Below are 57671 nucleotides of genomic sequence, written 5' to 3'. Positions count from 1 at the left end.
ATTTATAAAAAATGGCAAGCGTTAAAAACTTGAAAAAAGAAATCAATTACGTTTATGGTGATATTTTAAACATCGTGTATGTTTGGGAAATGACTAACGGTGGAAGACCAACTGAAGCTTCTGAAAAATTAGAGGACGAAATCTACGAAACTTTTGATTCTTTAATGACGAAAGCAAATCAAAGAGATGTTGAAAATAAAAAAGCACATTTCAAACAAATTCGTAAAGAATACGAAGCGGCTGCTAATCAATTTGTTGCAAAAATAAACGAATTAAATTAAAAAAATCAATAAAAAAAGTGCAAAAAATATTTGGAAATTAAAAATTCACCCTTATATTTGCACTCGAAATTTGAGTTGCCAGCGTAGCTCAGCTGGCTAGAGCAGCTGATTTGTAATCAGCAGGTCGTGGGTTCGAGTCCCTCCGCCGGCTCAAATTAAAAACCATCACAGTAATGTGGTGGTTTTTTTGTTTAAAGTCATTCTGAACTTGTTTAACTTCGTTGAATCTTTGATTTCAGAATCTTTTAAAACGCTTGTGCACACAAAGTATGAAATGATTTTTGATATGTAGTCACGATCAAGATGCTCGCGCTAGCGAGCATGTAAGTTTTTTTTGAACGTTTTAAGATATTGTAATAAAGAGTATGACGCCATAAGTTAGTCGTTATTTTTGAAATGAAATTAAAATTATTTCTAATAATCCTATTCATTCTTTTTTATATATTAATGTATTATTCCTATAAATTTTTTTATTTTTAATTTGGAGTTTTTTGTTTTTAAAATATTCATATTCATTTTTTTCATAAAGATTAATGTCGAAAGTTGTGCAATTTGTATCTTTAATTTGATATGTATAACTTTTTCTGAATGTTGATATATTTAGTAGTTTAAAATCCTTTGGTTTTTTAAATTTTATTTCTCCATTATCATCCAATTGAAGAATGCTATCACTATCGTTGAATTTTAATGTTGCATAATCAGTTGGTTTGTTGTAATAGAAATCATAAACTCTTAAAGTTGCTGTATCGGATTTAACTTTGTCAAGCTCTTTTACAATAATTGTATCTGTTAAATAATCATTATAACTATTTAGAATTATTTCATTATTGTCCTTTAGTATCCAATAGCCTTTTGTAATTGTTTCTGAAGACTCTGCATTATGTCTGTAACAAAAAGTTCCATCATTTTTTAATTTAATAGAAGATTTTACTAATGAACTTCTATAAATAAATTCAATTTCAATTTCATTCTTTTTAAAAATTTTATTACTACATCCAGAAATAAGAACAGTTGTGAGAGCATATAAAAATAAATATTTTAAACGCATAATTTGATTTTTATTAATTTGTTCTTTGATTGAACTCCTTTTATCCATCGTAACACTTTTTTCTATTTTATTTGCTTTTTCTCAAAAATAATAAAATTATTTGTTTTTAAGATTCGTGCGAAAAGATTCGTGCGAAAAGATTCGTAAGAAAGCTAGTAAATTATAACTATAAAAAAAGCGGTCAATTACTGACCGCTTTACTTTATTTCTGAACTTCAATCGCTTTTCGTTCCTTAATATGCTGGTTAAGCATTTTTCCGTATTTTGATTTGGCAACTTCTGGTGTTAAGCTTTTTTGAATGGTGTCTAAATAAGTGGTGTTGATATCTGCAATTTCTGAAAGTGCTAAATAAGGAGCTATGGCAGCATCACCGTGTGTGGTAGCAAAATGTGCTGTGTATCTATATTTTCTCTTTAAAAGCTTCTCGTAGGCTGTTTCAATACTATCTGTAGTTGTAGGGTTTGGTTTTAGTTCGTTTTGCAAACGCTTTTCCATTAAAACTAAATTTTCGTCATTAAATCGGTCGTTGATTTTTTTGAATTCTATCCATAAATCATGGTTTTTAGAACCTTTAACTTTTGCATCAGCAAAAAAATGTTTTAATGTAGTTTCAATAGTAATATTTCCTGGCTCAGCAAAGAATGGTAAGCTATTGTCAATTGAATTGGTTTGTCCTCTATCTAAAGCTAAATACAACATTTCTGGACTGTCTAATTTGATGTGACTTTCAAATTTTGAATCGCCATTAATTTGGATACTATCAATAATTACTAATGTAGTATCTTCTATTTTTTGTAAATACAATTTGCCTTGGCTCAAGCCTTCAACATTTCCTGTAATATGAACATTTGCTCCTTCAACAGTTTCTTTTTTGTCACAAGCAATTAGTGTGATTAAGGCAATTACAGCTAAAAATATCTTTTTCATTCTTTGATTTGTTTTGAGTTCGCAAAGTAAATAAAAAAATCCTCAAAATACTAAGTACTTTGAGGATTCTATGTCAATTTTCAAATTCAATTGCAAAGTCAAAATTTAATTTAAAGTTATAAATACTTCAAAATTCAAAAATCGTAATTCTGCAATCTTAAATTATTTAGCCTCTTAACCAAGCTTCGCGAACAGCTTTTTTGCTTTCGTCTGTAGATTGATAACCATCTTGTTTTTCTTTTGGCATCACAATTTTTCCTTTGATTGTTTGCTCTTTACCGTCTCTTTTTATTTTTACAGAAATAGCTTCGCCATCTTTCCAGTTCATACTAGCCATAATCATATCATAGATATTATCAAGATTATAAGCTTTATCATTGATTGCGATGATTTTATCATTATTTTTTAATCCTAAAGTTGTCATGAAAGAATTTAATTCAATTTCAGGTAAAATCATAATTTCTTTAGTATTTGGATCAACAGTAATGTAAGGTTGTGTTTGTCCTTTTAAAAACGGATTTCCAACTACTTCAATAGTTGCTTCTGTTACCCCCATTTTTGCAAAATATTGTTCGTAAGGAATAGGCGTTTCACCTGCAACATATTTGTCTAAAAATGCGCCAACTTCTGGATAAGTTAATTCAGTAATTTTACCGAATAATTCTTCGTCTTTAAACGCTTTTTTAGTCCCATATTCGTTTGCCAAATCTTGCATTAAGTTTAGAATCCCTTTTTTACCATTACTACTTTCACGAATTTGAATATCAATACACATAGCAATCAATGCTCCTTTTTGATACACATTCAAATATTGGTCTTTGTATGGTGCATTTAATACGTTTTTACTCATTTTAGTAAAACTCATATTATCGTTCATTTGACGCGATTGTGCAATTTTACCGGCCATTCTTTCGTAAAACTCTTTTTCATCAATTAACCCTTGATTTACTTGAAATAAATTTGCAAAATATTCCGTTACTCCTTCATACATCCATAAATGTTCTGACATTTCTGGTTTGTTAAAATCAAAATACTGAATTTCATTTGAGTGGACCGTTAATGGTGTTACTATATGAAAAAATTCGTGTGAAACTACATCTTTTAATTGTTCTTGTAACATTTCTAATCCCATCATTTCGGGCATTACTACTGTTGTAGATGTAGGATGTTCTAATGCACCAAAACCTTTAGCATCTTTAGCTTTCATATCGGATAAATACAACAAAATGGCATATTTTTTTGTTGAGTTTATAGGTCCTAAAAAGCGTTTTTGTGCTTTCATCATGTTTTCCATATTAGGAGTAATTTGTTTAGCTGTATATTTTCCTGTTGGAGAATATACACTAATGATGATTTCCATATCATCTACCATAAATGAAGTGTAATCTGGCTTAGAATACATAATTGGCATTTCTACCAAGTTAGCATATTTTGGCATCACAAAAACATCTGAAGTGTCGCTTGCATCTGCATCAGTCATAGCAGAAACACCTAATAAATTTGCAGGATGTTTTACTGTAAGTTTATATTGAGTTTCTTCTTTTCCTTTAAAATAGCCAACAAAACCATGTGTGTTTAGCATAAAGTTAACACCAGCATTAATGTTTGTTCCTGCTGGAGAAAAAACGTCTTCGCTTTCGCCAAAACCTGCACCACCTTCAGTATCATATGTGTCATTAACTAAATAAGTAATTTTAGCTAATTTAGTAGCTTCAGAAATTGTATATGAATTTTCATCAATTTTCGCAATTTTTAAAGCATTCCCTTTTGCATCAAATGCTTTTACATTTTCTACAAAACGACCATAATCGTCTTCAGAATAGGTTCCAGGAACTGTTTTAGGAATGTAAAAAGTAGTAGTTTCGGTTGTAAAAGTTGGTGTTGCTATTGTCACCATTACTTTGTCGTCTTTTACATTGATTAAATCAATTGTAACATCAACTTCGTTTTTTGTTGAAGTTGCATTTTGGGTTGAAGTACAACTCCAAAGAAAACTCACCATTGCAAGTGAAAGAATTATTTTTTTCATTTTAATCTTAGTTTATAACCATAAGTAGATAAAATGAATAAAATGTTACAATTTTATAGTTTTGATATTTTATTGTGTGTTATTTATCTTTGTAATTTGCATTAAACAAATTTCTGTATAAAATAAAAAAACTCTTGCAGAACAAGAGTTAAATTTTAATCAAATTTATTTTTAAAGTAATATTTACTATCTAAATCGTCATCTTCCAATTCGTTGTATTTTATTGGTTTAGGTTTAGGTTTAGTTGCGGTAACTTTCTTTTTCCAAAGTTCAAAATTGTCTTTAGATAATCTTTTTCGCATTAACTCAGTCACTTCGTTTTCTGATACGCCAAATTCTTCTTTTAAAACTTCAAAAGGTTTTTTTTCCTCTTGCGCCATAGCAACAACTCTGTCTAATGTTTCGTTGTCGAATTCTGAAATTTTCTTCTTTTTCATGAAATGAAATCTATTTCTAATTTTATTTTTTGGTTTATAGTTCAATATTAGTAAAAAAATAAATTCAAAAAATGTGCCAATTTCTTTTTTAGAATTTTTTAAAAATGAGATGATTTTGAAGTGATTTTTTAAAAAATATTTACAAAATTGTTCGAAATGTTAAATTTATTCTATTGTTTTTTGGTTGTGTTGCTTTCGGAATTTGGTGTTTGTAATGAATTTGACTACCTTCTTTCATTAGTAATAAACTTCCGTGGTTCAAATTGAGTGATAATTTTATGTTATTGTCCGAAACATGCTTCAACTGAAACTTTCGTTCTTCACCAAAACTCACGGATGCAATTATTGGATTTCTGCCTAATTCTCGTTCGTTATCTGCATGCCAACCGTTGCTGTCTTTTTCGTTTCGGTATAAATTGGCTAAAACATTTGTGAAGTTTTCATTGCAATTGGCTTCAACTTCATTTTTTATATGCATAATCGTGCTATTCCAAGGTTGTGGTTGCATGGTTAAACCAGAATACGAGTAAGGTTTTCCTTCATTTCCGAAAAGGCATGTAAGTCGAGGTTGTAGCATTTTCTTTCCAAAAATGTTAATTTCATCGTGTTGCCAAGGTGTTTCTGATAGTAATTTTTCGAACAAAATATCTGCTTCTTCTTTATGGAAGAAATTTGGATAAAATTCAAAAACCGCATCAGGTAACGGCAATATTATTTTCTCTTTTGGAAATAAATTGAGCATAAAAAAAGCGATGTTAATACATCGCTAATTTAATTCTTTAGAGTTAATTTTATTTGTTGTCTTGTAATAAATTTTTGTAAATAAATCCAGCAGCAATAGCACCAGCAATTGGAGCTACCCAAAACAACCACAACTGACCTAATGCTTCACCTTGTACAAATAATGCTTGTGAAGTTGAACGTGCAGGATTTACAGAAGTATTTGTAATTGGAATACTAATTAAATGAATTAACGTTAATGCTAAACCAATAGCAATTCCAGCGAATTTCCCGTTTGCAAATCTATCTGTTGCGCCTAAAATGATAATTAGGAAAAACATCGTTAAAATGAATTCAGCTAAAAATGCGGCTCCCATTGAAAATCCAACACCATTATAATATGTTTTTGGATCAAAAGCGTTAGATTCATAAAAATTAGATGCAAAAGCACCTGCAGAATCAGCTGCAAATTCAGTTCCACTACCACCATTTAAAATTAAATATAAAACACCTGCAGCAGCAGTAGCTCCTAAAACTTGTGATACTATGTAGGGTAATATTTCTTTTTCAGAAAAGCGACCGCCTGCCCATAATCCTAAAGTTACTGCAGGATTAAAATGACCGCCAGAGATATGCCCAACAGCATAAGCCATTGTTAAAACGGTTAGTCCAAATGCTAGGGAAACACCTACTAATCCAATTCCGATATTAGGAATGCCAGCTGCAAAAACCGCAGCGCCACAGCCACCAAATACCAACCAAAAGGTTCCGAAAAATTCAGCTAATAATTTTCTCATAGTTAAATAGTTTTAATTACAATTGCTTGTAAAGGTTATTTATCTAAAATATGAAAAAAAATAAAAAATATAAATTATTGAAAATAAACTTATTAACACAAAATGGTTGTCGCTATTTTTTCTTGAATTGGATATTCATTATTACTATGGCAAAAATTATTAACACAATTCCAATCCATTGGATGAATAAAACGCTTTCATTTAATAAGAAAAAAGCCATTAATACCGAAACAGGTAGTTCTAATGAAGAAACAATACTTCCTAATCCAATTCCTGTATGTGGAAAACCAGCATTTAATAACATGGGAGGAATGATGGTTCCGAATAATGCCAAAACGATTCCCCATTTAGTGAAAATTTCAAAGTTAAAAGGTGTTGTTTGTGTATATAAACTAAAACCAAAAACTATTACAGCTCCACCTAACAACATATACAAACTTCTTTGAGCTGACGAAATTCCTAATGCGACTTTGTTTGCCGTAAACATAGTTGTAGTAAAAGAAGCTGCAGCTAATAATCCCCAAAATAATCCGTTTGTCCAATCAATTTTTGGGTCGTTGAAATCAATTTTAAAGATATTAATTGCTAAAGCTGTTCCGATTAAAACAATTATTACAGAAATTATTTTTTGAAAAGATGGCGCTTTTTTATCTAAAAACCATTCTAATAAAACACCCATCCAAACGGTTTGCATTAATAATACAATTCCAATAGAAACCGGAATGTATTTTACTGCTAAATAATAGAAAACACTTGTCATTCCTAACGAAGTTCCAGCTAGCATTAAATGAAAAATGTTCTTTGGAGATGCTTTAATAGCTGTGTTTTTGTTTTTGGTTCTTTGGAATAAATTGATAATTAGAATTCCAATAATTCCTAAAATAAATTGTGAAGACGTTACTTCGGCTGTTGTAAAGTTTTCTTGGTATGCTAGTTTTACGAAAGTGGCTAACATTCCGTAACTCGTTGCTCCTAATGCTACAAGAAAAACTCCTTTTATGATATTGTTGTTCGACATTTCCTAAATTTTTAAGGGGCGCAAAGATAGGGTAAAAAGAAAAAAGAGAATAGATAAAAGAAAAAAGATTTTTTGGATGGTTTAATTTTAGTAAGAATTTAACAGCATACCCTTAAATAAAAATCAAAAAGTGGAGTTATATCATTTTAATCCCATTTCTATGAAACACTTTTTGCTATTGATTGCGGTTTGTTTTTTTTGTTGTAATAATTCGGAGGTCGAAACCTTAACGGTAAAAGATTACAATTCCTATCATAAAGAAGCAAAAACCTTTTGCAAAGAGAATGATTATAATGAGTCCTATTATTTTTTGGTTGATTTAAGTATTCATTCTGGTAAAAATCGTTTTTTTATTTATGATTTTGCATCTAAGAAAGTATTGGATAAGAATTTGGTTACGCATGGAAGTTGTGACCAATTTGAAGAAAATCCAGATAAGTGGAAAAAGGTAAAATTCGATAATAGAGTAGATAGTCATTGCTCTATGAAAGGAAAATATAAAATTGGCAATCGCGACTATAGTTCGTGGGGAATCAACGTGAAATATTGGCTTCATGGACTAGAATCAACTAATAAAAATGCTGAGAAAAGAGTAGTGGTTTTACATTCGTGGAGTGCTGTTAAAAATAAAGAAGTGTATCCAAAATACTCACCATTGAGTTGGGGTTGCCCAGCGGTTTCTGATGCATTTATGGAAAAATTAGATGAACGTTTACAACAATCAGAAAAACCAGTTTTGTTGTGGATTGTAGAATAAAAAATCTCGTTTAAAATTGCTTTAAACGAGATTTTACTACAAATTATATAATAAACCAACCCTTATCTTTTTCCTCCACGACGTTTTGTTTTTACCACGGTAGTTTTTCCTCTTTTGTTTTTGTGTATTATTGTAGTTCCTCTTCTGTTATGGACTACTACAGTTGATTTGCTTCTTTTTGGGGCATATACTTTTCTAGCAATAACAACTCTATGTGTTGCAGTTTTTCTATAATACACACGATGATGTGCACATTTTCCGTAAAAAACAGAATATCGATAGGGTTTCCATGGTTTCCACCATCTTGGATAAAATCCCCAGCGATGAGGAGAAACCCAAACCACATAATCTGGTGCATATAAGAAACGAACACTTGGCCAAAACCAAACATTTACTACTACGCTGGTTGGTGTAATTTCAGAAACATTTGGACCACCTTTTGATTTTTCGGTTTTTTCTTCGATTTCAAAAGGTTCAACAATAGTATTTTCTGCATATAATTCTGAATCGCCTTCAATCTGTAGTATTGCCAATTCATTTCCTGTTTTTTCTATCCCAATTGTTGCAATGTCTTGTTTTTCTTTTTCATTTATATAAGTGCTTAAAACAATTACATGCGTGTTATTCTCTTGAATGTCTTGCACCACAATGTAATCAATTTCACCATCATTGTTTAAATCAATATTGTTAACATTGTTGTTTTCTTCATTGATTAATTTTTCAAATTCTTCTAATGAGTTTGCTTGCTTAAATAAGGCTAAAGCACCCTCCAAACTAAAATTCTCACCTATAAATTCAGGAAAATCATTTTTATCATTTTCTTGACCATAGCTCGTTGTAATTCCAAAAAATAACAACAAAAGAAAGGATAATCTTTTCATAATTAATATAGTATTACATTGTAAACATTTCCGTTTGAATGTGTATAAGTTGCTAAGTTGTCGCAGGTATTATTTCCATAGTCTAAAATTCCATCAAGAACACTACCTTGTAAGTCTAATTGTCCTTGTGATATATGACTACAAGCATATTTTTTAATTAAAGGTTCAACTACTGTTACGCTTAATGATGAACCATCTGATTTAGTAATTGTATGATTTCCTGAAGTAATTTCATAAATATTATCGGCTAAAAGTAATGTACTTACACCAGCAGTTTGTTTTACAGTTCTTGTACCATAATGATTAAATACTACACCTGCCAAATTGGTTATTTTACCATTTGTTATTGTTCTTGTCCATTGTGGAGTGGCAGGATTTGTAGTTGTATTTTCATAAACAACAGTTCCTTCAACTTTTCTTCCGTTTACATAATAATTACTTCCTCTTTCAATTGTCATTATGCTACCATTATTCATTACATAATCAGTAATTGTAATAGTTATAATTCCAGAGCGCGTCATGCCATTATAGGTGCAACCTGTTCCAAAATCAATTGTAAATACTTTAGGGAATACCCCAGGAGTAGCGTTATCAACACTCACAGAGGCACAAGGAGCAACAGCATTTGTTTGAAGAGAACTTCTGTCAGAATAACTTGAATTATCGCTTGAAACATCAATACCTGAATTAAAATCTAATTCATTTGTTAAATCAATATCAGCTGAAGTATTAACTAATTCTTTGTCTACAGCAAAATCTTCATCTTTATTACAAGAAACAAAACTTAAAGACATTAATAGAAGTCCAAAAGTGTACAATTTTAAATTTTTCATAGTTGATTTTTTAGAGGTTATAATGTTTAGACATCGTTCATCTAAAAAGGTTTAATGAAAAGTTAAAATTTATTCAACATCTTCTGATAAATCTTTTAAATGAACACGAAGCGCATTTACCGAAATACTAATTTCCCAAAATGAAATACCTAATGAAATTAGTAAGCATAGCAAACTGGCGCCAAAAACGTAAATTCCGATAGTTTCTTGATCTACATATAAAAGCAGCATAGCGAAAACAGATAAAAACAAGCACATTACGCCAAAAAGTTGCATGTAACGAATTAGCGTTAATCGTAAGTTTAAGTTTTTAATTTCTAATAAAATACTTTTGTTATGATTGTCTTCGTAGTTTTTCTTTAAGCTACGCACAATTTGAGCGATTGTAAGAAAACGATTCGTATAGGCTAATAAAATCAATGAAGTTGCAGAAAAAAGTAGGGCTGGAGTTTCTAATGAAAGTGTCATGATTTTATAATTTTATATTGGTTTTGTAAATTCTACTCAAACCATTTTCATATTTTGTAATTTCGGTTTCAAATTCGGTTAACGATTTAAATTCTTTTTGAGAAGGTTCAACACGTTTACTTGTAAAGTATAAAATTTGTGTGGAAGTATCGTAAAACGGACAATAATCCATTTGTTTTGAATTTACATCGATGCCTAAATTTTTTGGATAATCCCAGTTTCCATTTTTATCTTTGTAACTAATATATAAATCACCACTTCCAGAACCATCTTCTTTTCCGTAGCAAGTGTAAATAATAAATGTTTCATTTGGGCTCACAAATGCATTAAATTCATAGCCGGCAGAATTAACTTTTAGTCCTAAATTTTCAGGTTCTAAATATTGTTTTCCATCCCATTTACTTATTAAAATATCATCTTTTCCATGCGATTTAACTGCATCTGAGGTAAAATATAAATTTCCTGATAAAGTTACACAAGGATAAAATTCATCATTTTTTGAATTTACTGGAGCTCCAATATTTATAGGTTCAGACCAATCGCTATTGATGTTTTTTCGTTGTACATACCAAATGTCGTAGTCTTTTGGAGTTATATCTTCATTTTCTAACGGACGATTTGATGCAAAATATAAACGCAAACCATCTGATGAAAGGAAAGGTTCAATGTTTCTGAATTTTCCTGAAAAAGAAGTTATTTCTGGTTTTTGCCAAATGTTGTTTTTCTTTTTCATAACAGCAATTACTGCTCTGTCTTCTGATGTGTTTTGAATAGAAAAGTAAACTTCATCTTGTTTAGCAGAAATTGTTAAATCTCTTATGTTTTGGTATCTAGTTAATTCTTCAAATGCTGGCAAAACCTTCATTTCGTTTTGTGAAAAGCTAATCGAAGTAATTAATAAAAAGAGTTTTATGATTGATTTAGTTGTCATTTTTACTGATGTTTTCGTTAACTCTAAAAGCAACAATTTTTTTAATTAAATCAATAGGTAAATCTTCTTTAAGCGGAAATTGTACAGCACCTTTTGAATTTTTATATTTAGAAATTTCTTTTAAAAACTCTTCAATTCCAGAAGCACCAGGATAAAAGCCAATATGATTTTTATAAGCTGCAAAATGAACAAGGTTACCATTCAAATAAAAAGTAGGTATTCCGTAACTAATTTTTTCTGAAGTTTCAGGAATAATTTCTTTAATTGAAGTTCTTATTTTGGTTAAAATATTTTGAATTTCTTCTGGAAAGCTATTGATGTAGTCGTCAATATTTTTATGTTTGATTTGTATCATGTTTGCAGTTTTTAACCATTTGAAATTGATATCCAAATTTACAAAAAAAACTTGCATTGAATTTAAAATCATTTTAAGTAAGAATTAATCTCTAGATTTTATATTTTTTTCACACAAATCGATGATTTGTACAATTCTATTTTGTCTGGTTTCTGCTCTTTTAGCTTGATTTAGCCAATATAAATAACTTTTACGATATGATTTGCTGAAGTTTTCATAATTTGTAAGAGCAATTTCATTTTCATTGAAGGCAAGTTGTAAATCTTCTGGAATTTCTAGGTTTTCTACTGCATCCAAACTTTCCCAAGAGCCATTTCGTTTTGCTATTTCAATTTTTTTCAAACCACTTTCGTGCATTAAATTGCTTGAAATTAATTCGTTAATATAGTTTTTATTAATTTTACTCCAAACACTTTTGTCTTTTCTTGGTGTAAAGAGTTGTTGTCTGCGTTCATCGTCAAGTTTTTTAACTGTAGAGTCTATCCAACCATAGCAAATGGCAACTTTTACAGCTTCTTCCCAACGCATACTTTCATTTTCGCTGGTAACTTTATAAAAAATCAAATATACTGCTGAATGTTTAGTATGGTTATCATGTAACCATTCGCGCCATTCGATATGATTTTTAAAGTATAAAGTGGGTTTATTTTGCATGGAATCAAATATAAAAAAATCCTGACACGTTTCAAAAACCTGTCAGGATTAATAAGAGATTCTGAAATCGAAGATTCAACGAAGTTAAACAAGTTTAGAATAACAATTTAGATTATTTTAAAGTCTCAAAACTTCTCTTAACAAAAGCAGTTAATTCCTCTCCTTTTAGCAATCCTTGCGAAATTTTTGCTAAATCCAAAGCTTGTTTTACTAACAATTCTTGCGCTGATTTATCTTCGGTTTGTAGAATGGTTGTTGCTAAATTTGAGTTTGAATTCACTACCAAATTATACATATCTGGGAAGTTGCCCATACCAAACATGCCACCACCGCCAGAAGCACTCATTTCTTTCATTCTTCGCATAAATTCGGGTTGCGTAATCATAAATGGTGCAGCGTTGCTATCCATTGGTTCTAACTGAACTGTATAATTTGCTTTTGGAACAATTGCTTCTAAAACCGATTTTAAATTCGTTTGTTCGTCTTCGCTTAATTTCGAAATTTGAACATCATCTTTTTGAATCAATTTGTCAATATGATCGGCGTCTACACGAGCAAAAGTTAAATTCTCGTTATCAGCTTCTAATTTTTGAATCAAATGTGATACAATTGGCGAATCTAACAATAAAACTTGATAGCCTTTTTCTTTTGCAATGTCAATATAACTGTGTTGTGCATCTTTATTTGAAGCATAAAGCACAACTAATTTTCCGTTTTTGTCGGTTTGATTGTCTTTTAAATTTTCTTTTAATTCGGATAATGTAAAGTATTTATCATCAGTAGTTGGATACAATACAAAATCGCCTGCTTTTTCATAGAATTTTGGTTCTGAAAGCATTCCGTATTCCAACACAATTTTGATATCATTCCATTTTTTCTCGAAATCTTCACGATTTTCGTTGAATAACGATTTCAATTTATCGGCTACCTTACGAGTGATGTAGTTTGAAATTTTCTTTACATTTCCATCCGCTTGTAAATACGAACGGGAAACATTCAATGGAATATCTGGCGAATCAATCACACCTTTTAACATTCCTAAAAATTCAGGTACAATTCCTTCCACATTATCGGTAACATAAACCTGATTTTGGTACAATTGAATTTTATCTTTTTGCAATTGTAAGTCAGATGACATTTTTGGGAAATATAAAATCCCAGTTAAATTAAACGGATAATCTACATTTAAGTGAATGTTGAATAACGGTTCTTCAAATTGCATTGGATACAATTCGTGATAGAATTTTTTGTAATCTTCATCGCTTAAATCCACAGGTTGTTTTGTCCAAGCTGGATTTGGATTGTTGATGATATTGTCTACTTCTTGGTATTCTGTTTTGTAATTATCGCCTGCATCTTCAGGTTTTGGAAGCGCTTCTTGTTTGGTTCCAAATTTAATCGGAACAGGCATAAATTTGTTATACTTCGTTAACAGTTCACGTATTTTGAATTCTTCTAAAAATTCTAAAGAATCTTCTGCAATATGTAAGATGATTTCAGAACCTCTTTCCGTTTTGTCATGAGGCACTAATGAAAATTCTGGACTTCCGTCACATGTCCAATGCGCTGCGGGTTCGTCTTTGTATGATTTTGTAATGATTTCCACTTTTTCTGCAACCATAAAAGCAGAATAAAATCCAAGTCCAAAATGACCAATTACACCTGAATCTTTGGCTGAATCTTTATATTTTTCTAAAAATTCTTCTGCTCCAGAAAAAGCTACTTGATTGATGTATTTTTCAACTTCATCAGCTGTCATTCCTAAACCTTGGTCAATGATGTGTAGTTTTTTACCTTCTTTGTCGATTTTTACTTCGATGATTGGATTGCCATATTCTACTTTAGCTTCGCCAATGCTGGTTAAATGTTTTAATTTTAAAGTAGCGTCTGTTGCATTTGAAACTAATTCACGAAGAAAAATTTCGTGGTCACTATACAAGAATTTTTTAATTAAGGGAAAGATGTTTTCTACAGAAACGTTAATTTTTCCTGATGCCATATTTTAAAATTTTAGTTAAACAATTTGTTTTTTACTTACTTCAAAACAAATACCAAACTAAATTTGGTGACAATATGACATAAAAAATCCCAATTCATTTTTTGAATTAGGATTAGATTTGTGAATATGGTCTATTACTAATATTCGTTAAATTTATAAATGATACCTCCCGTAAGATTATAAGTAATTCCTGTAAAAGAATTTATATTATCTTGGTAAGAAAAACTTCCATCAAAATTATAATGTTGCGAAATATTAAAAACAGTTGATGCGTCAACTGCAAAATACAATCCATCAGTAATTTTGAATCTTGGGGTTAAACCCATTACAACATTTATAAGATTGTCATTTCCTGCGTTATAAGTTGATTTTACTAATGAATAACCACCACCAACATGAGCAATTAAATTAAAAAAATCATAGCTACTTGCTCTTGTTATTGCTGCAGAAAGATTTATTGTTCCTTGAATTGAAATTCGGGTTACGTCAATTCCTGTTTCATCGGTAAAAAGGATATTCTTTGTTCTAAATTTATCAGAAGCAAAATCTAATTTCACACCATATGTTTCATCAAAATCATACGTAATTCCACCTCCAAAGTGCGAAATTTCATTAATACTTGGTTGAAAAACGCCAGATAATCCATAGTTAGCTTCAATTCCAAACTGAGCTTGTGAGGTTACTGGTAAAAAAGACGCAATAATAATTAATGCAAAAAATAGGGTATTTTTTTTCATTGTTAAGTTTTGTTAAATTTGGGATGCGAAAGGTATAATTATTTTGATAATTTCAAAAAAAAAAATTTAGTTTAATTTTAATCTCTATTATTTTATAGTTTCCTTTGTTGCTTTAAAAATCACCTAATGCTCAAAGTACACAAAATTCAATTTTCTTATCAAAATGCTGCTATACTTAAGAGTATTAGTTTTTCTCTTGAGAAAGGAAAAAATCTTGCCATAATTGGAGAAAGTGGATGTGGAAAGAGTACTTTGTTAAAATTAATTTACGGTTTGCATGATTTAGATGCCGGTCAAATATTTTGGAATGATATTGAAGTTTTAGGACCAAAATATCATTTGATTCCAGGTATGCCTTTTATGAAATATTTGGCGCAAGATTTTGATTTAATGCCATTTATTACGGTTGCAGAAAATGTAGGGAAGTATCTTTCGAACTTTTTTCCAGAGGATAAGCAAGTTCGAATTGCAGAACTTTTGGAAATTGTAGAAATGACTGAATATGCTGATGTAAAAGCAAAGTTATTAAGTGGTGGTCAAATGCAACGAGTAGCATTGGCAAGAGTTTTAGCATTAGAACCAGAAGTTTTATTACTTGATGAACCGTTTAGTCATATTGATAACTTTAGAAAAAATAGCCTTCGTAGAAACCTGTTTGCGTATTTAAAAGAAAAAAGCATCACATGTATTGTTGCCACGCATGACAGCACCGATGTTTTAGCTTTTGCCGATGAGGTAGCCATTATGAAACAAGGAAAAATTATAGAAAGTGGTATTCCAGAATTTATTTATAATCATCCCAAAAGTCATTATATAGCTTCTTTGTTTGGCGATGTAAATGAGATAGTTTTGCAAGATGAAAAACATTTGGTTTATCCACATCAATTAAAAGTGGTTATTAATTCGGATTTAAAAGTAGAAATCATCAACTCATATTTTAGAGGAAGTCACTACTTAATTGAAGCAAAATATGGGAATCAAACGGTGTTTTTTGAAAATGAAGTAGCTATTGAAAAAGCAGAAATGGTTTTTCTTAAAATAAAATAGACCTCTAAATTTTCAGTTCAAAGGTCTATTTTCTTTATTTAATATTGTTTTTTTTAATTCTTTAAATATTTTTCTAAGAATTGATCTTGTTCCCAAAGCAAGTGTAAAATATTATCTTTTGCTGAATAACCATGAGATTCTTTTGGTAAAATAACCATTCTTACAGGTGCTCCTAGATTTTTCAAAGCCTGAAAATAGCGTTCAGTTTGTAAAGTGAACGTTCCTGGGTTATTATCAGCTTCACCATGAGTTAATAATAATGGTGTTTTCATTTTATCGGCATTCATAAAAGGCGACATGTTGTTGTAAATTTCTGGAACATCCCAATAATTTCGTTGTTCACTTTGAAATCCAAAAGGAGTTAAGGTTCGGTTGTAAGCACCACTTCTTGCAATTCCACAAGCAAATAAATCAGAATGTGTTAATAAATTTGCTGTCATAAATGCACCATACGAGTGACCACCAATAGCTACTTTTTTGCGATTAATGTAGCCTAATTTATCTACTGCATCAATTGCTGCTTCAGCATTTGAAACTAATTGCGGAATAAAGGTGTCATTTGGTTCAGTGGTTCCTTCTCCAATAATTGGGAAAGCTGCATCGTCTAAAACAGCATATCCTTTGGTCACCCAATATACGAATGAACCATAATTTGGAAATGTAAATTCGTTAGGATTTTTATCGCTTTGTCCTGCCGAATTTTTGTCTTTGTATTCTGCTGGATAGGCCCAAATTAATAACGGTAATTTCTCTTTTTTAGTTTTATCATATCCCACAGGTAAATAAAGTGTTCCAGAAAGTTCAACGCCATCTTTACGTTTATATTTGATTACTTCTTTATGAACGTTTTTAATACTTTCAAACGGATTTTTGAAGGCTGTTATTGGTGTTAATTTATTTTTAGATTTAATGTTTCTTAAATAATAGTTTGGATATTCATTTTTAGATTGAATCATTACTAAAACTTCACCTTTTTTGAAATCTTCGATAGACAATAAATCTTCTTTTTTATCTTTCATCGTTGAGGTATATAATCTCGTTTTTTTCAAAGTAGAGAAATCATATTCATCAATAAAAGGGAATTGTCCATCTTTTGTAAATCCATCTCCAATTAAGTAACCTTTGTTGTTTTCAATTGCAATAACATATTTTCCAAATTCATTTTTTTTCATTTCGAAATTTCCAGGATCAGAATAAATATCTTGTGAATTTCTATCTTCAATAATTTTTGGAACAATAGAAAGGTTTGATGGATTAAATAAATAGGCTTTTGTATTTCTTGTATCATACCAAGAATCTGCAACAATAGCAATGTTGTCGTTTGCCCACATTATTCCTGCATAGCGTTGTTTTGTTTTAACTAATGAGGTTGGATTTGATGAAAAAGGTGCTTCCCATAAAAATACTTCATCTCTAAAATCTACTTGTTTTGCTTGGTCTCCACCATCTAAAGCTTCTACATAAAATAAAGTTGCAGGTTTGTCGGATCTCCAACCCATATTTCTTTTTCCTGTTCGTACAGATGAAAAACCTTTTGGCATAATTTCAGTTAAAGGCACTTCGTTAACTTGTTTTATTTCTTTTCCATTCAAATCATAAACAACAGATTTTTGAGGAAAACGACTTAGTGGAACAATATAAGAATATGGTTTTTGAATAGTAGTTAGCATTAAGTAATTTCCATCTGGCGAGAAACTTTCACCAATATAAATATCAGCTGATTTGAACAAAGTTGCATTTCCAGAAATAGTAATTTTATATAGCTCAGAAGTTACTAAAGCGTCAAAATTTGCTTCATCAGTTTTGTTTTTTAATAAATCTTGATAGGTTCTGTTTTGCGATTTTGAACCATCACTCACTGATACAATAGGACCCTTAGGTAAATCTTTTTTGCTGTCGATTAGAGCAGGACGATTTTTTGGCAATATTTTCACTAACAAAGTCTCGTTGTCTTTCATCCAATTGAATGGACTTCCTAAATTAGCATTCAAATTATCAGCTGTAATTTTTTTGGCTGTAGCCGAAATCACGTCAATAATCCATAATTCTACACCTGTTAATGTTGTGTTTGTAAATGCGATTTTCTTCTCGTTAGGCGACCAAGAAACATTCGTGATTAATGCGTTTTTTGGTAATCCGCTCACCTGAATTTCGGCTTTGTCTTTAATTTTTCTAATTTTCAGGTTATTGATGTAAGTTACTGTGCTTGAAATATTGGTAATTGGATTGATACGTAATCCACCCAAACGCATCTCTTCTTGACTTAAATCCTCGAGTGTTTTGTATGTATTTCTGTAGCTTAGTAACATGTATTCTTTTTTAGAATCCATGCTTACTGATGGCGCTCTTTCGTAATCAGCTAAAGCTAAAATTTCAGCAGAAGGTTTTTGATAGGTTAAATTTTCTTGTGCTAAAGCCGAAAATCCAACGAATAAAAAAAGCAATAAATTAATTTTTTTCATCATAATTGTTTTAGGATAGTTTTTAGATACTAAAATACAGTTATTAGTTACAATGAAAAAATGGTGGGGTGTTAATTATTTCGTAAATTTATGTTTTCAATTTATGTTTTTTTCAAAAAGTCATATTTCTTTTTAAGAAATCAATAAATTTGTACATTATTAATAATTTCAAAACTATGTTCCACTCAAAAATATCAGGATTAGGGTATTATGTTCCTGAAAATATTGTTACCAATGATGATTTAGCAAAAAAAATGGATACCAATGACGAATGGATTCAGGAAAGAACTGGAATTCAAGAACGTCGTCACATTATAAGAGGAGAAGATACAACCACATCAATGGGTGTAAAAGCAGCCAAAATTGCTATCGAACGTTCTGGAGTCGCAAACGAAGATATCGATTTTGTTATTTTTGCAACCCTAAGTCCTGATTATTATTTTCCTGGTCCAGGTGTATTAGTCCAACGCGATTTAGGTTTAAGAACGGTTGGCGCTTTAGATGTTCGTAATCAATGTTCAGGATTTGTGTATGCGATTTCAATTGCTGACCAATACATCAAAACCGGAATGTATAAAAATGTTTTAGTAATCGGTTCTGAACTACACTCAACAGGTTTAGACATGACAACTCGTGGTAGAGGTGTTTCTGTGATTTTTGGTGATGGAGCAGGAGCAGCGGTACTTTCAAGAGAAGAAGATTTGTCTAAAGGAATTTTATCAACACATTTACATTCTGAAGGACAACATGCCGAAGAATTATCGTTAGTTGCGCCCGGAATGGGAAAACGTTGGGTAACCGATATCATTGCCGATAACGATCCAAACGACGAAAGCTACTATCCTTACATGAACGGACAATTTGTATTTAAAAACGCAGTAGTTCGTTTTAGCGAAGTCATTAACGAAGGTTTACAAGCCAATAATTTACAAGTTTCCGATATTAATATGTTGGTACCACATCAAGCGAATTTGAGAATTTCACAATTCATTCAACAGAAATTCCGTTTAACAGATGACCAAGTATTTAATAACATCCAAAAATACGGAAATACAACTGCTGCTTCCATTCCAATTGCTTTAACAGAAGCTTGGGAACAAGGCAAAATCAAATCAGGCGATTTAGTGGTTTTAGCTGCTTTTGGTTCTGGATTTACTTGGGGAAGTGTGATTATTAGATGGTAATTTTTAGAGAATAGAATTAAGAAAATTAAATATATAAAAAGCGCTCTGAAATCTCAGAGCGCTTTTTTACTTCTTTATTGAAAATTCCAAGTTGAATATTCAACATTATATTAAATAACGAATGTTGAATTTTGAACAACGAATATTGAAGTTTTAGAACATTCCGCCACCACCTTGAGTTTCATTCGCATCTCTTTGTTTTCTGGCTAAAGCACGGTTTTTTCCACCACCAAAAATGTAATTAAATCCTACATAAAAAGTTTGACTTTCCCAGTAAAATGCACCTTGTTGTCTGTAAGGGATGTTTCCATCAAAAGCAAAGTTCATATTTTCAAAAACGTCATTGTAACGAGCAGTTATTGTTCCTTTTCCTTTTAAAATGTTGTAGGTTGCTCCAATATCCATTTTATACATTGGTTCTCTGTCATATTGTAATCCTCTGTCTTTTCCTCTATACATTCCAAATAATTGAAAACGCAAATCTTTTGTAGCTGTAAAACTATTGTTGATTCTTGCATTAAAAGTAGTTACATCAACTTCTGCATTTTCTAAGGCATTTGTGCTAGCATTTTGCACCGTTCCTTTAGCGGTTTTAAAATATACATCGGCACTTGCATTAACAGACCACCATTGTGTAAATTTTAAATTTCCTGAAGTTTCAATTCCAAAAGCGTCATTGTTATCAAAATTATCATACGATAAAATGTTTCTATTTACATTGTTTGGATCGTTATAAACCACTCTTGAAATTTCATCTGAAATACTTCTATAAAACACACCACTTGTTATTGAACCAATTTTTGTAGTTCTGGTATAATTTACTTCAAACGAATTGGTGAATTGTGGAACTAATTCAGGATTTCCTCTTGACTCCATCAATGGTGTTGTCCATTCTCTAATTGGGCTAATTTGTCCAATACTTGGTCGGTCAACTCTTCTTGAATAATTGAAATTAAATGAGTTTTTATCGTTTGCTGTATATGTTACAAATGCCGATGGATAAGCTGTAAACAAGTCGTCAGAAATGTTTTGAGCATCTGTAAAACTTGGATTTGTTTCGTTAATTGCGAAATCAGCATCTAAGTCAAAATATTCTAAGCGAACACCAAGTTGACCGCTCCATTTTCCAATTTGCTTTCCAAAATTTGCATAAGCCGAATAAATATTTCTTCCAAACTCAAACGAATTATTTGCACTAGTAAAACTCGGATTAATGTCATTAAAACGATTACCCGAATTTTGAATTCTAGTTTCAACACCCAATTCTAATTTTGTACTTTCAGTTAACGGGTTTACATAATCGGCATTAAACTGAAAATAATCAGTAGTTCCTTTTACTAAATTGGTTCTGTCAAAATTAAAAGTTGGATTCGAAATCGTTTCATCATAAACTGTGTTTTCGTCGCTAACTGTGTGGGAATAGTTAAATTGAAGTTCTAGATTCTCGTCTTTTTTATCAAAATCATGTTTGAAAACAACATCATACGTTTGGTTTTTATCATCACCCGTATTTACAAAATATTGGCTAGTGTTTCTGTTGGTTATTGCATCATCATAAACTACTGTTGTTAAACCATCTCCAGAACCATAAGTAAAACTTTGGTTGGTGTAAGCCGATATCGTGTTTTTGTCGTTTATGTAATAATCCATTCCAAATTTAATGAGATGTGAATTGTTTTTGTTTTTAAATTTGAAATCTTGACGATTTTCCTGATCTGTTCTTTCACTATTTACAAAGCCATTGTTGGCATTAATTCCGTGATTAAAACCATAATTGGTGTAAAAATTTACTTTTCCAACACGATAATTCATGTTTAAAGCTGAGTTGGTTTTTGGTGTGATTCCAAAAGTAACACCTGTGTTTAATGATCCATTAAAACCATCTTGCGAATTTTTATGCAAAATAATATTAATAATTCCGCTCATTCCTTCAGGATTATATTTTGCAGAAGGATTGGTAATCAATTCAATTTGCTTAATTGATGCCGAAGGAATTTGCTGCAACAATTGCTCCACTGAAACATTTGAAGGTTTTCCATCTACCAAAACTCTAACATTGCTGTTTCCTCTCATGCTAATTTCTTTGGTTTGAGGGTCAATGCTAACAGTTGGAATATTATTCATAATTTCAGAAGCAGTAGTTCCTGAAGCTATTAAATCTTTTCCTACATTAATTACTTTTCTATCGATTTTTTGCACCATATTTGAACGTTCAGCCACAACTTCTACATCGTTTAATTGCGCTACATCTTCAATAATTGCAATTGTGCCTATGTTTTGGTTAGGATCTATGGTCAAATCAATGTTTTTTACAACAGTCGCATAACCAATAAACTGAATTTCTACGGTGTATTTTTGTAAAGCTAATTTGTTGATTACAAAATTTCCCTCGTCTGTGGTTACACTTCCTGTAACAATTTTGTCATTATCTTTAAGAATAATGTTTACATAAGCTAAAGGTTCATTCGTGTTTTTGTCAATTACCTTTCCTTTAATGCTTCCCGAATTTTGCGCAAAGCTATATGCAATTGAGCACAAAAAACAGGTGATAATTAGTTTTAGTTTCATTTGTTTTTATTTAATTAAAATGATTGATGATTGTGCTTAATAGACTTCAACAATTGTTAAATGTTACAGTATTTTTAAAATATTTTTTTAATCTGAAAAAAACTAATCACTAATCACTAATCACTAATTACTATTTATTACCTTTGCACGTTCAAAAAAACAAGGTAAAATGACATTACATCACACATTAACAACACACATCCAAAAAGCGGTTCTTGAATTGTTCAATATTTCTATCGAAAAAGTTGAATTTCAAGCTACTAGGAAAGAGTTTGAAGGTGATATTACTATGGTAGTTTTTCCTTTAGTAAAAGCACTAAAAGGCAATCCGGTTGAAATCGGAAATCAGATTGGAAATTACTTAGTGGCGAACGTAAATGAAGTTTCTAAGTTCAATGTCGTAGGCGGATTTTTAAATATCGTGATTTCGGATGCTTTTTATGTAGAATTTTTCAATTCAATTAAAAACAACGAAACCTTTGGTTTTGTAACTCCAAAAGAAGGTGAAAAAGCGGTAATGGTTGAATATTCTTCACCAAATACTAATAAACCATTGCATTTAGGTCACATCAGAAACAATTTATTGGGTTATTCTGTTGCTGAAATCATTAAAGCTTCTGGAAAAAAAGTATATAAAACTCAAATCATCAACGATAGAGGAATTCATATCTGTAAATCGATGTTGGCTTGGCAGAAATTCGGAAACGGACAAACGCCAGAATCAACAGGATTGAAAGGTGATAAATTGGTTGGAAATTTCTACGTTGAATTCGACAAACAATACAAAAAAGAAATTTCAGAATTAATCGCTCAAGGTAAAACCGAAGACGAAGCAAAAAAACTAGCACCATCTATTTTAGAAGCGCAACAAATGCTTTTAGATTGGGAAAATGGAAAACCAGAAGTTATTAATCTTTGGAAAACCATGAACCAATGGGTGTATGATGGATTTGAACAAACGTATAAAAATCTTGGCGTAAATTTTGATAGCTATTATTATGAATCCAACACGTATTTACTTGGAAAAGAAGTAGTGCAATTTGGTTTAGAAAAAGGCATTTTCGAGAAAGACCCAGATGGTTCAGTTTGGATTGATTTAACGGCGGATGGTTTAGATAGAAAAATCGTGCTTCGTTCAGATGGAACTGCGGTTTACATGACGCAAGATATTGGAACGGCTATTCAACGTGTGAAAGATTTTTCAGATGTTGGAGGAATGGTTTACACTGTTGGAAATGAGCAAGATTATCACTTCAAAGTGTTATTCTTAATCTTGAAAAAATTAGGATTTGATTGGGCTGATAGCTTATATCACTTATCATACGGAATGGTGGAATTGCCTTCTGGAAAAATGAAATCTCGTGAAGGAACAGTTGTTGATGCAGATGATTTAATGGCAGAAATGACTACGACAGCGCAAACTATTTCGGAAGAGTTAGGGAAATTAGATGGCTATTCTGAAGATGAAAAAGCGGTTTTGTTCAAAACTATCGGTTTAGGTGCGTTGAAATATTATATGTTGAAGGTGGATCCGAAAAAACAAATGCTATTCAATCCAGAAGAATCAGTTGATTTTGCTGGAAATACAGGACCATTTATTCAATATACTTACGCTCGTATTCAATCGATTTTAAGAAAAGCTGATTTTGATACTTCAATTTCGATTTCGGGATTAGAATTACACGAAAAAGAGAAAGAATTAATCAAGCAAGTGCAATTATTTCCTGAAGTAATTCAAAATGCGGCAGAGAATCATAGTCCAGCTTTAATTGCGAATTATACATATGATTTGGTAAAAGAATTCAACTCGTTCTATCAACAAGTTTCGATTTTAGGAGAAGAAAATCACGATAAAAAAGTGTTTCGAGTACAATTGTCAAAATCAGTTGGAAACACGATAAAAAATGCATTTCAGTTATTAGGAATTGAAGTTCCTGAGCGAATGTAAAAACATTTCAACATTCAAAATTCCATGTTGAATATTCTTTGTTTAAATATCGAACAACGAACTTGGAACAACGAATTTTGAAATAGTAAATCAGTTATAAGAGATAAAATTAAGTGAATACATCAAAATATTTTTTTCAGTCATTAGCAGTAGTTGTAGTTTCAACGCTGTCATTTTTGGCATTTAAAACTTTTTTGCCTAAAAAGTTGTTTTCTGAAGACATTGCTTCTTCAAAAAATATTGTTGTGGATAGTTTGTTACTAGAAGCAATTGCAGAAGATGGCGATTTAAAATCTGAAGATACGCTTACAAATATAACCATTGATTATAAAATTACTAACGGAGTTAAATTTCCAACAGAAACCTTCGAAGATTATACCGGGAATCAATATTTAGTAACTTTTTTCGAGAAGCTTTTTCAATTAGAAACCAAGAAAGAAGGTAATGTTCGTATCGCTTATTTTGGCGATTCAATGACGGATGGCGATTTAATTGTAAAAGATTTCAGAACCTATTTACAAGAAAAATTTGGAGGTCAAGGAGTTGGTTTTGTAAATATTACATCAGAATCTGCAAGTTCTCGTAGTTCAGTTACGCATGAATTTTCTGGAAACTGGAAAACACAATCGTATTTAAAAGTTAAACGTCCGTCAAGAGCTTTTGGAGTGAATGGACACGTATTTTTTGCAAACGATACAGCAAATGTAGCTTGGGTAAAATACAAAGCAACTAAAACAAAATTTGCATCAGAGTTACCTCGACCAACCTTATTCTACGGAAGTTCTTCTAACAAAGAAGGAAAGGTCATTTTTGTTGCTGGCGATACAATCGTTAAGAAATTGACACCAAACAATACGTTAAACACACTTACATTATCGGAAGGAAGTTTAAAAAACTTAAAAGTAAATTTCAAAAAAGCAGATTCAATCCCAATTTACGGATTTAATTTTGATGATGGAAAAGGAGTTCATGTGGATAATTTCTCAAATCGAGGAAATTCAGGTTTACCTTTAGGAAGTTTTGATATCAATACGATGCGTGCTTTTCATGTCAAATTAGATTACGATTTAATCGTGTTGCAATATGGTGCTAATGTATTGAATTACGGAACATTAGATTATACTTGGTACGAAAAAAGAATGACAAAAGTGGTTAATCATTTGAAGGAATGTTTTCCTGGTGTAGCCATTTTGATCGTTTCTACTGCTGATAAATCTACCAAATATGACTTGGAGATGAAAACCGATTCGGCTGTTGTTCCATTAAACAGAGCACAGAAAAAGTACGCCATTAAATCGGAAGCAAGTTTTGTAAATATGTATACATTAATGGGTGGTGATGGTTCTATGGTAAAATGGGTGGAAGAAGTTCCTTCAAAAGCCAATAAAGATTATACACATTTTAATCACAGAGGTGCAAAAGAAGCTGCGAATTTGATTTTTACCCAATTAAATCAAGGATATGAAACCTATAAAGCGTTGCGAAAAAAGAAAAAACCAGCTGCTCCAATCAAGAAAGATTCTGCTATAATTAAAAACGATTCGGTAAATGAAGAGTAAAATTCTAATGTTGCTTTTAGGGCTTTCTCTTTTTAGTTATGCTCAAGAAAATGATAGTTTGTTGGTCCCAATTGATTCAGTTGCATTTGATGTTCCTGTGGTTGATTCTATTGAAGTTATTTTTTCCGGAAACGATGTTCAAAACGCTACAGCAATCAGAACTTTTTTTGAAAAATTATACCAATTAGAGCAAACCAAACAAGGAAAAATCAATATTGTTCATATTGGCGATTCGCACATTCAAGCCGATTTATTTACAGCTAAAATTCGTTCACAATTTCAAAATGTTTATGGAAATGGTGGTTTCGGATTTACGTTTCCGTATAGCGTAGCAAAAACCAATAATAGTGCGCCAATTAGATACAGTGCCTCTGGAAGTTTTCAAAGTTATAGAAATTTGTATGCCGATAGTTCAAAACCTGTTGGTTTAAGCGGATTTTCAATGGAAACAAAGTTAGCTGATTTTGCTATTCAATTGATGGTGAAAGATGCGCAATTTAATTTTACAAAATTAAAAGTAATTACACCTCAAAATGCAAATTTATTTGATGTTTCAGTGTCTAATAAAAGCATTGTTATTGAACGAAAAGTACCAAAAAAAATCACACATAAAGTAAAACCAGGTGAAGTTTTAGGTGGAATTGCCAATAGATATAATGTTTCTTTAAAAGCATTAAAAAAGGCAAACGGTTTAAAAAGTGATATGATTCGCGATGGAAAAATTTTAACCATTCCAACCAAAGGAACACAATCCAAAACCACTACAAAAACCGAATATATTCCGATAGATTTGCAATCGACACCATTTTCAAACGATTATAGTTCTGAAAAACCTTTGGATAAAATTGCATTAGTTCCCAATCAACAAATAAACGAATTTGCATTAAACGGTTTGGTTTTAGAAAACGATAATTCGGGTGTGGTTTATCATTGTATTGGTGTTAATGGAGCAAAAGCTTCGGATTACAATAAATTTCCACTATTTTATGACCAATTGCCAGCTTTAAATCCTGATTTGGTTATTATTTCTTTAGGAACCAATGAAAGTTTTGACAAACAATCGGGTGAGCAATATTATGAACATCTGGATAAGATGATTGTTTCAATTAAAGAGAAGAATCCGCAAACTGCAGTGTTAGTAATGACATCGCCACCATCCATTTTGCATAGAAAATATACCAATACTTTTATCGAGGATTATTCGGCTAAAATCAAAGAAAAATCAATAGAAAAACAATATGCTGTGTGGGATTTATTATACATTTTAGGTGGAAATAAAGCTATTTACAGAAACGCAGCCAAAGGATATATGGCAAGAGATAAAGTACATTATTCTAAGGCAGGTTATGAAAAACAAGCCGAATTATTTTTTGAGGCTTTTGTACAATCATATGAATTATTCAAATCAACAAAATAGCAGTGAGCGCACTTTTTAGTTTACAAAATTGGTTTCTTGAAACAGTTGGAATTGTTGATTTAGAAACGCTTAAAAATTGGTTTACTTACAATCCAAAACAACCGCTTTTATTTAATAGTGCTTTGTTTTTAGGTTTGTTTTTAATTTTTTATGCTATTTATATTTTATCGCGAAAAACACACTATTTTCGAATTACTTATGTAGTGTTGTTTTCGTTATTTTTCTATTATAAATGTAGCGGAATTTATTTTTGGTTGCTGATTTTTTCATCGGTTGTAGACTATGCTTTATCTCGATTAATTTTTGAGGAAACGAAGCAAGGTTATCGTAAGTTTTATATGATTCTGAGTTTGTTGATTAACTTAGGAATGTTGGCTTATTTTAAGTATACCAACTTCTTGATTGATAATTTCAATACGCTTTTTGATGGTACAATGAAGTTCGAAGATATTATTCTTCCCGTTGGAATTTCATTCTATACTTTTCAAACATTAAGTTATACTATTGATGTTTATCGACGCGAATTAGAACCAACGAAAAGCTTTATGGATTTCTTGTTTTTCGTTTCATTTTTCCCGCAATTAGTAGCTGGACCAATTGTAAGAGCAAGTGATTTTATTCCTCAAATTTATGAGAAATTAAAGTTAACTAAAGAAGATTTCAATCGTGCTTTGTTCTTAATTATTGGTGGATTAATCAAAAAAGCAGTCATTTCAGATTACATTTCGACCAATTTTGTGGATCGTGTTTTTGATGCACCAAATAGTTACACCGCTTTCGAAAATTTGATGGCTTCTTATGGCTATGCAATTCAGATTTATTGTGATTTTTCAGGGTATTCTGATATTGCAATTGGATTGGCTTTATTGATGGGATTTTGGTTGCCTGATAATTTTAGAACACCTTATCAATCAGGTTCTATTACTGAATTTTGGAGAAGATGGCATATTTCACTTTCCACTTGGTTACGCGATTATTTGTACATTTCAATGGGTGGAAATCGTAAAGGAAAAATCAGAACCTATTTCAATTTGTTTATGACGATGTTGTTGGGTGGATTATGGCATGGTGCTTCTTGGAAATTTGTAGTTTGGGGTGTTTTACATGGATTAGCGTTAGTAGTTGAGAAATTTTTTGGACAGTTTATTAAATTACCAAAAAACATATTCATCAGAACCATTCAAGTGGTTTTAACGTTCCATTTTGTGGTTTTTTGTTGGTTATTTTTTAGAGCAAAAGATTTTGAAACTGCCTTTCAAGTGATTCAAAATATTGGAAAATTAACCTTCGATTTTAATCAATGGCAAACCATAATTTTAGGTTATAAAAACGTCTTTTTATTGATTGCTATTGGAGTAATTTGGCATTTTATTCCTGTAAAAGGAATTGCTTTTATGCAAAAATCGTTTAGTTCAATTCCATTATTGGTAAAAGCGATTCTATTAGGATTGATTTATTGGGTGGTTTATGCTACGGCTTCTGCAGGTGCGCAACCTTTTATTTATTTTCAGTTTTAAAAAAATAGTCTGAAAAACGGAGATGTTTTTCAGACTAAAATACTCATACCTAAATTGAATATTATTTTTTCAAAATTGTATTTAATACTAAATCTTTATCTAATTTTTTAGTACAGAAAAACCAATCTTTACAGTCTAAAGTTTCATCGTTTTCCATTCTTTCTTTTGCAACACCACAAGAACCTGCGGTTGGCACAATAACATCGTCTCCAGGTCTCCAATCAGCTGGACAAGCTACTTCAAAAGCATCAGCTGTTTGTAAAGCAATTAAGGCTCTGTAAATTTCGTCAAAATTTCTTCCAATACTTAATGGGTAATATAGAATAGTTCTAATAGTTCCTTTTGGATCTACAAAGAATACGGCTCTCACAGCTTTTGTATTGCTTTCTCCTTCCATAATCATTCCGTATTTTTTAGAAACTTCCATTGTAATGTCTTCGATTAAAGGAAATTTAACTTCGATGTCTTTCATTCCTTTGTATTCGATTTTTTCTTTAATGGTTCTTAACCATGCAATATGGCTATATAATCCATCAACTGATAATCCTAATAATTCACAATTAGCTTCTTTAAATTGATTTTCCATGCTTGCGAAGGTCATAAATTCAGAAGTACAAACTGGAGTAAAATCGGCTGGATGACTAAAAAAGATAACCCATTTTCCTTCATAATCTTTTGGAAAGTTGATAGTTCCTTGTGTTGTAATTGCAGTAAATTCTGGTGCTTGTTCGCCAATTCTTGGCATAAATACTTGATTTTCCATTTTTTCTATTTTTAAAATGTTATTATTAATTTTTGATGGTACAAATTTCAGTCAAAAAAAATGTTGAAAAAGTAACAACAGTTTCTTTGTATAACAAAATATTATTGTATATTATATAAAAATAAATAAAATCTATTTTATTATAGATAGAGTAAATAGATTTGTAACAATCGTTACATCTTTATTATTAAGTATGCTTTACTTTTGAATAATAAATAGAGTAATATGAAATATTTAGTAGTAGCAATTGTTTTATTTGGTTTTGTGAGTTGCCAAAAAGATAAAAAAGAGTATAAAGAAATTCAAGATGCAAATCCAACTTCACTTCAAAATGAAATTCATGAAGGCAAAAAACTTATGGAAACACATTGTTATTTGTGTCATAGTCCAAATGCTGCTGAAAATGAAGGAAGAATTGCGCCACCAATGGTTGCTATTAAAGCAAGATATATCGACAAAGAAGGTTACAATAAAGAAGAGTTTGTAAAACATGTTACAGCATTTGTTGCCAATCCAACAGAAGATAAAGCACTTATGTATGGAGCCGTAAGAAAACATGGTGTTATGCCAAAACAAGCTTTTCCAGAAGGAAGTATTGAAAAAATTGCCGATTTTATGTTTGATTACCAAATCGAAGAACCGAAATGGTTTAAAGCACATTGGGAAGGTCATGGCAATGAAAATTGGATACAATCAGGTAAAAAGTATGTGGAACCAAAAAAAGAGAAAACCTATGCAGATATTGGTTTAGAATATGCTTTGGGAACTAAAAAAATATTAGGTAAAAATTTGATGGAGTCTGTTCAAAAAAAAGGAACTCTAGAGGCTCTATCCTTTTGTAACATTCAAGCTATACCTTTAACAGACAGTATGTCAATTAAATTTAACGCTTCTATAAAACGTGTATCTGATAAAAATAGAAACCCAAATAATAAAGCGAATACTGAAGAATTGCAATATATTGCTCAATTCAAAAAAGAGTTAGCTGCCAAAAAAGAAATAAAACCCGTTGTAATAGAAAAAGGAAATAAAGTCCAATTTTATTATCCAATTGAAACCAACACTATGTGTTTGCAGTGTCATGGAAAACAAATTAAACCAGAAGTTTCAAAGCAAATTATGAAATTATATCCAAAGGATTTAGCTATTGGTTATAATGAAAGCGAAGTTCGTGGTATTTGGAGTATTACTTTTGATAAAAAATAGTATGGAAAATACAATAAAAATAAAAGAAGTTTGTCCAACAAGTACACAAGAATTAATTCAAAGAGGTTATTTACTTTTAGATATTAGAGAAGTTTCTGAAGTAGAACAATTATCTTTAGATGTGCCAAGAATATTGCATATTCCAATGAGTTGTTTAGAAGACCGAATTCACGAACTTCCAAAAGACGAAAAAGTAATTGTAGTTTGCACAACTGGTGAACGGAGTAGAAGAGTAGTTAGTTTTTTACAATATCATGGTTATACTAATTACATCAATATGAAAAAAGGTCTAGAAAAATGGGTGCAAAAAGGATTTCCAACTAAAGGAGATGTTTCTCATATTCCTTCACATACATGTTGTAGAGATTCTCATTGTCATTAATATGAATAAAAAAGCATTTATTATTACAGGACTTGGAGTAGTCGTTGGGCTTATTGCAGGGTATATATATTATCAGCAGGTTGGTTGTGCATCTGGCACATGTGCTATTACTTCAAAACCATTAAATAGTACTTTATATGGTGGTTTAATGGGCGGATTATTATTTAATTTATTTGCAACATCACCTAAAAAGAAAGAAAAATAAATAGTTTTTAGGATAGTATTATAAAAAAACCTCAAGTAGTTAAACTTGAGGTTTTTTGCGATTTATTAAAATCTAAATTAGTAAACAATCTTAACTTTAGAACAAGCACTATGTGCAAAATCTTTACTTGCTCCATCTACTACTTTTCCAGTTTCAACTTTTTTAGCAGCTACAGTGATGTAATATTCTGTTCCAGTTGTTAAATCGGTTGTAGGTCTTAACCATCCAGTTCCACCATCTAAACTAATTGTGTATGTTGTTAAACTAGCATCTAATTTTGCCATTTTGAAAAGAGGTTTTGTACCTTCAATATCCAATTCTGTAAGTTTAATACAGATTAAATCAGTGTTTGGAACGGCAGTCCAATCTAATTTTATTTTTTCTGGTTCTGTTACAGTTGCCGGAATTCTGGTTACTACTATTGGCAAGGCTAAACTGGTTTCTACATCAGTTAATTCATCAGTAACGGTTTTTTCATAACCATCGGCAAATTTCAATTTAAACGAGTAAGTTCCCATTGTAGGCTTAGTAGTAGTTGCAACTCCTTTTCCTGTTAAACTTCCTGGTCCAGCCCAAAACTCGTTTATTGGAAATTCTGTTCCATTAGGATCAGTAACAATACAACCTGAAGCATTAACTGTATTTCCTCCTGCCATAAAAATTGGAATATATTTGATAGTTCCCATCATATCCAATTTTTTTAAAATTACATCGCCATAAGCGTCTTCGTGGGTTTCTACAGGTAATACCGAATTATCGTCGTCACATGAAGTGAATGTTGAAAATATTGTTGCTAATAAAGCGATTGCTAAAAATTTAATTCTATTTTTCATTTTATTTAAATTATGTGTTAAAAATTATACTTGGCAAAAAAGCTAAAGTTTCTGCCGGGTTCATGGATTCTATATCCATTATTTAGGTCTGCATTTTTGAATGAAAAACTCAAATGTGAATAATATCCTTCATCAAAAATATTTAAAATAGTTCCTCCTAATGTTACGTTTTTTAAAGGTTTGTATCCAATTCTGAAATCAAAAACTTCATAACCTGGTGTTGCTGTTTCTGCAAAACTTGGAGCAAAATCATTTTGATCTGCTACAATTTCAGTGCGTAAACTCAACCAATATTTTGTTTTTTCAAACTTTAATTCGTTTCGAATTGCCATTGGAAATACCTGAGCTAATGGTTCTTTTAATGATAAATTTCGAGCTTTGGTATAAGAAATATTTGTATTAAAACTTAAATTTTCTATTATTTTCCAATTTACAAAAGCTTCAAAGCCATATTGATACGCGTTTACATTTAAAAATTGTTTTGGTGCCATTGGTGCGGCTCCACCACAAGAGGTTCCGCCTGTTAACGAGGGGCTTAAAACGCCCGTAATATAATTATCCATATACGAAAAGAAAGCACTTGTCCCAATAGTAAATTGCTTCATTTTTTTTGAAATAGACCATTCGGTTTGGTAATTAACTTCTGGTTTTAAATCAGGATTTCCTATGTATTGACGCGAATCTGAACCAATTTCAAAACGATAAATATAGCGTTCTAACATTGATGCTGTTCTAACACCTCGACCAAATGAGAGTTGAGAATTCCAACCTTTTTTATTGAATTTTAAGCCTGCATGACCTGCAAAAGTAACATCTGTTTTGTCAGAAACATTTCCATAAATGGCTAAAAAACCAGGATCAAGACTTTCAATTTTTGCGGATACATAATCCATTCTTACTCCAGCTGTTATTGCTAAATTTGAATTGATTAAGTAATTAATTTCGGTAAAAGCTCCAAAATCTGTAGTAGTGGCGTCTTGCCAAACTTCTGCAATAGTGGTTGTTGGAATAGCAAAAGGTTCGCCTGTGTTAGGATTAATATTTGCTGTAACCGATTTTTTCCCTTCTCTGTAAATATTGTCTAAGTCGAAACCATAAAACACATTCAATTTTTCGTTTGGTTGGTGTTCGATTTCGAATCTTCCTCCATAGGAATTTGAAGTTACAGGTGTTCGTGCATCAGTAGCGGGATAATTTGGTCTTGGGTCATCTAAATCAAAACCATTGGTCATTAAATGATCTACAAATGTGTAATAGGATTTGAATGAAATATTCTTGATGTTTTCAGAAACAGATTTCCATTTATAATCCAATCCTAAGCTATAACTATCATCAAAAGGAGAATCCATGGGCAAACCTGTATGAATAATTTGGTCGCCAAACTTTTGTCTCCAATCCAACCTAATCGTTTGGTTATCTGTAAAGTTGTAACCAGCTTTTGCCGAATAGCTTTTGGTTATAAACCCAGATGGTGTTTCAACTCCATTTCCGTCTTTGTAATCACCATATTCTCTATATTCGCCATTTACTGTAAGGTTGAATTTATTTTTTACATATTGTAATTCAGCTCTCGAAGCACTATTGTTTCCATTTGTTTCAAATCCGCTTTGTATTTCGCCAAATAATCCATTATCTGTATGAATTTCAGGTGTTGTCACAATGTTTACAATTCCTCCAAAAGTTTGTCCATAACGTGTTGTGAAAGGACCTTTAATGACTTCAATTTTACGAACTTCTTCTGGGATTATATGTGCTGTGATTGGATCCATTCTATTCGGACAAGCGTGCACGTATTTTCCTCCAGCATCATATTTGATGTTCATTTGTTCATATTTGAAGGCTCGCAAAGATGGTTCAGAAGCAATAGCACTTCGTTTTTGGATACTAAAACCTGGAATATCTTTAAATAAATCAGTAGCAGTTCTGGGTTGACTATTTTTTTTAGCTTCATCAATCGCAATAACTGAATGAGAAATGTTTTTTAAAGGATTTTCAATTAAAATTATTTCATCTAAATAGGTTATTTTTAAAGAATCTTTTATTACTTCTGGATCATTATTTTCTTGGGAATACAACATAGCAGAAGACCATAGTAATCCGATAATGACTATTTTTTTCATTTTATTTTACTGTTTAAATTAATTTGTAATTAAGCTATAAACAGTATGTTTTGTGGAGGATGAAAAGACGAATTTGTAAATAAGTCGCAATACAAATTCGCATAATTAGAATTAATAATTTTATTTAAAAAACAAAAATCCGAAGGAAATTGATACAATGTAACTGCTTCAAAAAATAAAATTTCAGCTTGATAATTAGTGTTTTGTTTTTGTTCGGAATTAACAGGTTTGTTGGTTTCTGAAGTTTTTGCTAATTCGTTTTTTAAATGACATTTACCATTACATTTTAGCGCAGGTTTATCGATATTTTTACAATATTTTTCTGTAAATGCTTTGTTGTTTGTAGTGTATTCATAAACCAAATAAGAAAACTTCAATGATTGAGAAAACATTGATAATATCAGTAATGTAGTAATGTAATATTTGATAGTTGTTTTCAAATGAATTGAATATAAACTCCATTATTTTCATCAAAATTAAATCATGTATTTTACATAGTTTGTAATATTTGTTACAGTGAATTGCAGAAATACTAATAATTTTACTTAAAAATAAATCATCAATGAAGAAGTTGTTATTCACCAATTGGCATCTAATGAGATGGATAAGATTGATTTTCTCTGTCGGAATTGCCTATCATGCTATTGCTACAAATCAATATTTTTTCTTGCTTTTTGCCACATTTTTTTTAATTCAAGCCGTTTTTGATACAGGTTGTGGTGCACAAGGTTGTCAAATTCCTAAAACAAAATAAATATGGAAAAAGCTATTCAAAATAGTATCAACTCAAATGAAGCAGTTTTAATAAATTTTAAAACAAACGAGTGTAATCCATGTCAAATGATGACACCAACATTACAACAAGTTAAAAATGCAATAGGAAATAGAGTTTTAGTTTATAATTTAGATGTAAATGAAGCGCCAAATCTTGCTGAAAAATATCAAATTACAACTTTACCAATGTTGGTTTTATTTTTTGAAGGGCAAATAGTTTGGCAAACTAAAGCAGTTTTATCAAAAGAAGAAATAATAAAAAATGTTCTAGACCATTCGCAATAATTTTTTGTAACTTTGTGAAAATGAAAATGATTACTTACATACTTTTTGTTTACCTGATGGCACTTACTACTTTGCCGTCAGTTAGAGCTATGAAAATGTTTGTGAGTCAAGAATGTCAAAATACTTGTCATAATGCTGAGGCATCAAATTCGGGTTGCGAAAAAGGTAAAGTAATCATGAATTTGAACTTTAGTCCAACGCAATTTGTCGCTGAAATTTCGCTTAAAGAAATCATTTTAATTCCCGACTTTTATACCGAAAAGGAAAAATCAAACTACGAAAAGATTTTCATCCCAAAATACCAATACTCTATCTGGCATCCGCCAAAATTTTTCATTTAAGAAATTTAAAAAGTTTATTTACGGTTCCTTTTTTGAAAGGAACTCAACTTATAATTTTATACAATGAAAAAATATTTCATCGTGTTATTATTGACTTTTTTGCAGTCATCAATAGCACAAACTACATTTGATTATGATGTAGTTTTAACTCCAGTTTCAGTTTCAGGCTTACCAGGATTGCATTCCTATGCTTTTGCGCAACACAACGGAAAATGGCTTATTATTGGCGGAAGAAAAGATGGTGTTCATGCACGTCAGCCTTTTAATGCTTTTCCAGGAGCGCAAAATAATACGGATATGTATGTGGTAGATATTGCAACTCAACAATCATGGTCGGCTTCAGTGAATTCACTTCCAACAGGAGTGAAAGAGCAATTACAATCGACCAATATGAACTTTTATCAAGATGGTGATGCTTTGTTCATTATTGGAGGTTACGCTTATGCCACTTCGGCTGCAGACCATAAAACATTTGATAATTTAACTTCGGTTGATGTGCCTAATTTGATAAATGCTATCATTGCAGGAACGCCAATAACATCCTATTTCAAACAAATTTCAAATGCTAATTTCGCTATTACTGGAGGTCAATTAGCAAAAATTGGTTCCACGTTTTATTTAGTGGGTGGACATCGTTTTGATGGAAGATATAACCCAATGAACAACCCAACGTTTACCCAAACGTATTCGAATGCTATCCGAAAATTCACGATTGATAACTCGGGAACAACCTTAAGTTTTGCCAATTATGAAGTAATTTCAGATGCTGTTCATTTGCACCGTCGCGATTATAATTTATTGCCTCAAGTATTTCCTGATGGTGAGTTAGGTTATACGATTTCATCTGGCGTATTTCAAATTGCAGTTGATTTGCCGTTTTTATATCCAGTTGACATCAAAGCATCAGGCTATTTTCCACAAACCCAATTCAATCAATATTTGAGCAATTATCACAGCGGAAAAGCTTGTTTATATGATGCTACTTTAAACCAAATGCACAATTTGTTTTTTGGAGGCATGAGTCAGTATTATTATCAAGCTGGAAATTTAATTCAAGATAATACGGTTCCGTTTGTGAAAACAATTAGTAGAACTACTCGAACAGCAACAGGTGATTTGTATGAATACCAATTGCCTGTGGAAATGCCAAATTTAAAAGGAGCTGGAGCCGAATTTATTCCGAATAAAATGTTACCTCATTATTCAAATGAAGTAATACAATTGTCGAATATTACAGCGAATGAATTCGTAATCGGACATTTATTTGGTGGAATTCAAAGTACTTCACCTTCAGCATTTACTGACAATCAAACCGGATTGACTACTGCTGATCCAACGGTTTATGAAGTAAAATTGGTAAAAAATACACCATTAAATGTACAACAAATCGATGGTAGAAATCCTTTTTCAGTTGTAGTTTCACCAAATCCTACAACTTCAGATACCATTCGAGTAGAATTTACGATGCCTTATGAAACTTCTGTAAATTACATGATTTCTACATTAGATGGAAAAGTTGTTGAAGAAGGTGATATCGAAGGAATTCGTGCAGGTAAAAGCGGCATGAATTTTGATATTTCTTCAGCAAATACTGAATTTGTAATTATTACTTTTGTATTCGATGATAAGTTTTATGTATCTGAAAAAGTAATAAAAAAGCAATAACTGTTAAAATAATAAAAAATTAAGAGTACTATTTACAAAATTATATATATTTGTCATAGTGCAATTCACACAGAAAAAAGATTAAATAACAATTTAAAAATAAATACAATGAAAAAATTAGTTTCTATCATGGCTGTTGCCGCTTTTATGTTATCAATGAATGTTAACGCTCAAGAGCCAAAACAAAAAGCTAAAAAAGAGAAAGCAAAAACTGAAAAATCTTGCTCAACTGAAGATAAAAAATCTTGTGGTACTGAAGCAAAATCAGGTGGATGTTGTTCATCTAAAAAAGCTGCTACTAAAAAAGCTGAATAATTTTATTCAAAATAAATTCAAAACGCCTCGATTTTTCGGGGCGTTTTTTTTGATGTTAATTAACAAAAGTTAATTTTTTGTTTGTGTAACAAGCGTTACCTTTAAATTCTTTTACATCATATAGTTTTGTCTTTCTAAAAAAAATATTGTTATGGATGTCGAAATATTAGCTCGAATTCAGTTTGCGTTCACCATTGCTTTTCATTATATCTATCCGCCTTTGAGTATAGGAATAGGTTTGATTATGGTAATTATGGAAGGATTGTATTTAAAAACGGGCAAAAAAGAGTATGAAGTTTTAACCCGTTTTTGGTTGAAAATATTTGCTATTACTTTCGGAATTGGAGTGGCAACTGGAATTATAATGGAATTTGAATTTGGTACCAATTGGGCAGTTTATTCGCGTTATGTTGGTGATATTTTCGGGAGTGCATTGGCAGCAGAAGGATTGTTTGCTTTCGGATTAGAAAGTACGTTTTTAGGAATATTAATTTTTGGTTGGAATAGAGTTTCACCTCGAGTGCATTTTATTTCTACCATTGGTGTTTTCTTAGGTTCTATGTTTTCTGCAGTTTGGATTGTTGTAGCAAATAGTTGGCAACAAACTCCAGCAGGATATCATATTGTTGGAGAAGGTTTCAATGCCAGAGCCGAAGTAACCGATTTTTGGGCTATGGTTTTTAATCCATCAAGTGTGGACCGAATTATTCATGTTTGGCAAGGTGCATTTTTAGCAGGAGCTTTCATGGTTTTGAGTGTTCATGCTTATTATATTCGAAAAGGAAAATATGTAGAATTATCCAAAAGAGCATTTAAAATAGCTTTAGTGGTAGCCACAGTAGTTTCGTTTACACAATTGATTTCGGGTCATAGATCAGCAGATGGAGTTGCAGTAAATCAGCCAGCAAAATTGGCTGCTATGGAAGGACATTATGAAAAATCGGCACCTGCAGATTTATATCTTTTAGGTTGGGTGGATAATGAAAAACAAGAAGTTACTGGTTTAGGTGTTCCCGGAGGATTATCATTTTTAGTTCATCAAGATTTTAATGAGCCAATTACGGGATTGAATGCTTTTCCTAAAGAAGATCAACCCAGTCAAGTAAATGCAGTTTTTCAATTTTATCACATCATGATATCTATTGGAATGTTTTTAATTGTACTATCTTTTTACGCTTGTTTTCTATGGTGGAAAGGAAAATTATTTGAAACCAAATGGATTTTATGGATTTTTTCTTTCTCTGTTTTATTGCCTCAAATTGCTAATCAAGCAGGTTGGTTTGCTGCCGAAATGGGACGTCAACCTTGGATAGTTTACGGACATTTGAGAACAAGTGAAGGTTTTTCACAAGAAGTTTCGGCCAATCAAATTGTATTTTCATTGATTTTGTTTTTAGTTGTTTATTCGCTACTATTTCTCTTGTTTTTGTATTCTTTAAATAAAAAAATCAAACACGGTCCTTATGAAGATGAAGCTCAAAATCAATTAGAAACTATTTAAATTAGTAAAGTATGGAAACATTTTTAGGCATCGATTATCCAACACTTTGGTATTTAGTAGTGGGACTATTATTTTCAGGTTATGCCATCTTAGAAGGATTTGATTATGGAGCAGGAGCATGGCATTTGTTTTTTAGAAAAGATGAAAGCCGTCGAATTGCTATTAATGCAATTGGACCACTTTGGGATGCCAATCAAGTTTGGTTAATTATTGGCGGAGGAGCTTTATTTGCGGGTTTTCCTGTAATGTATGCGACAATGCTTTCAGCTATGTATATTCCGTTTATGTTGTTCTTAATGTTATTGGTTTTACGTTCATCGGCTATAAAATTTAGAAGTGCAGAAACCATGTTGTGGTGGCGAAAAACATGGGATATTATTTATTCATTATCTAATATTTTAATCGCTTTTTTGTTAGGAGTAGTTTTAGGAAATGTACTGCAAGGATTTGAATTAGGAGAAAATTATAGCTACAAAGGTGGTATTTTCTTTTCATTTCTTAGCCCATATGCTATTATGGTTGGCTTAACAACACTTTCTATTTTTATGACACAAGGCGCTATTTTTCTTTTATTAAAAACCGAAGGAAAATTGCATACTCGATTAACATTTTTGTTAAAAAAAGGAATGATTTTTTTCATTGTTAGTTTTTCAATTACGTCATTATATACGTTAGTTTTTATTCCAGGTGTAACTGATAATTTTAGAAATAATCCACTATTTTTTATAATTCCTATTTTATCATTTTTGGCTGTTGCCAATGTACCTAGATTGGTTTCTAAAAAGAAATACTTTCAAGCATTAGTTTTTTCTTCATTAACTATGGCTTTTTTATTAATGTTAGTGGCGTTTCAGTTATATCCCACTTTATTAATTTCTACCATTGATCCAAAATATAGTATTACAATTTATAATGCAGCATCTTCGCAAAAATCTTTAGGAATTATGTTAACCATCGTTTTAATTGGTGCTCCGTTATTAGCGGCTTACTTTTTATTTCTTTATAAAACATTCAATGGAAAGGTAAAACTTGATGATACCAGCTATTAATAAATATTTATTAAGAACGCCTTGAAAATATCGAGGCGTTTTTTTTATGTAACAAATGTTGCTGTAGTACAAATACATAACAACTAATTTTGACTTATTAAACTAATCAAAATGTCGAAAATAGTTGTTTTAGGAGCTGGAATTTCGGGTCATACCGCAGCCGCTCATTTAAGAAGAAAGCTATCCAAAGAGCACGAAGTTTTAGTGGTTTCTCCTAACAGAAATTACCAATGGGTGCCATCCAATATTTGGGTAGGAATTGGAAGAATGAAATCAAAGGAAGTAATTTTTCCTTTAGAACCATTATATAAAAGGAAAGGAATTGGATACAAACAAGCCAAAGCCGTATCCTTTCATCCAGAAGGCGATAGTTCAGAAGCAAAACCTTATATTTTAGTAGAAGGTGTTTTTGGTGATAACTTGGGTAAACAAGAAAAAGTAACCTATGATTATTTAATCAATGCTACAGGTCCAAAACTTGCTTTTGATATGACCGAAGGCTTACAACCTGCAACTAATAAGGTATATTCGGTTTGTACCTATGATCATGCTGAACATGCATCGGAGGCACTTCACAAACTAATAGACCAACTAAAAAAGTCGGATAAAAAAGCTAAAATTTTAATTGGAACGGGTCATGCAAAAGCGACTTGTCAAGGTGCTGCATTTGAATATATTTTGAATGTAGAAAAAGAATTGCAAAAGTTTGGCGTTCGTGATAAAGCTGAAATTACTTGGATTTCGAATGAATACGAATTAGGTGATTTTGGAATGGACGGTATGTTGATGGAATACAACGGTTTCAATATGAAATCTAAAGATATGGTGGAAATGATTTTTGAAGATCGTGACATCAAATGGATTTTAGGAGCAGGAGTTACTAAAGTGGAAGATGGATTAGTACATTATGAAAATTTAGAAGGCGAATATAAAACAGAAACCTTCGATTTTGGGATGTTAATTCCCGCTTTTTCAGGACATGGTTTTCAAGCGTATGACAAAGACGGGCAAAATATTACCGAAAAATTATTCAGAGGCTTTATGGTAGTGGATGCCGATTATACACCAAGACCTTATGAAGAATGGACGGTTCAAGATTGGCCAGAAACCTATCAAAATCCGAGTTATAAAAATATTTTCGCTCCCGGAATTGCTTTCGCTCCACCTCATACCATTTCAAAACCACGAAAAAGTAAAAACGGAACCGAAATTTTTCCATCGCCACCAAGAACTGGAATGCCTTCTGGAATTACAGCAAAATTAGTTGCAGATAATATTATTGATTCCATTAAATCAGGAAAAGAATCCTTGCATCACAAAGGTTCTATGGGGAATATGGGAGCAGCTTGTATTGCATCTGCAGGTTATGGGATGACACAAGGAAGCGGTGTAAGTATTACAACATATCCAATTGTTCCCGATTATAAAAAATACCCAAATACTGGTGGTAGAGACATCAAAAAAACCTTTGGAGATATTGGTTTAGCGGGTCACTGGGTGAAATTAGCATTACACTACGCTTTTCTTTACAAAGCAAAAATGAAACCTTTTTGGTGGTTAATTCCTGAATAAATTTTAAAATTATGACACAAAGAATATCAAACGCACAGCGTTCCAAAATGCAAAATCCATTGATTCAATTATTCAAATTCTTTTATTTAAACATTAGAATTTTAAAAATTGTGGCAGGTGGACATGGAGGAACAAGAAAGTAATAATCATTTTTGAAGATGATGATTGTTTTTAGTTTTATTGGTTAGTAAAAGAGCATCTGAAGAGGTGCTCTTTTCATTTGTAACAAGTATTACAAACCTGTGTAACTCTTGTTACCAACTACCTTTTTTTACGAATGTACATTTGCAATATAAAATAAGAATAAAACTATACTATGAAAAAAGTCAATTTATTAATCGTATTAGGAATGGTAACTGGTGCTGGTTTTGCACAAGATACGCTGACGATTTCAAAAAATGATTTGTTACAAAAAGTCACAGAGAACAATTTACAAATCAAAGTGGCTGAAAAATCATTTCAATCGGCTAAAGCAGATTATCGTCAATCAAATGCACTTTTTTTGCCTAATATCAATGTTTCTCATACTGGAATTTCAACAACTAATCCGTTAATGGCATTTGGGTCAAAATTAAATCAGGAAATTTTAACTGCTTCCGATTTTAATCCAGCGTTGTTAAATGATCCCGAAAAAACGCAAAACTTCGCAACTAAAATCGAAGTACAGCAACCTCTTTTTAATTTAGATGGTTTATATGGAAGACAAGCCGCTAAAGCAAAAATGGATGCTTTTCAATTACAAACGGAACGAACTAAAGAATATTTAGAATTGGAAGTTTCAAAAGCATATATGCAATTGCAATTGGCTTATAAAGCTGTCACCGTGTTGGAAAAAGCCAATACAACCGCACAAGGCAATTTAAAAATGGTTGAAAACTATTTCAAAAACGGAATGTTGCAAAAAACCGATTTGTTAAACGTTCAAGTTCGTGTGAATGAAATTACAAATCAATTACAGTATGCCAAATCAAATGTGCAAAACGCATCCGATTATTTAGCGTTTTTATTGAATGAAGATATGGCTGGAAAAACCTACAAGCCAGCAGAAGCTTTAGATAATTCAATTGCAATTGAAAGTATGAATACAACAATTTCTGATTCCAGAAAAGATATTCAAGCGATGCAAAAATCTTCTGAAGCGTACAAAAAGATGTTTCAATCATTCAAATTTGGATTCTTACCACGATTAAATGCTTTTGGAAGTTACGAATTGTATGACCAACATGTGTTCCAAACTTCTGCTAAAGGATATGTTTTAGGAGCTCAATTATCATGGAATGTTTTTGACGGATTCAAAACCATTGGGAAAACTCAAAAAGCAAAAGCTGATTTTGAAAAAGCCGAAATTGAAACTGAACAATACAAAAAGCAAAGTCAGTTAGAATTGAGTAAAACTAATCGTCAATTGCTAGATGCAGAAAACAAAGTGAATTTATCCCAATTAGCTTTTGAACAATCGCAAGAAGCTTTTAGAATTCGTCAAAATAGATTTACACAAGGATTAGAAAAAACAACCGATTTATTGATGGCTGAAACGCAAATGGCACAAAAAGAATTAGAGCATTTGCAAGCCGTTTTCGAATATAACTTTACCAAACAATACTTACAATTTTTAACGAAATAAATCTCAAGAACAAGTTCAAGAACAAGTTCAAACTCAAAACTAAATAATATGAAAAAGATAATAACTATAATCACTTTGTCTTCACTAATCTTAACTTCTTGTGGGAGTGATAAAAAAGAAAATGTAGCTGATTTACCTGCAGTTCCAGTAAAAGTGGCTGGAAATTCGGGAAATTCTAATAGTCCATACATAACAGCAAGTGGAAAAATCGAATCGGAAAATAGTGCGAATCTAAGCACAAGAATGATGGGATATGTAACCAAAGTGAATGTGAAAGTGGGACAAAATGTTTCGGCTGGACAACTTTTAGTAAGCATCAATAATACCGATTTACAAGCGAAAAAAGCACAAGTTGACGCTTCAATTACACAAGCAACTGCAGGGTATAACAATGCTAAGAAAGATTATGATCGTTTTGTGAATTTGTTTGCACAACAATCGGCTTCGCAAAAAGAATTGGACGATATGACAGCACGCTACGAAATGGCAAAAGCAGGTTTAGAAGCAGCCAAACAAATGCGTAATGAAGTGATGGCGCAGTTTTCTTATTCGAATATTACAGCTCCATTTAGTGGAACCGTAACTAATACTTTCGTAAAAGAAGGCGATATGGCCAATCCAGGAATGCCTTTAGTAAGTATAGAAGGTGCTTCAAGATTACAAGTAACGGCAATGGTTTCGGAAAGTGATATTTCCAATGTAAAAAACGGAATGCCAGTTAAAATCAACGTGAAATCATTAAATAAAGAAGTTGCTGGAAAAGTTTCTGAAGTGAGTTTATCTGCAAAAAATACGGGTGGACAATATTTGGTGAAAGTAACTTTAGACAAAATGGATAAAGAAATTTTATCTGGAATGTTTGTTAACGTTCAATTTTCAACCGCTAAAAAAGAAACAACTACAGCAAAATCAACAGTAGTTATGGTTCCAGAAACCTCTTTAGTAAAACAAGGTCAATTGACAGGAATTTACACTGTAGGAAGCGGCAATGTCGCAATTTTAAGATGGTTACGAATCGGAAAAACATTCGGGAATCAAGTAGAAGTTTTATCAGGATTATCAGCAGAGGAACAATATATCGTTTCAGCTGAAGGAAAATTATTTAACGGAGCTAAAGTTCAAATTAATTAATGAGTCAATTTGAAAATTTGAAGATGATTTTATCAATTTTCAAATTATCTAATTTTCAAATCATCAAATTATAAAATCATGCAAGAAGGTATATCAGGTAAAATAGCCAATTTTTTCATCAACTCAAAGCTAACCATTTTATTGATGGTAGCGTTGATGATAATTGGTACATACAGTTCGTTCTTAATTCCAAGAGAAGAAGAACCACAAATTAATGTTCCTATGGCCGACGTAATGGTGGGTTATCCAGGTGCAAGTCCAAGCGAAGTAGAAAGTAGAGTGATTAAACCGCTTGAAAAAGTAATTTCAAACATCAAAGGAGTAGAGCACATTCACAGTATGGCCATGAACGGTCAGGCCATGATGGTGGTGCAATTTTATGTGGGTGAAAACAGCGAAGATTCGTATGTAAAATTATACGATGAATTGATGAAACACCAAAATATGTTTCCACAAGGTGTTTATCAACCAATGGTGAAAACGCGTTCTATTGACGATGTTCCGATGTTGGGATTAACACTATGGAGCGAAAAATACGATGATTTTCAATTGCGTCAAATAGCAGAAGAAGTTACTTCGGAAGTTGAAAAAGTAAAAGACGTTGCGATTACGAAAGAAATTGGTGGAAGAACACGCGAGCTAAAAGTAGTTTTAGACAAAGATAAAATGGGCGAAAATGGTGTAGATGCGTTGAGTATTATGCAAATGATTCAAGCCAATAATGGAAGTTCGCAATCAGGAAGTTTTGTGCAAAATGACACTGAATATTTAGTTACTACAGGTAAATTTTTAGCCTCTTCGGAAGATGTAGAAAACTTGGTCGTTGGTGTAAATAACAATATGCCCGTTTATCTAAAACAAGTCGCATCCATTCAAGACGGACCACAAACACCTAAGAATTATGTTTCTTTTGGATACGGAAAAGCGAATGAAAAATTCTCAAAACACAATTCAGAATATCCAGCCGTAACCATTTCGATTGCAAAAGTTAAAGGTGCGGATGCAATGAAAATTTCAGAGAAAATTCTGGAACGAGTAGAAGCTTTAAAGAAAAATGTAATTCCGTCTGATGTACACGTTGAAGTTTCTAGAAACTATGGAGAAACAGCATCGCACAAAGTAGGTGAGCTATTATTACACTTAGGTGTTGCTATTATTGCAGTAACCGTTTTAGTAATGTTAGCGATGGGTTGGAGAGGCGGATTAGTAGTGTTTTTCTCCGTTCCATTGACCTTTGCATTGACTTTATTTAGTTATTACTTATTGGGATATACCTTAAATCGAATCACGCTTTTTGCCTTAGTTTTTGTGGTAGGAATCGTAGTAGACGACAGTATTATTATTGCCGAAAACATGCACCGTCATTTCAAAATGAAGCGACTCCCATTCAAACAAGCGGCTATTTATGCGATTAACGAAGTAGGAAACCCAACCATTTTAGCGACTTTTACTGTAATTGCAGCTATTTTGCCAATGGCTTTCGTGTCTGGTATGATGGGACCTTACATGAGTCCGATGCCAATTGGTGCTTCGATTGCGATGATATTATCGTTGTTTGTAGCTTTGACCGTTACACCTTATTTGGGATACCATTTATTACACGAAAAAGACGAACAAGAACACAAAGAAGAACAAGGTTTAGAAACCTCGTGGATTTATAGAATTTACAAAAAAATTGAAGAACCACTTTTAGACAATTCTAAAAAACGTAATCTAATGTTTTTGGTAACAGGCGTTTTGTTAATCGGTTCGGTTATGCTGTTTTTTACGAAATCAGTTGCGGTTAAAATGTTGCCTTTTGATAATAAAAACGAATTCCAAGTCGTAATTGATATGCCAGAAGGAACTACGTTAGAACGAACAGCAGCGGTTACTAAAGAAATTGCGCAATATCTTTCAACGGTTCCAGAAGTGGTGGATTATCAGAATTATGTAGGTGCATCGGCTCCAATAACATTTAATGGTTTGGTGCGTCATTATGATATGCGTGGTGGAAGCAATATGGCTGATATTCAGGTGAATTTACTACACAAAGAAGATAGAGATTTACAAAGTCATGATATTGCAAAAGTGGTTCGTCCAGAAGTGCAAAAAATTGCAAAAAAATATGGTGCGAATGTAAAAATCGTTGAAGTGCCACCAGGACCACCTGTTTTATCTACGTTAGTTGCTGAGGTGTATGGACCAAATTATGAAGACCAAATTAAAGTTGCGAACCAAGTTAAAACCATTTTGGAAACTACTTCTGATGTAGTAGATACCGATTGGATGGTAGAAGCACCTCAAGTAGAATACAAATTAGAAGTTGACAGAGAAAAAGCCATGTTAAACGGAATTGCTCCACAGCAAGTAGTTGGTAACTTAACGTATTTGTTGAGAGAAATGCCAGTTTCTAACTTGTACGATGAACGTTCGAATAATCCTGTAGGTATTACGCTTTCATTAGAAGACAAAGACAAAACTTCGATTCAAGATATTCAAAATCTAAAAATCAAAGGCAGTCGTGGCAATGTGGTTCCTGTGAGCGATTTGGTAAAAGTTACTACAGATACACTTCAAAATACGATTTACAGAAAAGATCAAAAACGCGTGGTGTATGTTTTAGCTGATATGGCGGGAGCATTAGAAAGTCCAGTATATGCGATTTTAGGAATGAATGAGAAGTTAGAAAAAATGCAATTGCCAAAAGGATATAAAGTAAACGAATTGTACATGGATGCTCCAACTGATGAAAGCGATTTCACCGTAAAATGGGATGGCGAATGGCAAATAACCTTAGAAGTGTTCCGTGATTTAGGAGCTGCTTTCTTAGTTGTAATTATTGTGATTTACATGTTGATTGTAGGTTGGTTTCAAAACTTCAAAACACCATTAGTAATGATGGTTGCAATTCCACTTTCATTGGTTGGAATTGTATTAGGTCACTGGGTTTTAGGTGCTTTCTTTACTGCAACTTCGTTCATTGGAATGATTGCTTTAGCAGGAGTTATGGTGCGAAATTCGGTCTTGCTGATTGACTTTATCGAAATCCGTTTGAACGATGGTATTCCAATGAAACAAGCTATCATTGAAGCGGGAGCCGTTAGAACCACTCCAATTTTATTAACGACTGGAGCAGTGGTAATCGGAGCCTCAATCATTTTGTTTGACCCAATTTTCCAAGGATTAGCCATTTCGTTAGTTGCTGGTGCGATTGTTTCAACATTGTTGACATTAATCGTGGTGCCTTTGATCTACTACATTGTAGAGCGTAAAAAATGGGAGAAAAATAATTAAATTATGACATTCTGAACTCGTTTCAGAATCTAAAAAATAAAAACATGAAATTAGTAGTAATCACAGCAATAGCAGAGTTTGAAAAAGACATCAAAAAAATGCTAAAAGAAGCGAAAGTTAAATCGTATTCGTACAGAGATGTAAAAGGTTTTAGAGATGCTTCAGAGGAAAGTGTAGAATCTAATTGGTTTGGTTCAGAAATGAATGAAACAGAATCAATCGTTTTTTATGCTTATGTTTTAAAAGAGAACGTGACTATTTTATTTGATTTAGTCAATAAATTTAATACACATCAAGAGTCAACTTCACAGGTCCATTTGGCCGTTTTAGCAGTAGAACAATATAATTAAAATCAAAGAGTATGATAAACAGATTAATAAGAGCAATAGCAGGAACCTTCATTATTTTAAGTGTGCTGTTAGGAATGTATGTGAATGAAAATTGGTTTTGGTTTACCATTTTTGTAGGAGCCAATTTATTGCAATCGTCCATTACCAAATGGTGTTTAATGGAAGATATTTTGAGAAAAGTATTTAAGATTCAAGATTAATTTATAAAAAACCAGCTTTTAAGGCTGGTTTTTTTATTTAGAACAAACCCATTTTCTCACTTTGCAACTTTATAACTTTATCTTATCTTTGCACTTCATTACACAAATTCAAAATTATGTTTGATAATTTAAGCGATAAATTAGATAAGGCGTTTCATATTTTAAAAGGTCATGGTAAAATTACCGATGTAAATGTTGCCGATACTTTAAAAGAAGTGCGTAGAGCATTATTAGATGCCGACGTTAACTTTAAAATTGCCAAAGATTTTACTACAAGAGTAAAAGAAAAAGCAATTGGTGAAAACGTATTAACTACGTTACAGCCAGGTCAGTTAATGGTGAAAATTGTTAAAGATGAATTGACCGAATTAATGGGTGGTGATGCCGCTGGAATTAATTTATCAGGAAACCCAACAGTGATTTTAATGTCAGGTTTACAAGGTTCTGGTAAAACTACTTTTTCGGGTAAATTAGCAAACTTTTTAAAAACTAAAAAGAACAAAAAACCTTTATTAGTAGCTTGTGATATCTATCGTCCTGCGGCAATTAATCAGTTGCACGTAGTGGGTGGACAAATTGGTGTTGAAGTATATTCAGAACCGGAAAATAAAAATCCAGTTGAAATTGCTCAAAATGCAATCAAACACGCAAAAGCTAATGGTTTCAATGTAGTAATTGTCGATACCGCTGGTCGTTTGGCTGTGGATGAGCAAATGATGAACGAAATTGCAAATGTTCATAAAGCAATTGAGCCACATGAAACGTTATTTGTTGTGGATGCAATGACAGGGCAAGATGCAGTAAATACAGCAAAAGCTTTCAACGATAGATTAAATTTTGACGGAGTTATCTTAACGAAGTTAGATGGTGATACACGTGGTGGAGCTGCCATTTCGATTAAATCGGTAGTAAATAAACCAATTAAATTCATCGGTACAGGTGAAAAAATGGAAGCTATCGATGTGTTTTATCCAAATCGTATGGCGGATAGAATCTTGGGAATGGGAGACGTTGTTTCCTTAGTAGAAAGAGCACAAGAGCAATACGACGAAGAAGAAGCAAGAAAATTACAAAAGAAAATCGCTAAAAACGAATTTGGTTTTGATGATTTCTTAGCGCAAATCCAACAAATCAAAAAAATGGGTAACATGAAAGACCTTGTTGGAATGATTCCTGGAGCTGGAAAAGCATTAAAAGATGTTGAAATTGAAGATGATGCATTCAAACATATTGAAGCAATTATTCAATCAATGACGCCAATTGAAAGAAGCAAACCATCATTAATTGATGTGAAACGAAAAAACAGAATTGCTAAAGGTTCTGGAACAAAAATTGAGCAAGTCAACCAATTGATGAAGCAATTCGACCAAATGAGCAAAATGATGAAAATGATGCAAGGCGGTGGCGGAAAAAACATGATGAAGGCTATGGCTGGAATGAAAGGCGGAATGCCAAAAATGTAAATTACAGTTAAGGTTTAAATTTTCGAGTTTAAGCCTTATTTTTTTTAAATATACTAACTATTTGTTTTGGAAAACACACAACTTTAATTCCAAAACACTAAACCTGAAACAAAAAACAAATGCAAATTTTAGACGGAAAAAAGGTATCGGAAGATATTAAAAATGAGATTGCTGCTGAGGTAGCTCAAATGAAAGCTAATGGAGAAAAAGTTCCTCATTTAGCTGCCATTATTGTTGGTAACGATGGAGCGAGTTTAACCTATGTAGGAAGCAAAGTAAAATCATGCGAGCGCGTAGGTTTTGAATCGACTTTGATTAAAATGCCAAGCACAACTTCTGAAACTGAATTGTTGAAAAAAATCAAAGAATTGAACGAAAATGATGATATTGATGGATTCATTGTTCAGTTGCCTTTACCAAAACAAATCGATACGCAAAAAATCATTGAAGCAATTGATCCAAGTAAAGATGTAGATGGTTTCCATCCAGAAAACTTTGGAAAAATGGCTTTAGATATGTCTACTTTTATTCCAGCAACTCCTTTTGGAATTTTAGAATTATTAGAAAGATACAATGTGCCAACCGATGGTAAGCACACTGTAGTTATCGGAAGAAGCCACATCGTAGGTCGTCCTATGGGAATTTTAATGGGAAGAAAAGGATTTCCTGGAAATTCAACGGTAACAGTAACACACAGTCATTCTAAAAACATCAACCAAATTACATCTCAAGCTGATATTATTATTTCAGCATTAGGTGTTCCAAATTTTCTAAAAGCAGAAATGGTAAAAGATGACGTAGTAATTATCGACGTAGGTATCACAAGAGTAGAAGATGAAACTACTGAAAAAGGCTATAGAATTGTTGGTGATGTAGATTTCGAAAATGTATCTAAAAAAGCATCCTACATTACGCCAGTTCCAGGTGGAGTAGGGCCAATGACAATTGCAATGTTGTTAAAAAACACATTGTTAGCAAGAGAACAAAAGAGAAATAGATAATAGTTGAATAAAAAAAGACCTGAAAATTTCAGGTCTTTTTTTTATGTAATAAACTTAGTTTTGAGTTGTTTTAATTTGCTTTCTAAAATATAAAAATGCAAAAGAAACTCCTACAATCGCTAACCAAATTAATTTTGTGTTGATTGGTGAAGCTGGTGGGTCATCATCTGCTGGTGGATCAATAGGATCCGCAAAACTTAAGAAGCTTACAAAAGCCATCATAAGTGTTGCATAGAGTTTAAATAAGTTTGATTTCATATTTTTAAATTTGGGGGCTCTATTAATAATTAGTGCAATTATACTAATAATTTATCTTTTCTGAAAATCTGAAGTGAAAAATAATTCAACAGTTGGATATTTTTGCTGCGTCATTTGAATAGAGAAGTCACTATCAGCTAAGAAAACCAATTGTCCATATTTATCATGACCTAAGAATTTTTGTTTCACACGTTTAAATTCGGCAAATTCTACATTTTTAGGATCTTGTGGTTTTACCCAACACGCTTTAAACGCAGGAAAGTTTTCATAGGTACATTTTGCGCCATATTCGTGTTCTAAACGGTATTGAATTACTTCGTATTGTAAGGCTCCAACTGTTCCAATTACTTTTCTTCCATTCATTTCTAAAGTAAACAACTGTGCCACGCCTTCGTCCATTAATTGGTCAACACCTTTTTCTAATTGTTTTGATTTTAATGGATCAGCATTATTTATATATCTAAAATGTTCTGGTGAGAAACTTGGAATTCCTTTAAAATTCATTTTTTCACCTTCTGTTAATGTATCACCAATTTTGAAGTTCCCAGTGTCGTGTAAACCTACAATATCTCCAGGATAAGAAATATCTACAATTTCTTTTTTTTCAGCAAAAAAAGCATTTGGACTAGAGAATTTTAAATTTTTACCTTGTCTCACGTGTAAGTAAGGTTTATTGCGTTCAAAAGTTCCCGAAACAACTTTTACAAAGGCAATTCTGTCTCTATGTTTTGGATCCATGTTTGCGTGAATTTTGAATACAAAACCGCTAAGTTTTTCTTCTTCAGGTTTTACCAATCGAGTATCAGATTCTTTAGCTCTTGGCGTAGGTGCAATTTCAATAAAACAGTCTAGTAATTCACGAACTCCAAAGTTATTTAAAGCCGAACCAAAAAATACCGGTTGTAAGTCGCCTGAAAGATATTCCTCTAAACTAAATGCAGGATAAACCTCTTCAATTAATTCTAATTCTTCACGTAAACGATTTGCTGGCTTTTCGCCAATAATTTTTTCTAATTCTGGATTATTTATATCATCAAAAGCAATCGTTTCTTCAATGTTTTTTCGACTATCACCTTCAAAAAGGTTGATGTTCTTTTCCCAAATATTGTAAATCCCTTTGAAATCATATCCCATTCCTATTGGGAAACTCAATGGCGTTACACGAAGCTTTAATTTTTGTTCCACTTCGTCCATTAAATCAAATGCATCTTTTCCTTCACGATCCAATTTGTTGATAAAAACAATCATTGGAATGTTTCGCATTCTACAAACTTCAACCAATTTTTCGGTTTGTTCCTCAACACCTTTTGCAACGTCAATTACCACAATAACACTGTCTACAGCGGTTAAAGTTCTAAATGTATCTTCTGCAAAGTCTTTGTGACCTGGCGTATCTAAAATATTGATTTTTTTGTCTTTATAAATAAAAGCCAATACAGATGTTGCTACCGAAATTCCTCTTTGGCGTTCAATTTCCATGAAATCGGAAGTAGCTCCTTTTTTAATTTTATTGCTTTTAACAGCCCCAGCTTCTTGGATAGCACCACCAAATAAAAGTAGTTTTTCGGTTAATGTTGTTTTACCTGCATCGGGATGCGATATAATTCCAAACGTTCTTCTTCTTGCTATTTCTTCTGTAAAGCTCATGTGTAATAATTTTGTGCAAAAATAGTATTTAAAAATAACATTATAATCTATGATTAATTTATTATTTTAGCATTTATAAATTTACCCCTAATGAGTTATAAAATATTAATTGTTGACGACCACATGGTTGTAAAAACAGGTGTTTCTATTATTTTAAATAGTGAAATTAATGATTTAGACATTCAATTTGCCTCAACTTTTAGTGAGACTTTGGATAAGGTTAAGCAATTCTCTTATGATTTAATTATTTTAGATATTAATATTCCTGGAGGGAAAAATATTGAAATGATTCCAGAAATTAGAGCAATTGTTCCTGAAGTTAAAATTCTTATGTTTTCGGCACATGAAGAAGAATTTTATGCTTTAAGATATGTGTCTGCTGGAGCAGATGGTTTTTTAAATAAATTAAGTAGCGAAGAAAAATTAATTGATGCGGTAAGATCAATCAGAGAATTTGGAAAATATTTGACTGAGAATTTAATTGATCAATTGAATAATAATTTATTAAATGATGAGCCTTTGAATCCATTTGATAAACTATCTAAAAGAGAAATTGAAATTGCAAATTTACTGGTTAGAGGAGATGGTAATCTTGAAATTTCAAATAACTTAGGAATTCAAATGTCAACAGTAAGTACTTATAAAAATAGAATTTTTGAAAAGCTCAAAATCAATAACTTGGTAGAGTTGATAGAAAAGCATCATTTACATTGTAATTAGTTGACATCTAATATTATGGTTACTTTAGTACCTTCGTTTTCTTTTGAATAAATTTTCAAATCACCTTTTAATAAACGTAAAAGTTCTAATACCATGTGAAGCCCAAGGCCATAATTTTGGATGGCTAGTTTATCTGTTTCAAAGTTTTTTTGAAGGCTTAAATAATAGTTTTTAATCTCTAATGGCATTCCTGCACCAGTATCTTCTATACTGATGTGGATTTTATTTTTTGCAATTTTAGTTTCAATGGCAATTGTTCCAATTACCGTGTTTTTTATAGCATTATCTAATAAATTGTGAATAATTATACCTATTACTTTTTTATTTAAATTTATTTGAGAAGGAGCGAAGTTTTTATAGGTAATTATTACTGCATTAGCTTCAGCCATATTTTTAAATAAGCTGATTTTTTCATTAATAATAACATCAATATTTTCTTTTTTTAATTTGTTGATATCATTGTGTTCCATAAAAATTTTAGAATAATCAACCAAATTTTCTACAAATCGATACAATTGATTGGCTGAATCATGCATTATTTTTGCGTTGTCTTTTATTATTTCATTTTCAGAATGTAGTAATTTTTCGTTTAAATGTTTGGCTGTGATGGATAAAAATTTTAGTGGACTTTTGATATCGTGGCTTATGGTACCAATTAGTTTTTTTTGTTGAATTATTTCTTGAGTTAAGTTATTTTTTGTTGTTTTTAAATTATCAACTGCTTTAATAAGTTTTTTGGTTCGTTCTTCAATTATTCTTTCAAGTTCTTCGTTTTTCTTTTGAATATAATTATATCTAAGTCGAATTCCGTAGATAAAAATTCCGGCTATCAATATTGAAACAATTATTTTAAACCAAAGTGTTTCATAGTAAAAGAATGGAACGCAAATAAAAATTTTTTTTGTTTGATATTTTGAAGAAAAATCGCCTAATTTTCTAATATATAAAGTATGATGTCCTGGAGGCAAGTTTGTAAAACTAATTGCTCTTTCATTTGAGATATTTATCCATTTGTCTTCTTCATTTAATAATAGTTTTGCTTCAAAATGAATGTTGTTTTCATTACCAAAATATGGAAAATCAATTTTTATTTTTATACGATTATCTTTTCTATTTGTATGAAAAGTATCTTTAAAAAATATTGTTTCATTATTAGTTTCAGCTTCATTAATATAAAAATCACCAGATGGTAGTATTTTGTTCACTTTTTCTGGATGAAAAGCAATTAACCCGTTTAGACTTGGATAAATAAAATAACCGTTTTCAAGTTTTGTACTGCATGGTTGGCAGCCACCATTAAATTCATTAGTTAAAAAACCATTTTTTGAATCATAATGATGGTAATATATTGGAGACTTATCTTTGACATGTTTTAGTAAACTTTTTTTATCAACTTCAATTAAACCTTTGTTTGTGCTAATCCAAAAATGCCCTTTGCGATCCTCGTTTATACAATGTGCCGATGTTAAATAAGAATTATTATCGTTAGGCATTTTATAAAAGGTATTGTTTTCAAACAGGCTAAAACCATTACTATAGGTGCATACCCAAATTTTATTATTATTACAAATAAAAATACTTCTAATGTCATTTTTACCACTTGAAAATTTTGTTACTTTTTGAGTAAATTTATCATATTGAATAATTTTCTTATTCAAAGTCGATAACATCATTTTATTTTTTCCCAATTCTACAAAGAAGTTTACAGGCTCATTTAATGATTTTATGAAAATAGGTGTTGAATTAACGTCGTTAGCATTTATTGTTGCAACAAATACTTCTGATGCATCACCTTTTCTAAAACCTATCCAAATTTTGTTTTTTGAATCACAATAAATAGATGCTATTATAGATTTGAATTCAAACTTCTTAAATGTTTTATAGTTGGTGTTTTTAAGATGACAAATTAGAGTGGCGTTATTTTGTATCCAAATATTTTGTTGTTTATCTATTGTAATGCCAAATTGATAACCTGTTAGGTTTAGTTTAAAATCATTTACTAATCCATCTTTATTAAAAACTTCTCCTTTTGCGGTTAAAATATTATCCTTTGAAAAGGGTGTTGTTGCATAATAAGTATTGTTAGTGCTATTTGGGTTAGTCAGTATACCAAATTTATTTAAAGTAATAATTCCTATACCTTTTTCTCCAGTTCCTATAAATAATTTATTACTCTTAATGTCATAAAACAAACATTTAACATCATATGTAAATGGTTTGTCTAATTTGTGAAGTAAAGATAAATATAGTTTATTGGTAGTTTTTTTTAATATGTAAATCTCATTATTGGTACAAATAAAATATTGTTGCGTTAAATGATTGTAGATTTTTTTCGAATTTTTACTAATAAATAATTTATTGTTTTTTGAAATAGTATGATTAAAAAATAGGTAATCTCCATTTGAACTTAAGCAAACCAAATCGTCATTTAACAAAAAGTAATCGTCATTTGAATTGTGTTGGTGCTCTACTACTTTTTTCTTTTGATTTTTTTTATCAAAAAATGTAATACTATTTTTTTCGATTTTATAGTATTCACCCTTTTGGTTTTTAATTTTACTATCTAAAAAATTAGTTGTTAAATTATAGGTGTTGTTCATATAAAAGCGATTATTTTCATACTCATCAAAAGAAGTTGAAAAATTATTCTTTTTGGCTTTAATTGCTCTTCTATTGTTAATAATAACAATGTCTGCATATGCTTCAGTAAATGTTCTCAATGAATCTTTTTCAATTGAACCACTTAAATAAAGAAATCGATTAGATGACAAACGACTATTATTACTATTATAGGTTTTGAAATTCTTTCCGTCAAATCTAACCAATCCATTTTCTGTTGTCATCCATACAAATCCATATTTGTCAGGCGAAATGCTTTTAACAGAATTTTGAGGCAAATGCTCAGTGTCGGCAGAATACCACGCTTCATGAAAATTCTGCTGCGAAAATCCAAATTGAAATAATAGAATTATAAGTAGAAATCTGTTCAACGGCTTATTTTGTTAATTTATATCGACGAAATGTACGATAAATTCGGTAAACAACACTGTAGTTTTTATTCTACAATAATTGTAGATCTTATCTGCAAATATCTTAAAAAAATCTTAATAGTTTTGTTTCCAATTTGTGTATTGTCTAAAAATGTCACTACACTTTTACAATACTATTAAGTAAATATATAATTATGATGAAATCATTACTAATTGATTTTTTTAGTTTAAAAGGCGGTTTTAAAAAACATCTAATGTCATTAATGATGTTATTTGCTTTGTTTTCGTCTGTAAATGTATTTTCTCAAAATTTTGAGAATGTTACAATTACAGGGGTTATTTCAGGGAATAACTCTGCTAATGCATTGTTTAGTGCTACTTCAGCAACAATTCCAACCTTAGCTCGTGTTAGGGCTCAAGTTGTTGCAGGACCTGGTACGGGTGCATTTACTCAAAATTTGGATAATATTAGATACACGTCTAATCCAGCTGGTTCAGGAATTCCAGCAAATTTATCCAGAATTAGATTCACATTTTTGCAAGCAGATGGAGTTACACCTGTTCCTATCAATGATTATAGATTTGTAATCAATGACATTGATGGGCCAAATAATGAATCTTTAGCAACTAATTGTGGCGCTTCGGTTCGTTTTACTGCAACTGCAGATCCAACAAATTTGGTGATTAACAATACTCCACCTGATTTGAATGCAACTGGAACTCAGAATGAAGCAAATTTGGCTCCAAGTAGAGTAATGTACGAATTTAATGATATTACTCAAATTGAATTTGATAATTATGCTAATAATGGTTTCTTGAAAGATTTTGATATAAATCAAAATGACTTTCCAATTGCAACACCATTATATGCTGTTTGTTTAAATGATACTGATGGAGATGGTGTTTCTGATGATTTAGATTTAGACGATGATAATGATGGTATTTTAGATGTTACAGAAGCTGGAGGTAATGACCCAAATGGAGATCACGATGGTGATGGATTGCCAAATTTCTTGGATACATCAGATAATACAGGAGCATCAGCAACATATATTGCTAATGCAGATGGTTCAATTACAAATTATACGGATTTAGATAGTGATGGTTTGCCAGATATTTATGAATCAAGCTTAGATGGAGATACAATCCCTAATCACTTAGATTTAGATTCTGATGATGATGGTTGTTCTGATGCAAATGAATATTATAATTTAGCAACTGCTGATGGTGGTGATGGTGGGGTTTATGGAGTAGGTGTGCCTGCTGTAAATCCAAACGGAACCGTTGTTGCAGCAAGTTACATTGGTGTATATGCAAATGCTGTTTCTCCAGCTGCTGATCCAGATGGAGATGGTTTGACGGGAATTTGTGAAACAGATAATGATAACGATGGTATTCCAGACGGTACAGATCCAAATCCAACCA

52 protein-coding genes, 1 tRNA gene and 1 pseudogene are annotated in these 57671 nt (G+C 31.5%); 30 read left to right on the top strand and 24 right to left on the bottom strand.

Annotated features, from left to right (window positions below; all coding sequences use genetic code 11):
- Positions 1–11 precede the first annotated feature (11 nt).
- Both M9Q43_RS09935 and M9Q43_RS09930 read left to right on the top strand, forming a co-directional pair.
- Positions 12–281 (top strand): hypothetical protein, encoded by a 270-nt coding sequence (locus tag M9Q43_RS09935; protein WP_262318776.1) that lies wholly within the window; start codon positions 12–14, stop codon positions 279–281.
- Between the two features lie 77 nt (positions 282–358).
- Positions 359–432 (top strand) — tRNA-Thr (locus M9Q43_RS09930).
- 276 nt (positions 433–708) lie between these two features.
- On the opposite strand, the gene M9Q43_RS09925 is transcribed toward M9Q43_RS09930, so the two are convergent.
- The 7 genes from M9Q43_RS09925 to M9Q43_RS09895 form a co-directional block, all read right to left on the bottom strand.
- Positions 709–1377, bottom strand: coding sequence for a hypothetical protein (locus tag M9Q43_RS09925; protein ID WP_262318775.1), 669 nt, complete (start codon positions 1375–1377; stop codon positions 709–711).
- A 154-nt stretch (positions 1378–1531) separates the two neighbouring features.
- Positions 1532–2257, bottom strand: coding sequence for a DUF4369 domain-containing protein (locus M9Q43_RS09920; RefSeq protein WP_262318774.1), 726 nt, complete (start codon positions 2255–2257; stop codon positions 1532–1534).
- A gap of 166 nt (positions 2258–2423) precedes the next feature.
- On the bottom strand, positions 2424–4286 hold the full coding sequence (locus tag M9Q43_RS09915; RefSeq protein WP_262318773.1) for a M61 family metallopeptidase: 1863 nt from the start codon (positions 4284–4286) through the stop codon (positions 2424–2426).
- 155 nt (positions 4287–4441) lie between these two features.
- The gene (locus M9Q43_RS09910; protein ID WP_262318772.1) at positions 4442–4723 is read right to left on the bottom strand and encodes a TIGR03643 family protein; all 282 of its coding nucleotides are present in this window, start codon (positions 4721–4723) and stop codon (positions 4442–4444) included.
- Between the two features lie 139 nt (positions 4724–4862).
- Positions 4863–5465 (bottom strand): alpha-ketoglutarate-dependent dioxygenase AlkB family protein, encoded by a 603-nt coding sequence (locus M9Q43_RS09905; RefSeq protein ID WP_262318771.1) that lies wholly within the window; start codon positions 5463–5465, stop codon positions 4863–4865.
- Positions 5466–5514: 49 nt separating this feature from the next.
- Complete coding sequence (gene aqpZ, locus M9Q43_RS09900; protein WP_262318770.1) at positions 5515–6240, bottom strand: aquaporin Z; 726 nt, start codon at positions 6238–6240, stop codon at positions 5515–5517.
- Between the two features lie 112 nt (positions 6241–6352).
- Entirely contained in the window at positions 6353–7258 is a 906-nt protein-coding gene (locus tag M9Q43_RS09895; protein ID WP_262318769.1) for an EamA family transporter, read from the bottom strand.
- 160 nt (positions 7259–7418) lie between these two features.
- On the opposite strand from M9Q43_RS09895, the gene M9Q43_RS09890 reads away from it, so the two are divergent.
- Positions 7419–8015: a murein L,D-transpeptidase catalytic domain family protein gene (locus M9Q43_RS09890; RefSeq protein WP_262318768.1), complete on the top strand. Its 597-nt coding sequence runs from the start codon at positions 7419–7421 to the stop codon at positions 8013–8015.
- Positions 8016–8077: 62 nt separating this feature from the next.
- Here M9Q43_RS09890 and M9Q43_RS09885 read toward each other — a convergent pair whose 3' ends face one another.
- The 8 genes from M9Q43_RS09885 to M9Q43_RS09850 all read right to left on the bottom strand — a co-directional run bounded on the left by M9Q43_RS09885 (position 8078) and on the right by M9Q43_RS09850 (position 14873).
- Positions 8078–8896: a hypothetical protein gene (locus tag M9Q43_RS09885; protein ID WP_262318767.1), complete on the bottom strand. Its 819-nt coding sequence runs from the start codon at positions 8894–8896 to the stop codon at positions 8078–8080.
- A 2-nt stretch (positions 8897–8898) separates the two neighbouring features.
- On the bottom strand, positions 8899–9729 hold the full coding sequence (locus tag M9Q43_RS09880; protein WP_262318766.1) for a hypothetical protein: 831 nt from the start codon (positions 9727–9729) through the stop codon (positions 8899–8901).
- Between the two features lie 69 nt (positions 9730–9798).
- Positions 9799–10197, bottom strand: a complete 399-nt coding sequence (locus M9Q43_RS09875; RefSeq protein WP_262318765.1) for a DUF2721 domain-containing protein — start codon at positions 10195–10197, stop codon at positions 9799–9801.
- A gap of 4 nt (positions 10198–10201) precedes the next feature.
- Complete coding sequence (locus tag M9Q43_RS09870; protein ID WP_262318764.1) at positions 10202–11128, bottom strand: TolB-like translocation protein; 927 nt, start codon at positions 11126–11128, stop codon at positions 10202–10204.
- Positions 11118–11483, bottom strand: a complete 366-nt coding sequence (locus tag M9Q43_RS09865) for an iron chaperone (protein WP_262318763.1) — start codon at positions 11481–11483, stop codon at positions 11118–11120. Before M9Q43_RS09865 ends, M9Q43_RS09870 begins: the two co-directional genes overlap by 11 nt.
- 84 nt (positions 11484–11567) lie before the next feature.
- The gene (locus tag M9Q43_RS09860; protein ID WP_262318762.1) at positions 11568–12137 is read right to left on the bottom strand and encodes a YdeI/OmpD-associated family protein; all 570 of its coding nucleotides are present in this window, start codon (positions 12135–12137) and stop codon (positions 11568–11570) included.
- A gap of 112 nt (positions 12138–12249) precedes the next feature.
- Positions 12250–14136: a molecular chaperone HtpG gene (gene htpG / locus M9Q43_RS09855; protein WP_262318761.1), complete on the bottom strand. Its 1887-nt coding sequence runs from the start codon at positions 14134–14136 to the stop codon at positions 12250–12252.
- A 137-nt stretch (positions 14137–14273) separates the two neighbouring features.
- Entirely contained in the window at positions 14274–14873 is a 600-nt protein-coding gene (locus M9Q43_RS09850; RefSeq protein ID WP_262318760.1) for a hypothetical protein, read from the bottom strand.
- A gap of 126 nt (positions 14874–14999) precedes the next feature.
- On the opposite strand from M9Q43_RS09850, the gene M9Q43_RS09845 reads away from it, so the two are divergent.
- On the top strand, positions 15000–15920 hold the full coding sequence (locus M9Q43_RS09845; protein ID WP_262318759.1) for an ABC transporter ATP-binding protein: 921 nt from the start codon (positions 15000–15002) through the stop codon (positions 15918–15920).
- Positions 15921–15973: 53 nt separating this feature from the next.
- On the opposite strand, the gene M9Q43_RS09840 is transcribed toward M9Q43_RS09845, so the two are convergent.
- A complete protein-coding gene (locus M9Q43_RS09840; RefSeq protein ID WP_262318758.1) occupies positions 15974–18385 on the bottom strand; it encodes a prolyl oligopeptidase family serine peptidase in 2412 nt (803 codons plus the stop codon).
- Positions 18386–18558: 173 nt separating this feature from the next.
- Between M9Q43_RS09840 and M9Q43_RS09835 the strand changes: the two genes are divergently transcribed.
- Positions 18559–19566 carry a 3-oxoacyl-ACP synthase III family protein gene (locus M9Q43_RS09835; protein ID WP_262318757.1) on the top strand — a complete coding sequence of 336 codons (1008 nt, stop codon included), beginning with the start codon at positions 18559–18561 and terminating at the stop codon, positions 19564–19566.
- 153 nt (positions 19567–19719) lie between these two features.
- Here the strand turns inward: M9Q43_RS09835 and M9Q43_RS09830 are convergent, their stop codons facing one another.
- A complete protein-coding gene (locus tag M9Q43_RS09830) occupies positions 19720–22134 on the bottom strand; it encodes a TonB-dependent receptor domain-containing protein (RefSeq protein WP_262318756.1) in 2415 nt (804 codons plus the stop codon).
- 169 nt (positions 22135–22303) lie between these two features.
- Between M9Q43_RS09830 and argS the strand changes: the two genes are divergently transcribed.
- From argS to M9Q43_RS09810, 4 genes are all read left to right on the top strand, one after another.
- A complete protein-coding gene (gene argS, locus M9Q43_RS09825; protein ID WP_262318755.1) occupies positions 22304–24082 on the top strand; it encodes an arginine--tRNA ligase in 1779 nt (592 codons plus the stop codon).
- Positions 24083–24195: 113 nt separating this feature from the next.
- Positions 24196–25641, top strand: coding sequence for an SGNH/GDSL hydrolase family protein (locus M9Q43_RS09820; protein WP_262318754.1), 1446 nt, complete (start codon positions 24196–24198; stop codon positions 25639–25641).
- Positions 25631–27058, top strand: coding sequence for a GDSL-type esterase/lipase family protein (locus M9Q43_RS09815; RefSeq protein WP_262318753.1), 1428 nt, complete (start codon positions 25631–25633; stop codon positions 27056–27058). The genes M9Q43_RS09820 and M9Q43_RS09815 overlap by 11 nt, the downstream gene beginning before the upstream one ends.
- Positions 27059–27060: 2 nt before the next feature.
- The gene (locus M9Q43_RS09810) at positions 27061–28575 is read left to right on the top strand and encodes an MBOAT family O-acyltransferase (protein WP_262318752.1); all 1515 of its coding nucleotides are present in this window, start codon (positions 27061–27063) and stop codon (positions 28573–28575) included.
- A 61-nt stretch (positions 28576–28636) separates the two neighbouring features.
- Here the strand turns inward: M9Q43_RS09810 and M9Q43_RS09805 are convergent, their stop codons facing one another.
- The gene (locus M9Q43_RS09805) at positions 28637–29338 is read right to left on the bottom strand and encodes a peroxiredoxin (RefSeq protein ID WP_262318751.1); all 702 of its coding nucleotides are present in this window, start codon (positions 29336–29338) and stop codon (positions 28637–28639) included.
- A 225-nt stretch (positions 29339–29563) separates the two neighbouring features.
- Here M9Q43_RS09805 and M9Q43_RS09800 point away from each other — a divergent pair, with 225 nt between their 5' ends.
- From M9Q43_RS09800 to M9Q43_RS09790, 3 genes are read left to right on the top strand one after another with little or no spacing between them, the layout of a single operon-like run.
- Positions 29564–30544, top strand: a complete 981-nt coding sequence (locus M9Q43_RS09800; RefSeq protein ID WP_262318750.1) for a DUF3365 domain-containing protein — start codon at positions 29564–29566, stop codon at positions 30542–30544.
- 1 nt (position 30545) lies between these two features.
- Positions 30546–30926, top strand: coding sequence for a rhodanese-like domain-containing protein (locus M9Q43_RS09795; RefSeq protein ID WP_262318749.1), 381 nt, complete (start codon positions 30546–30548; stop codon positions 30924–30926).
- A gap of 1 nt (position 30927) precedes the next feature.
- Complete coding sequence (locus tag M9Q43_RS09790; RefSeq protein ID WP_262318748.1) at positions 30928–31131, top strand: DUF6132 family protein; 204 nt, start codon at positions 30928–30930, stop codon at positions 31129–31131.
- A 77-nt stretch (positions 31132–31208) separates the two neighbouring features.
- Here the strand turns inward: M9Q43_RS09790 and M9Q43_RS09785 are convergent, their stop codons facing one another.
- From M9Q43_RS09785 to M9Q43_RS09775, 3 genes are read right to left on the bottom strand one after another with little or no spacing between them, the layout of a single operon-like run.
- Positions 31209–31964, bottom strand: coding sequence for a hypothetical protein (locus tag M9Q43_RS09785; RefSeq protein WP_262318747.1), 756 nt, complete (start codon positions 31962–31964; stop codon positions 31209–31211).
- Between the two features lie 17 nt (positions 31965–31981).
- Positions 31982–34084: a TonB-dependent receptor gene (locus tag M9Q43_RS09780; protein ID WP_262318746.1), complete on the bottom strand. Its 2103-nt coding sequence runs from the start codon at positions 34082–34084 to the stop codon at positions 31982–31984.
- 29 nt (positions 34085–34113) lie between these two features.
- Positions 34114–34524: a hypothetical protein gene (locus M9Q43_RS09775; RefSeq protein ID WP_262318745.1), complete on the bottom strand. Its 411-nt coding sequence runs from the start codon at positions 34522–34524 to the stop codon at positions 34114–34116.
- A 122-nt stretch (positions 34525–34646) separates the two neighbouring features.
- Here M9Q43_RS09775 and M9Q43_RS09770 point away from each other — a divergent pair, with 122 nt between their 5' ends.
- The 16 genes from M9Q43_RS09770 (at position 34647) to M9Q43_RS09695 (ending at position 50631) form a co-directional block, all read left to right on the top strand.
- Entirely contained in the window at positions 34647–34838 is a 192-nt protein-coding gene (locus tag M9Q43_RS09770; protein ID WP_262318744.1) for a hypothetical protein, read from the top strand.
- Between the two features lie 2 nt (positions 34839–34840).
- Entirely contained in the window at positions 34841–35143 is a 303-nt protein-coding gene (locus M9Q43_RS09765) for a thioredoxin family protein (RefSeq protein WP_262318743.1), read from the top strand.
- 20 nt (positions 35144–35163) lie between these two features.
- Positions 35164–35484, top strand: a complete 321-nt coding sequence (locus M9Q43_RS09760; RefSeq protein WP_262318742.1) for a hypothetical protein — start codon at positions 35164–35166, stop codon at positions 35482–35484.
- Positions 35485–35547: 63 nt separating this feature from the next.
- Positions 35548–37149, top strand: coding sequence for a FixH family protein (locus M9Q43_RS09755; protein ID WP_262318741.1), 1602 nt, complete (start codon positions 35548–35550; stop codon positions 37147–37149).
- A 108-nt stretch (positions 37150–37257) separates the two neighbouring features.
- On the top strand, positions 37258–37464 hold the full coding sequence (locus M9Q43_RS09750) for a hypothetical protein (protein ID WP_262318740.1): 207 nt from the start codon (positions 37258–37260) through the stop codon (positions 37462–37464).
- Positions 37465–37615: 151 nt separating this feature from the next.
- A complete protein-coding gene (locus M9Q43_RS09745) occupies positions 37616–38965 on the top strand; it encodes a cytochrome ubiquinol oxidase subunit I (protein ID WP_262318739.1) in 1350 nt (449 codons plus the stop codon).
- Positions 38966–38976: 11 nt separating this feature from the next.
- A complete protein-coding gene (gene cydB, locus M9Q43_RS09740) occupies positions 38977–40014 on the top strand; it encodes a cytochrome d ubiquinol oxidase subunit II (RefSeq protein WP_262318738.1) in 1038 nt (345 codons plus the stop codon).
- Positions 40015–40125: 111 nt separating this feature from the next.
- Complete coding sequence (locus tag M9Q43_RS09735) at positions 40126–41586, top strand: NAD(P)/FAD-dependent oxidoreductase (RefSeq protein WP_262318737.1); 1461 nt, start codon at positions 40126–40128, stop codon at positions 41584–41586.
- Positions 41587–41597: 11 nt separating this feature from the next.
- Complete coding sequence (locus tag M9Q43_RS09730; RefSeq protein ID WP_255471468.1) at positions 41598–41729, top strand: hypothetical protein; 132 nt, start codon at positions 41598–41600, stop codon at positions 41727–41729.
- Positions 41730–41902: 173 nt separating this feature from the next.
- On the top strand, positions 41903–43210 hold the full coding sequence (locus M9Q43_RS09725; protein ID WP_262318736.1) for a TolC family protein: 1308 nt from the start codon (positions 41903–41905) through the stop codon (positions 43208–43210).
- A 48-nt stretch (positions 43211–43258) separates the two neighbouring features.
- Positions 43259–44341 carry an efflux RND transporter periplasmic adaptor subunit gene (locus tag M9Q43_RS09720; RefSeq protein ID WP_262318735.1) on the top strand — a complete coding sequence of 361 codons (1083 nt, stop codon included), beginning with the start codon at positions 43259–43261 and terminating at the stop codon, positions 44339–44341.
- 78 nt (positions 44342–44419) lie between these two features.
- Entirely contained in the window at positions 44420–47617 is a 3198-nt protein-coding gene (locus tag M9Q43_RS09715; RefSeq protein ID WP_262318734.1) for an efflux RND transporter permease subunit, read from the top strand.
- A gap of 44 nt (positions 47618–47661) precedes the next feature.
- Complete coding sequence (locus tag M9Q43_RS09710) at positions 47662–47967, top strand: hypothetical protein (RefSeq protein WP_262318733.1); 306 nt, start codon at positions 47662–47664, stop codon at positions 47965–47967.
- An 11-nt stretch (positions 47968–47978) separates the two neighbouring features.
- A complete protein-coding gene (locus M9Q43_RS09705) occupies positions 47979–48167 on the top strand; it encodes a YgaP family membrane protein (RefSeq protein WP_262318732.1) in 189 nt (62 codons plus the stop codon).
- A 116-nt stretch (positions 48168–48283) separates the two neighbouring features.
- Positions 48284–49630, top strand: a complete 1347-nt coding sequence (gene ffh / locus M9Q43_RS09700; protein ID WP_262318731.1) for a signal recognition particle protein — start codon at positions 48284–48286, stop codon at positions 49628–49630.
- 119 nt (positions 49631–49749) lie between these two features.
- Entirely contained in the window at positions 49750–50631 is an 882-nt protein-coding gene (locus tag M9Q43_RS09695; protein WP_262318730.1) for a bifunctional 5,10-methylenetetrahydrofolate dehydrogenase/5,10-methenyltetrahydrofolate cyclohydrolase, read from the top strand.
- Positions 50632–50685: 54 nt separating this feature from the next.
- Here M9Q43_RS09695 and M9Q43_RS09690 read toward each other — a convergent pair whose 3' ends face one another.
- A complete protein-coding gene (locus M9Q43_RS09690; protein ID WP_262318729.1) occupies positions 50686–50889 on the bottom strand; it encodes a hypothetical protein in 204 nt (67 codons plus the stop codon).
- 51 nt (positions 50890–50940) lie between these two features.
- Positions 50941–52536 carry a peptide chain release factor 3 gene (locus M9Q43_RS09685; RefSeq protein WP_262318728.1) on the bottom strand — a complete coding sequence of 532 codons (1596 nt, stop codon included), beginning with the start codon at positions 52534–52536 and terminating at the stop codon, positions 50941–50943.
- A 90-nt stretch (positions 52537–52626) separates the two neighbouring features.
- On the opposite strand from M9Q43_RS09685, the gene M9Q43_RS09680 reads away from it, so the two are divergent.
- Entirely contained in the window at positions 52627–53256 is a 630-nt protein-coding gene (locus M9Q43_RS09680) for a response regulator transcription factor (RefSeq protein WP_262318727.1), read from the top strand.
- Here the strand turns inward: M9Q43_RS09680 and M9Q43_RS09675 are convergent.
- The gene (locus M9Q43_RS09675) at positions 53253–56246 is read right to left on the bottom strand and encodes a sensor histidine kinase (protein ID WP_262318726.1); all 2994 of its coding nucleotides are present in this window, start codon (positions 56244–56246) and stop codon (positions 53253–53255) included. The two genes, M9Q43_RS09680 and M9Q43_RS09675, sit on opposite strands and share 4 nt — an antisense overlap.
- Positions 56247–56440: 194 nt before the next feature.
- Between M9Q43_RS09675 and M9Q43_RS09670 the strand changes: the two are divergent.
- Positions 56441–57671, top strand: a pseudogene (locus M9Q43_RS09670) (hypothetical protein); the annotation flags it as partial.

This window comes from Flavobacterium odoriferum (assembly GCF_025499515.1).
GTDB lineage: Bacteria > Bacteroidota > Bacteroidia > Flavobacteriales > Flavobacteriaceae > Flavobacterium > Flavobacterium odoriferum.
This window is presented reverse-complemented; position numbering and strand designations above follow the sequence as displayed.

Coding starts and splice junctions, on each gene's coding strand:
- M9Q43_RS09760 (WP_262318742.1), top strand. CDS start 35,164: ATGAAAATGATTACTTACATACTTTTTGTTTACCTGATGGCACTTACT.
- M9Q43_RS09695 (WP_262318730.1), top strand. CDS start 49,750: ATGCAAATTTTAGACGGAAAAAAGGTATCGGAAGATATTAAAAATGAG.
- M9Q43_RS09920 (WP_262318774.1), bottom strand. CDS start 2,257: ATGAAAAAGATATTTTTAGCTGTAATTGCCTTAATCACACTAATTGCT.
- M9Q43_RS09690 (WP_262318729.1), bottom strand. CDS start 50,889: ATGAAATCAAACTTATTTAAACTCTATGCAACACTTATGATGGCTTTT.
- M9Q43_RS09935 (WP_262318776.1), top strand. CDS start 12: ATGGCAAGCGTTAAAAACTTGAAAAAAGAAATCAATTACGTTTATGGT.
- M9Q43_RS09715 (WP_262318734.1), top strand. CDS start 44,420: ATGCAAGAAGGTATATCAGGTAAAATAGCCAATTTTTTCATCAACTCA.
- M9Q43_RS09870 (WP_262318764.1), bottom strand. CDS start 11,128: ATGACAACTAAATCAATCATAAAACTCTTTTTATTAATTACTTCGATT.
- M9Q43_RS09895 (WP_262318769.1), bottom strand. CDS start 7,258: ATGTCGAACAACAATATCATAAAAGGAGTTTTTCTTGTAGCATTAGGA.
- M9Q43_RS09830 (WP_262318756.1), bottom strand. CDS start 22,134: ATGAAACTAAAACTAATTATCACCTGTTTTTTGTGCTCAATTGCATAT.
- M9Q43_RS09915 (WP_262318773.1), bottom strand. CDS start 4,286: ATGAAAAAAATAATTCTTTCACTTGCAATGGTGAGTTTTCTTTGGAGT.
- M9Q43_RS09680 (WP_262318727.1), top strand. CDS start 52,627: ATGAGTTATAAAATATTAATTGTTGACGACCACATGGTTGTAAAAACA.
- ffh (WP_262318731.1), top strand. CDS start 48,284: ATGTTTGATAATTTAAGCGATAAATTAGATAAGGCGTTTCATATTTTA.
- M9Q43_RS09925 (WP_262318775.1), bottom strand. CDS start 1,377: ATGGATAAAAGGAGTTCAATCAAAGAACAAATTAATAAAAATCAAATT.
- aqpZ (WP_262318770.1), bottom strand. CDS start 6,240: ATGAGAAAATTATTAGCTGAATTTTTCGGAACCTTTTGGTTGGTATTT.
- M9Q43_RS09795 (WP_262318749.1), top strand. CDS start 30,546: ATGGAAAATACAATAAAAATAAAAGAAGTTTGTCCAACAAGTACACAA.
- M9Q43_RS09910 (WP_262318772.1), bottom strand. CDS start 4,723: ATGAAAAAGAAGAAAATTTCAGAATTCGACAACGAAACATTAGACAGA.
- M9Q43_RS09765 (WP_262318743.1), top strand. CDS start 34,841: ATGGAAAAAGCTATTCAAAATAGTATCAACTCAAATGAAGCAGTTTTA.
- M9Q43_RS09875 (WP_262318765.1), bottom strand. CDS start 10,197: ATGACACTTTCATTAGAAACTCCAGCCCTACTTTTTTCTGCAACTTCA.
- M9Q43_RS09705 (WP_262318732.1), top strand. CDS start 47,979: ATGATAAACAGATTAATAAGAGCAATAGCAGGAACCTTCATTATTTTA.
- cydB (WP_262318738.1), top strand. CDS start 38,977: ATGGAAACATTTTTAGGCATCGATTATCCAACACTTTGGTATTTAGTA.
- M9Q43_RS09685 (WP_262318728.1), bottom strand. CDS start 52,536: ATGAGCTTTACAGAAGAAATAGCAAGAAGAAGAACGTTTGGAATTATA.
- M9Q43_RS09750 (WP_262318740.1), top strand. CDS start 37,258: ATGAAAAAATTAGTTTCTATCATGGCTGTTGCCGCTTTTATGTTATCA.
- M9Q43_RS09790 (WP_262318748.1), top strand. CDS start 30,928: ATGAATAAAAAAGCATTTATTATTACAGGACTTGGAGTAGTCGTTGGG.
- M9Q43_RS09840 (WP_262318758.1), bottom strand. CDS start 18,385: ATGATGAAAAAAATTAATTTATTGCTTTTTTTATTCGTTGGATTTTCG.
- M9Q43_RS09725 (WP_262318736.1), top strand. CDS start 41,903: ATGAAAAAAGTCAATTTATTAATCGTATTAGGAATGGTAACTGGTGCT.
- htpG (WP_262318761.1), bottom strand. CDS start 14,136: ATGGCATCAGGAAAAATTAACGTTTCTGTAGAAAACATCTTTCCCTTA.
- M9Q43_RS09770 (WP_262318744.1), top strand. CDS start 34,647: ATGAAGAAGTTGTTATTCACCAATTGGCATCTAATGAGATGGATAAGA.
- M9Q43_RS09805 (WP_262318751.1), bottom strand. CDS start 29,338: ATGGAAAATCAAGTATTTATGCCAAGAATTGGCGAACAAGCACCAGAA.
- M9Q43_RS09720 (WP_262318735.1), top strand. CDS start 43,259: ATGAAAAAGATAATAACTATAATCACTTTGTCTTCACTAATCTTAACT.
- M9Q43_RS09735 (WP_262318737.1), top strand. CDS start 40,126: ATGTCGAAAATAGTTGTTTTAGGAGCTGGAATTTCGGGTCATACCGCA.
- M9Q43_RS09890 (WP_262318768.1), top strand. CDS start 7,419: ATGAAACACTTTTTGCTATTGATTGCGGTTTGTTTTTTTTGTTGTAAT.
- M9Q43_RS09785 (WP_262318747.1), bottom strand. CDS start 31,964: ATGAAAAATAGAATTAAATTTTTAGCAATCGCTTTATTAGCAACAATA.
- M9Q43_RS09880 (WP_262318766.1), bottom strand. CDS start 9,729: ATGAAAAATTTAAAATTGTACACTTTTGGACTTCTATTAATGTCTTTA.
- M9Q43_RS09905 (WP_262318771.1), bottom strand. CDS start 5,465: ATGCTCAATTTATTTCCAAAAGAGAAAATAATATTGCCGTTACCTGAT.
- M9Q43_RS09865 (WP_262318763.1), bottom strand. CDS start 11,483: ATGATACAAATCAAACATAAAAATATTGACGACTACATCAATAGCTTT.
- argS (WP_262318755.1), top strand. CDS start 22,304: ATGACATTACATCACACATTAACAACACACATCCAAAAAGCGGTTCTT.
- M9Q43_RS09800 (WP_262318750.1), top strand. CDS start 29,564: ATGAAATATTTAGTAGTAGCAATTGTTTTATTTGGTTTTGTGAGTTGC.
- M9Q43_RS09745 (WP_262318739.1), top strand. CDS start 37,616: ATGGATGTCGAAATATTAGCTCGAATTCAGTTTGCGTTCACCATTGCT.
- M9Q43_RS09710 (WP_262318733.1), top strand. CDS start 47,662: ATGAAATTAGTAGTAATCACAGCAATAGCAGAGTTTGAAAAAGACATC.
- M9Q43_RS09835 (WP_262318757.1), top strand. CDS start 18,559: ATGTTCCACTCAAAAATATCAGGATTAGGGTATTATGTTCCTGAAAAT.
- M9Q43_RS09845 (WP_262318759.1), top strand. CDS start 15,000: ATGCTCAAAGTACACAAAATTCAATTTTCTTATCAAAATGCTGCTATA.
- M9Q43_RS09815 (WP_262318753.1), top strand. CDS start 25,631: ATGAAGAGTAAAATTCTAATGTTGCTTTTAGGGCTTTCTCTTTTTAGT.
- M9Q43_RS09755 (WP_262318741.1), top strand. CDS start 35,548: ATGAAAAAATATTTCATCGTGTTATTATTGACTTTTTTGCAGTCATCA.
- M9Q43_RS09730 (WP_255471468.1), top strand. CDS start 41,598: ATGACACAAAGAATATCAAACGCACAGCGTTCCAAAATGCAAAATCCA.
- M9Q43_RS09885 (WP_262318767.1), bottom strand. CDS start 8,896: ATGAAAAGATTATCCTTTCTTTTGTTGTTATTTTTTGGAATTACAACG.
- M9Q43_RS09850 (WP_262318760.1), bottom strand. CDS start 14,873: ATGAAAAAAAATACCCTATTTTTTGCATTAATTATTATTGCGTCTTTT.
- M9Q43_RS09860 (WP_262318762.1), bottom strand. CDS start 12,137: ATGCAAAATAAACCCACTTTATACTTTAAAAATCATATCGAATGGCGC.
- M9Q43_RS09780 (WP_262318746.1), bottom strand. CDS start 34,084: ATGAAAAAAATAGTCATTATCGGATTACTATGGTCTTCTGCTATGTTG.